Origin of the sequence: Serratia montpellierensis, assembly GCF_020858655.1 — a bacterium.
GTDB lineage: Bacteria > Pseudomonadota > Gammaproteobacteria > Enterobacterales > Enterobacteriaceae > Serratia > Serratia montpellierensis.
In genome coordinates this window covers 695,223-752,893 of record NZ_VOSN01000005.1, presented here as the reverse complement: position 1 = coordinate 752,893, position 57,671 = coordinate 695,223, and the positions used below count along the sequence as shown (strand labels likewise).

The 57,671-nt window shown below is 59.8% G+C and carries 52 protein-coding genes, 2 tRNA genes and 2 other RNA genes (1 of these 56 only partly in view); 44 read left to right on the top strand and 12 right to left on the bottom strand.

Annotation, left to right across the window (positions count from 1 at the left end):
- The 5 genes from nagE to FUU19_RS08975 form a co-directional block, all read left to right on the top strand.
- Positions 1-1,132, top strand: partial view of an N-acetylglucosamine-specific PTS transporter subunit IIBC gene (gene nagE, locus FUU19_RS08995; protein ID WP_141970398.1) — the 3' portion only. The gene continues 905 nt to the left of window position 1, outside the view; the window shows 1,132 of its 2,037 coding nt (coding positions 906-2,037); its start codon lies off the left edge, out of view; it ends in the stop codon at positions 1,130-1,132.
- Between the two features lie 240 nt (positions 1,133-1,372).
- Positions 1,373-3,037 (top strand): glutamine--tRNA ligase, encoded by a 1,665-nt coding sequence (gene glnS / locus FUU19_RS08990; protein WP_197833021.1) that lies wholly within the window; start codon positions 1,373-1,375, stop codon positions 3,035-3,037.
- 579 nt (positions 3,038-3,616) lie between these two features.
- Positions 3,617-5,020 (top strand): chitoporin ChiP, encoded by a 1,404-nt coding sequence (gene chiP, locus FUU19_RS08985; RefSeq protein WP_019454060.1) that lies wholly within the window; start codon positions 3,617-3,619, stop codon positions 5,018-5,020.
- A gap of 47 nt (positions 5,021-5,067) precedes the next feature.
- Positions 5,068-5,394 (top strand): ChiQ/YbfN family lipoprotein, encoded by a 327-nt coding sequence (gene chiQ / locus FUU19_RS08980; protein ID WP_230490113.1) that lies wholly within the window; start codon positions 5,068-5,070, stop codon positions 5,392-5,394.
- Between the two features lie 13 nt (positions 5,395-5,407).
- On the top strand, positions 5,408-8,065 hold the full coding sequence (locus tag FUU19_RS08975; protein WP_230490114.1) for a beta-N-acetylhexosaminidase: 2,658 nt from the start codon (positions 5,408-5,410) through the stop codon (positions 8,063-8,065).
- Between the two features lie 245 nt (positions 8,066-8,310).
- Here FUU19_RS08975 and fur read toward each other — a convergent pair whose 3' ends face one another.
- The 4 genes from fur to ybfF form a co-directional block, all read right to left on the bottom strand.
- On the bottom strand, positions 8,311-8,757 hold the full coding sequence (fur, locus tag FUU19_RS08970) for a ferric iron uptake transcriptional regulator (protein WP_019454058.1): 447 nt from the start codon (positions 8,755-8,757) through the stop codon (positions 8,311-8,313).
- Between the two features lie 329 nt (positions 8,758-9,086).
- Positions 9,087-9,626 carry a flavodoxin FldA gene (gene fldA / locus FUU19_RS08965; RefSeq protein ID WP_025301862.1) on the bottom strand — a complete coding sequence of 180 codons (540 nt, stop codon included), beginning with the start codon at positions 9,624-9,626 and terminating at the stop codon, positions 9,087-9,089.
- A 264-nt stretch (positions 9,627-9,890) separates the two neighbouring features.
- Positions 9,891-10,178 (bottom strand): LexA regulated protein, encoded by a 288-nt coding sequence (gene ybfE / locus FUU19_RS08960; RefSeq protein WP_004939936.1) that lies wholly within the window; start codon positions 10,176-10,178, stop codon positions 9,891-9,893.
- 256 nt (positions 10,179-10,434) lie between these two features.
- Positions 10,435-11,208, bottom strand: coding sequence for an esterase (ybfF, locus tag FUU19_RS08955; protein WP_230490115.1), 774 nt, complete (start codon positions 11,206-11,208; stop codon positions 10,435-10,437).
- A gap of 224 nt (positions 11,209-11,432) precedes the next feature.
- Here ybfF and seqA point away from each other — a divergent pair, with 224 nt between their 5' ends.
- From seqA to FUU19_RS08935, 4 genes are all read left to right on the top strand, one after another.
- Positions 11,433-11,975: a replication initiation negative regulator SeqA gene (gene seqA / locus FUU19_RS08950; RefSeq protein ID WP_202669079.1), complete on the top strand. Its 543-nt coding sequence runs from the start codon at positions 11,433-11,435 to the stop codon at positions 11,973-11,975.
- A gap of 77 nt (positions 11,976-12,052) precedes the next feature.
- The gene (gene pgm, locus FUU19_RS08945) at positions 12,053-13,696 is read left to right on the top strand and encodes a phosphoglucomutase (alpha-D-glucose-1,6-bisphosphate-dependent) (RefSeq protein WP_230490116.1); all 1,644 of its coding nucleotides are present in this window, start codon (positions 12,053-12,055) and stop codon (positions 13,694-13,696) included.
- A 191-nt stretch (positions 13,697-13,887) separates the two neighbouring features.
- Positions 13,888-14,529 (top strand): PadR family transcriptional regulator, encoded by a 642-nt coding sequence (locus tag FUU19_RS08940; protein ID WP_049208644.1) that lies wholly within the window; start codon positions 13,888-13,890, stop codon positions 14,527-14,529.
- Positions 14,529-14,828, top strand: a complete 300-nt coding sequence (locus FUU19_RS08935; RefSeq protein WP_038877504.1) for a DUF3861 domain-containing protein — start codon at positions 14,529-14,531, stop codon at positions 14,826-14,828. Before FUU19_RS08940 ends, FUU19_RS08935 begins: the two co-directional genes overlap by 1 nt.
- A gap of 27 nt (positions 14,829-14,855) precedes the next feature.
- Here the strand turns inward: FUU19_RS08935 and kdpE are convergent, their stop codons facing one another.
- From kdpE to FUU19_RS24730, 6 genes are all read right to left on the bottom strand, one after another.
- Entirely contained in the window at positions 14,856-15,545 is a 690-nt protein-coding gene (gene kdpE / locus FUU19_RS08930) for a two-component system response regulator KdpE (protein ID WP_038877506.1), read from the bottom strand.
- Positions 15,546-15,561: 16 nt separating this feature from the next.
- On the bottom strand, positions 15,562-18,258 hold the full coding sequence (kdpD, locus tag FUU19_RS08925; protein WP_230507111.1) for a two-component system sensor histidine kinase KdpD: 2,697 nt from the start codon (positions 18,256-18,258) through the stop codon (positions 15,562-15,564).
- A gap of 73 nt (positions 18,259-18,331) precedes the next feature.
- On the bottom strand, positions 18,332-18,901 hold the full coding sequence (gene kdpC, locus FUU19_RS08920; protein ID WP_230490117.1) for a potassium-transporting ATPase subunit KdpC: 570 nt from the start codon (positions 18,899-18,901) through the stop codon (positions 18,332-18,334).
- Between the two features lie 18 nt (positions 18,902-18,919).
- A complete protein-coding gene (gene kdpB, locus FUU19_RS08915; RefSeq protein ID WP_141970385.1) occupies positions 18,920-20,989 on the bottom strand; it encodes a potassium-transporting ATPase subunit KdpB in 2,070 nt (689 codons plus the stop codon).
- Positions 20,990-21,015: 26 nt separating this feature from the next.
- On the bottom strand, positions 21,016-22,704 hold the full coding sequence (kdpA, locus tag FUU19_RS08910) for a potassium-transporting ATPase subunit KdpA (protein ID WP_043136574.1): 1,689 nt from the start codon (positions 22,702-22,704) through the stop codon (positions 21,016-21,018).
- Positions 22,704-22,793: a K(+)-transporting ATPase subunit F gene (locus tag FUU19_RS24730; RefSeq protein WP_016928742.1), complete on the bottom strand. Its 90-nt coding sequence runs from the start codon at positions 22,791-22,793 to the stop codon at positions 22,704-22,706. The genes kdpA and FUU19_RS24730 overlap by 1 nt, the downstream gene beginning before the upstream one ends.
- 441 nt (positions 22,794-23,234) lie before the next feature.
- On the opposite strand from FUU19_RS24730, the gene FUU19_RS08900 reads away from it, so the two are divergent.
- From FUU19_RS08900 to nei, 12 genes are all read left to right on the top strand, one after another.
- Complete coding sequence (locus FUU19_RS08900; protein WP_004939916.1) at positions 23,235-23,444, top strand: YbfA family protein; 210 nt, start codon at positions 23,235-23,237, stop codon at positions 23,442-23,444.
- Between the two features lie 142 nt (positions 23,445-23,586).
- Entirely contained in the window at positions 23,587-24,543 is a 957-nt protein-coding gene (locus tag FUU19_RS08895) for a YbgA family protein (RefSeq protein ID WP_141970383.1), read from the top strand.
- Positions 24,544-24,558: 15 nt separating this feature from the next.
- The gene (gene phrB / locus FUU19_RS08890; RefSeq protein ID WP_230490118.1) at positions 24,559-25,989 is read left to right on the top strand and encodes a deoxyribodipyrimidine photo-lyase; all 1,431 of its coding nucleotides are present in this window, start codon (positions 24,559-24,561) and stop codon (positions 25,987-25,989) included.
- Positions 25,990-26,011: 22 nt separating this feature from the next.
- Positions 26,012-26,992, top strand: coding sequence for an MBL fold metallo-hydrolase (locus FUU19_RS08885; RefSeq protein ID WP_230490119.1), 981 nt, complete (start codon positions 26,012-26,014; stop codon positions 26,990-26,992).
- Positions 26,993-27,010: 18 nt separating this feature from the next.
- A complete protein-coding gene (locus FUU19_RS08880; RefSeq protein WP_047568877.1) occupies positions 27,011-27,754 on the top strand; it encodes a type 2 GTP cyclohydrolase I in 744 nt (247 codons plus the stop codon).
- A 159-nt stretch (positions 27,755-27,913) separates the two neighbouring features.
- Positions 27,914-28,570, top strand: a complete 657-nt coding sequence (gene pxpB / locus FUU19_RS08875) for a 5-oxoprolinase subunit PxpB (protein WP_071845083.1) — start codon at positions 27,914-27,916, stop codon at positions 28,568-28,570.
- The gene (pxpC, locus tag FUU19_RS08870) at positions 28,564-29,496 is read left to right on the top strand and encodes a 5-oxoprolinase subunit PxpC (protein ID WP_230490120.1); all 933 of its coding nucleotides are present in this window, start codon (positions 28,564-28,566) and stop codon (positions 29,494-29,496) included. The genes pxpB and pxpC overlap by 7 nt, the downstream gene beginning before the upstream one ends.
- Positions 29,486-30,226: a 5-oxoprolinase subunit PxpA gene (pxpA, locus tag FUU19_RS08865; RefSeq protein WP_197833010.1), complete on the top strand. Its 741-nt coding sequence runs from the start codon at positions 29,486-29,488 to the stop codon at positions 30,224-30,226. The genes pxpC and pxpA overlap by 11 nt, the downstream gene beginning before the upstream one ends.
- Positions 30,227-30,289: 63 nt before the next feature.
- A complete protein-coding gene (locus FUU19_RS08860; protein WP_142109416.1) occupies positions 30,290-31,021 on the top strand; it encodes a DUF969 domain-containing protein in 732 nt (243 codons plus the stop codon).
- Complete coding sequence (locus FUU19_RS08855; RefSeq protein WP_048794597.1) at positions 31,018-32,037, top strand: DUF979 domain-containing protein; 1,020 nt, start codon at positions 31,018-31,020, stop codon at positions 32,035-32,037. The genes FUU19_RS08860 and FUU19_RS08855 overlap by 4 nt, the downstream gene beginning before the upstream one ends.
- Before the next feature lie 8 nt (positions 32,038-32,045).
- The gene (pcp, locus tag FUU19_RS08850; protein ID WP_141970371.1) at positions 32,046-32,690 is read left to right on the top strand and encodes a pyroglutamyl-peptidase I; all 645 of its coding nucleotides are present in this window, start codon (positions 32,046-32,048) and stop codon (positions 32,688-32,690) included.
- Between the two features lie 54 nt (positions 32,691-32,744).
- Positions 32,745-33,536, top strand: coding sequence for an endonuclease VIII (gene nei, locus FUU19_RS08845; protein ID WP_230490121.1), 792 nt, complete (start codon positions 32,745-32,747; stop codon positions 33,534-33,536).
- 57 nt (positions 33,537-33,593) lie between these two features.
- Here the strand turns inward: nei and FUU19_RS08840 are convergent, their stop codons facing one another.
- Positions 33,594-34,886, bottom strand: coding sequence for a citrate synthase (locus tag FUU19_RS08840; RefSeq protein ID WP_016928730.1), 1,293 nt, complete (start codon positions 34,884-34,886; stop codon positions 33,594-33,596).
- Between the two features lie 730 nt (positions 34,887-35,616).
- On the opposite strand from FUU19_RS08840, the gene sdhC reads away from it, so the two are divergent.
- From sdhC to sucD, 8 genes are all read left to right on the top strand, one after another.
- Positions 35,617-36,006 (top strand): succinate dehydrogenase cytochrome b556 subunit, encoded by a 390-nt coding sequence (gene sdhC / locus FUU19_RS08835; protein WP_004939893.1) that lies wholly within the window; start codon positions 35,617-35,619, stop codon positions 36,004-36,006.
- Entirely contained in the window at positions 36,000-36,347 is a 348-nt protein-coding gene (gene sdhD / locus FUU19_RS08830; protein WP_004939891.1) for a succinate dehydrogenase membrane anchor subunit, read from the top strand. Before sdhC ends, sdhD begins: the two co-directional genes overlap by 7 nt.
- Entirely contained in the window at positions 36,348-38,114 is a 1,767-nt protein-coding gene (gene sdhA / locus FUU19_RS08825) for a succinate dehydrogenase flavoprotein subunit (protein ID WP_015376974.1), read from the top strand.
- A gap of 16 nt (positions 38,115-38,130) precedes the next feature.
- Positions 38,131-38,847 carry a succinate dehydrogenase iron-sulfur subunit gene (locus FUU19_RS08820; protein ID WP_195880106.1) on the top strand — a complete coding sequence of 239 codons (717 nt, stop codon included), beginning with the start codon at positions 38,131-38,133 and terminating at the stop codon, positions 38,845-38,847.
- Positions 38,848-39,122: 275 nt separating this feature from the next.
- Complete coding sequence (sucA, locus tag FUU19_RS08815) at positions 39,123-41,930, top strand: 2-oxoglutarate dehydrogenase E1 component (RefSeq protein WP_025301881.1); 2,808 nt, start codon at positions 39,123-39,125, stop codon at positions 41,928-41,930.
- 63 nt (positions 41,931-41,993) lie between these two features.
- The gene (gene odhB / locus FUU19_RS08810) at positions 41,994-43,211 is read left to right on the top strand and encodes a 2-oxoglutarate dehydrogenase complex dihydrolipoyllysine-residue succinyltransferase (protein ID WP_033637469.1); all 1,218 of its coding nucleotides are present in this window, start codon (positions 41,994-41,996) and stop codon (positions 43,209-43,211) included.
- A gap of 122 nt (positions 43,212-43,333) precedes the next feature.
- A complete protein-coding gene (gene sucC, locus FUU19_RS08805; RefSeq protein WP_025301883.1) occupies positions 43,334-44,500 on the top strand; it encodes an ADP-forming succinate--CoA ligase subunit beta in 1,167 nt (388 codons plus the stop codon).
- Positions 44,500-45,372 (top strand): succinate--CoA ligase subunit alpha, encoded by an 873-nt coding sequence (sucD, locus tag FUU19_RS08800; protein ID WP_004939878.1) that lies wholly within the window; start codon positions 44,500-44,502, stop codon positions 45,370-45,372. The genes sucC and sucD overlap by 1 nt, the downstream gene beginning before the upstream one ends.
- A 72-nt stretch (positions 45,373-45,444) precedes the next feature.
- Here sucD and FUU19_RS08795 read toward each other — a convergent pair whose 3' ends face one another.
- On the bottom strand, positions 45,445-47,343 hold the full coding sequence (locus tag FUU19_RS08795) for a bifunctional metallophosphatase/5'-nucleotidase (protein ID WP_230490122.1): 1,899 nt from the start codon (positions 47,341-47,343) through the stop codon (positions 45,445-45,447).
- A gap of 683 nt (positions 47,344-48,026) precedes the next feature.
- Between FUU19_RS08795 and cydA the strand changes: the two genes are divergently transcribed.
- The 15 genes from cydA to FUU19_RS08720 all read left to right on the top strand — a co-directional run bounded on the left by cydA (position 48,027) and on the right by FUU19_RS08720 (position 57,670).
- Positions 48,027-49,595 (top strand): cytochrome ubiquinol oxidase subunit I, encoded by a 1,569-nt coding sequence (gene cydA / locus FUU19_RS08790; protein WP_019454034.1) that lies wholly within the window; start codon positions 48,027-48,029, stop codon positions 49,593-49,595.
- A gap of 14 nt (positions 49,596-49,609) precedes the next feature.
- Positions 49,610-50,749, top strand: a complete 1,140-nt coding sequence (gene cydB, locus FUU19_RS08785) for a cytochrome d ubiquinol oxidase subunit II (protein ID WP_230490123.1) — start codon at positions 49,610-49,612, stop codon at positions 50,747-50,749.
- Between the two features lie 17 nt (positions 50,750-50,766).
- Entirely contained in the window at positions 50,767-50,880 is a 114-nt protein-coding gene (cydX, locus tag FUU19_RS08780) for a cytochrome bd-I oxidase subunit CydX (protein WP_004939868.1), read from the top strand.
- Entirely contained in the window at positions 50,880-51,176 is a 297-nt protein-coding gene (gene ybgE / locus FUU19_RS08775; RefSeq protein ID WP_019454032.1) for a cyd operon protein YbgE, read from the top strand. The genes cydX and ybgE overlap by 1 nt, the downstream gene beginning before the upstream one ends.
- Positions 51,177-51,306: 130 nt before the next feature.
- Positions 51,307-51,711, top strand: coding sequence for a tol-pal system-associated acyl-CoA thioesterase (ybgC, locus tag FUU19_RS08770; protein WP_025160034.1), 405 nt, complete (start codon positions 51,307-51,309; stop codon positions 51,709-51,711).
- The gene (tolQ, locus tag FUU19_RS08765) at positions 51,708-52,391 is read left to right on the top strand and encodes a Tol-Pal system protein TolQ (RefSeq protein ID WP_004939862.1); all 684 of its coding nucleotides are present in this window, start codon (positions 51,708-51,710) and stop codon (positions 52,389-52,391) included. The genes ybgC and tolQ overlap by 4 nt, the downstream gene beginning before the upstream one ends.
- A gap of 12 nt (positions 52,392-52,403) precedes the next feature.
- The gene (gene tolR / locus FUU19_RS08760) at positions 52,404-52,832 is read left to right on the top strand and encodes a colicin uptake protein TolR (RefSeq protein WP_004939859.1); all 429 of its coding nucleotides are present in this window, start codon (positions 52,404-52,406) and stop codon (positions 52,830-52,832) included.
- An 81-nt stretch (positions 52,833-52,913) separates the two neighbouring features.
- The gene (gene tolA, locus FUU19_RS08755; RefSeq protein WP_202669084.1) at positions 52,914-54,140 is read left to right on the top strand and encodes a cell envelope integrity protein TolA; all 1,227 of its coding nucleotides are present in this window, start codon (positions 52,914-52,916) and stop codon (positions 54,138-54,140) included.
- A 136-nt stretch (positions 54,141-54,276) separates the two neighbouring features.
- Entirely contained in the window at positions 54,277-55,569 is a 1,293-nt protein-coding gene (tolB, locus tag FUU19_RS08750; protein WP_004939856.1) for a Tol-Pal system beta propeller repeat protein TolB, read from the top strand.
- A gap of 44 nt (positions 55,570-55,613) precedes the next feature.
- Entirely contained in the window at positions 55,614-56,123 is a 510-nt protein-coding gene (gene pal, locus FUU19_RS08745) for a peptidoglycan-associated lipoprotein Pal (protein WP_025160033.1), read from the top strand.
- A 9-nt stretch (positions 56,124-56,132) separates the two neighbouring features.
- The gene (cpoB, locus tag FUU19_RS08740; RefSeq protein WP_230507110.1) at positions 56,133-56,927 is read left to right on the top strand and encodes a cell division protein CpoB; all 795 of its coding nucleotides are present in this window, start codon (positions 56,133-56,135) and stop codon (positions 56,925-56,927) included.
- A 180-nt stretch (positions 56,928-57,107) separates the two neighbouring features.
- Positions 57,108-57,183 (top strand) — tRNA-Lys (locus tag FUU19_RS08735).
- A 15-nt stretch (positions 57,184-57,198) separates the two neighbouring features.
- Positions 57,199-57,323: non-coding RNA, RtT sRNA (locus tag FUU19_RS08730), on the top strand.
- 153 nt (positions 57,324-57,476) lie between these two features.
- Positions 57,477-57,552: transfer RNA gene (locus FUU19_RS08725), tRNA-Lys, on the top strand.
- Positions 57,553-57,593: 41 nt separating this feature from the next.
- Positions 57,594-57,670, top strand: a non-coding RNA gene (locus tag FUU19_RS08720) — RtT sRNA.
- Position 57,671: the final 1 nt, after the last annotated feature.

Here is a 57,671-nt window from a genome sequence, read left to right as displayed (position 1 = left end):
ACCGCTGGAATTCTCCTTCATGTTTGTGGCGCCGGTGCTGTATGTGCTTCACGCGATCTTGACCGGGATTTCCGTCTTCATCGCCGCCAGCATGCACTGGATTGCCGGTTTCGGCTTCAGCGCCGGTTTGGTGGATATGGTGCTGTCGTCGCGCAACCCGTTGGCGACCCACTGGTACATGCTGATCCCGCAAGGTCTGGTGTTCTTCGTTATCTACTATGTGGTGTTCCGCTTCACCATCAATAAGTTCAACCTGATGACCCCGGGCCGCGAGCTGGCGGTTGCCGGTGACGAAACCGACGGTTATGACGTCAACGTCAACAGCAACGCCGGTAAAGACGAGAACGAAACTACCACGCTGGCCCGTCGCTACGTCGGCGCGATCGGCGGTTCCGACAACCTGACCGGCATCGACGCCTGCATCACCCGCCTGCGTTTGAACGTGAAGGACTCTGCGCTGGTGAACGACGCATTGGCGAAACGCCTCGGCGCATCGGGCGTTATCCGCCTGAACAAGCAGAGCGTGCAAGTGATCGTCGGCACCCGTGCTGAACTTATCGCCAGCGCAATGCGCAACGTGATTGCGGCCGGCCCGGTGGCGGCTGCGGCAGCCTCGGCAGCGGCCCCTGCTGCGGAAGCCAAACCGCAGGCGGTACCGAACGCGCCGAAAGTCGCGTTTGAAACGCTGGTGGCGCCGGTGACCGGCGAAGTCGTGGCGCTCGATCAGGTGCCGGACGAAGCTTTCGCCAGCAAGGCGGTAGGCGACGGCCTGGCGATTCGCCCGACCGACAACATCGTCGTGGCGCCGGCGGACGGCACCGTGGTGAAAATCTTCAATACCAACCACGCGTTCTGCCTGGAAACCGATAAGGGCGCCGAGGTCGTGGTACATATGGGGATCGACACCGTCGCACTGGAAGGCCAGGGCTTCAAACGCCTGGTGGAAGAGGGCGCGGAAGTGAAAGCCGGTCAACCGATTCTGGAACTGGATCTGGATTATCTGAACGCCAACGCGCGTTCGATGATAAGCCCGGTGGTGGTCAGCAACGCTGACGACTACGCCGGCCTGGCGGCGCTGGCCAGCGGCTCGGTGGTCGCCGGTCAGACCAAGCTGTACGAGATCCAAAAGTAAGGCCGTTTTTACCTGAGTAGTACCGGGGGCTGGCCACGCACCATGGTGGAGTTTGCCCCGACTTGGCGGGAAGAGAGCGATCTCTTCCCGCTTTTTTTATTCCGTTTCGCCCCACGGCGGTGCGCTGCGCGCCGATGGTGCAACGCGCCGCATTTTTCGTGAAACAAACGGTTGTTTCCAGACGTGGCTTGTTGGATCATAGGCGGTTATGTGTAGCGCTTTGCATTGAGGAACAGTGAAATGAGTGAGGCTGAAGCCCGCCCAACCAATTTTATCCGTCAGATCGTCGATGAAGATCTGGCGTCGGGGAAACACACGTCGGTACATACCCGCTTCCCGCCGGAGCCTAACGGCTATCTGCATATCGGCCACGCCAAGTCCATCTGCCTGAACTTCGGCATCGCCAAGGACTATCAGGGCCAGTGCAACCTGCGTTTCGATGACACCAACCCGGTGAAAGAAGACATCGAGTTCGTGGAGTCAATCAAGCACGACGTGGAGTGGCTGGGCTTTGAGTGGAGCGGCAACGTTCGTTACTCCTCAGACTATTTCGATCAGCTGCACCAGTATGCGGTTGAGCTGATCACCAAGGGCCTGGCCTACGTCGATGAGCTGTCGCCGGAGCAGATCCGTGAATATCGCGGCACCCTGACCGCGCCGGGCAAAGACAGCCCGTACCGCGATCGCAGCGTGGAAGAGAACCTGGCGCTGTTCGAGAAGATGCGCAACGGCGAGTTCGCCGAAGGTGCCGCCTGCCTGCGCGCCAAGATCGATATGGCTTCGCCGTTTATCGTGATGCGCGATCCGGTGCTGTACCGCATCAAGTTCGCCGAACACCACCAGACCGGCAACAAATGGTGCATCTACCCGATGTACGATTTCACCCACTGCATTTCCGATGCGCTGGAAGGGATCACCCATTCGCTGTGTACCCTGGAATTCCAGGATAACCGCCGTCTGTATGACTGGGTGCTGGATAACATCACCATTCCTTGCCACCCGCGTCAGTACGAGTTTTCGCGCCTCAACCTCGAATATGCCATCATGTCGAAGCGCAAGCTGCACCAGCTGGTGGCCGAGAAGATCGTCGAGGGCTGGGACGATCCGCGTATGCCAACCGTCTCCGGTCTGCGCCGTCGCGGTTATACCGCCGCCTCGATTCGCGAGTTCTGCCTGCGCATCGGCGTGACCAAGCAGGACAACAACGTCGAGATGGTCGCGCTGGAATCCTGCATTCGCGACGATCTGAACGAGAACGCCCCGCGCGCCATGGCGGTGCTGGATCCGGTGAAAATCGTCATCGAGAACATGGGCGATGCGGTGGAAATGGTCACCATGCCTAACCACCCGAACAAGCCGGAAATGGGCAGCCGCGATGTGCCGTTCAGCCGCGAGATCTATATCGATCGCGCCGACTTCCGCGAAGAAGCCAACAAGCAGTACAAGCGTCTGGTGCTGGGCAAAGAAGTGCGTCTGCGCAATGCCTACGTGATCAAGGCCGAGCGCGTCGAGAAGGACGAAGCGGGCGAGATCACCACCATCTTCTGCAGCTACGATGCGGAAACGCTGAGCAAAGATCCTGCCGACGGCCGCAAGGTGAAGGGCGTGATCCACTGGGTGTCTGCGGCGCACGCGCTGCCGGCGGAAATTCGCCTGTACGATCGCCTGTTCAGCGTGCCTAACCCGGGCGCGGCGGAGGACTTCCTCTCCACCATCAACCCGGAATCGCTGGTGATCAAGCACGGCTTCGTTGAGCCGAGCCTGGCGGCCGCACAGCCGGAGAAAGCCTATCAGTTCGAGCGTGAAGGCTACTTCTGCGCCGACAATCGTTATTCGTCGGCCGAGCATCTGGTGTTTAACCGCACCGTCGGCCTGCGTGACACCTGGGCGAAAATCGAAGGCTAATCTTATTCGCCTCGAAAATTAATGAATCAGCGCGGCTTTAAGCCGCGCTTTTTTTATGCCTGCGCTCGGCTCACGATCTATTCCTCTCTCATTTTCTCCGGGATGCGTTTAATTAATGGCGACGCATTAACCCATTAGTTTTCTTATATTGGCTTTATTAGTCTTCATTTTTTCTTATATATTCGTGATGCGAATTAATTTCATTTGGAGAGCGCTCTCAATTTTTATCGTCTGACTGACGAATTTAGTCAGGCTGAAACCATTAATCGTCTCTGGTTGACCTTGTATCTCAATTTATTCTGATTTAATTGAATTTTTTATTCGACACTCTCCATGATCACCGACGTAACAAAATCTCACTGATATGTGCTCCTTGTCATACTTTGACAAATCTCCCGCATTTTTCATTTGATAATTCGCGTCGCGAAAAATAGTCTGTCTGTAGCAATTAGTGCTGTGGGAATAACATCTCGTCGGCAATATTTTTTACCCGTTCGGGTTTTTTATTGGCAGTCGTGCAGGGCAGTGGTGAACACAGGCGGCTGCAACTTTTAAGTTAAGTCAAAGAGGAATTTCAATATGGGTACGCACGGTGCTCAGCGTAAAACGCTGGCGCTCGCAGTCGCGGGCGCGCTGTTGGGAACAGGGTTTGCCATGGCGCCTGAGGCGAAAGCCGCAGGGTTTATCGATGATTCCACGCTGACCGGCGGCATTTATTACTGGCAACGTGAGCGCGACCGTAAAGATCTCAATCCAGACAGCAAGGATTACAACCAATACACCACCAACCTGTCGCACTCCACCGCCAACCTGAGCCTGGATTTCGCGTCGGGCTACGCCTGGGACATGTTCGGTCTGGACGTCGGCGCCTTTACCGCCATCGAGCTGGCAGAATCCAGCGCCAGCGGCCACCCGAACGAGATCGCGTTCTCCTCTAAAAACCGTACCTACGACGAAGACTATTCCGGTGACAAAGGCGGCGTGAGCCTGTACAAAGCCGCCGCCAAATTCAAATACGGCCCGGTCTGGGCGCGCGCCGGCTATATTCAGCCGAGCGGCCAAACCCTGCTGGCACCGCACTGGAGCTTTATGCCGGGCACTTATCAGGGGGCCGAAGCCGGCGCCAAGTTCGACTACGGCGATGCCGGCGCGTTGAGCTTCTCCTACATGTGGACCGACAAATACAAGGCGCCGTGGCATATCGAGATGGACGACTTCCGCCAGAATGATAAGAAAACGCGCGTCTCCTACCTGCACTCGCTGGGCGCCAAGTACGATTTCAAAAACGATCTGGTGCTGGAAGCCGCCTTCGGCCAGGCGCAGGGTTATGTGAATCAATACTTCACCAAGGCGTCTTACAAATTCGATGTGCTGGGCAACCCGCTGACCACCAGTTACCAGTTCTACGGTGCGGAAGACCGCATCAGTAACAAGAACGATCCGAACAGCATCTACGACGGCCTGGCCTGGCTGCAGGCGCTGACCTTCGGTTACACCACCGGTCAATTCAACTGGCGTCTGGAAGGCACCATGGTCAAGGCGGAAGGCAACCAGGGCTTCTTCCTGCAGCGCATGACCCCGACTTACGCCTCGTCCAACGGTCGTCTGGACGTGTGGTGGGACAACCGCTCCGACTTTAACGCCAACGGCGAGAAAGCGGTGTACGCCGGCGTGATGTATGACCTCAGCAACTGGAACCTGCCGGGCATGGCGGTCGGCGGCTCCTACGTTTACGCCTGGGACGCCAAGCCGAGCACCAACCCAATCTACGATCAGAGCCAGCGCCTGAAAGAGAGCGCCTGGAGCCTGGACGCGATGTACACCATCCAGGAAGGGCGTGCCAAGGGCACCCTGATCAAGCTGCACTACACCCAGTATGACAACCACACCAACATCCCGAGCTGGGGCGGCGGTTACGGCAACATCTTCCAGGACGAGAAAGACGTCAAGTTCATGGTCATCGCGCCATTCACCATCTTCTGATGCGTTCCCCGGCCTCGCCGCCGGGGGGCAGTTAAGGGAATTCAACGATGAAAAAAATCATGCTGATGTTGGCGGCCGCCGCGGCCTTGAGCGCCTGTGCGCAACCCGCCGCGCCGCCGGAAGACGCCAAATTGAAGCAGGCATACAGCGCCTGCATCAACACCGTCGAAGGCTCGCCGGAGCGTCTGCAGCCCTGTAAGGCGGTGCTGAACGTGCTGAAACAAGAGAAGCAGCACCAGCAGTTCGCCGCGCAGGAAACGGTGCGGGTGATGGATTATCAGAACTGCATTATGGCGGTGCACAGCGGTAACGGTCAGGCTTACGACGCCAAGTGCGGCAAGCTGTGGCAAGAAATTCGCGATAACAATAATTAAGAAGGACGAGAACATGAACGCATTCAAACTGAGCGCATTAGCCGCGTTGACGGCAACGATGGGATTCCTGGGCGGCATGGGAAACGCCATGGCCGATCAACAGCTAGTGGATCAGCTGAGCCAGCTGAAGCTGAACGTGAAAATGCTGGATAACCGCGCCGGCGAAAACGGCGTGGATTGCGCGGCACTGGGCGCCGACTGGGCCTCATGCAACCGGGTGTTGTTCACCCTCAGCAACGACGGCCAGGCGATCGACGGCAAAGACTGGGTCATCTATTTCCACAGCCCGCGCCAGACCCTGCGGGTAGACAACGACCAGTTCAAGATCGCTCACCTCACCGGCGATCTGTACAAGCTGGAGCCGACCGCCAAATTCAGCGGTTTCCCGGCCGGTAAGGCGGTGGAAATCCCGGTGGTCGCCGAATATTGGCAGCTGTTCAGAAACGACTTCCTGCCGCGCTGGTATGCCACGTCCGGCGACGCCAAGCCGAAAATGTTGGCGAATACCGACACCGAAAACCTGGACCAGTTTGTGGCGCCGTTCACCGGCGACCAGTGGAAGCGTACCAAGGACGACAAAAACATTCTGATGACGCCGGCTTCGCGCTTTGTCAGCAATGCCGATCTGCAGACGCTGCCTGCCGGCGCGCTGCGCGGCCAGATCGTGCCGACGCCGATGCAGGTGAAGGTTCACGCGCAGGACGTCGATCTGCGCAAAGGGGTATCGCCGGATCTGAGCACGCTGGTTAAGCCGGCGGCGGACGTCGTCAACCAGCGCTTCGCGCTGCTGGGCGTGCCGGTTCAGGCCAACGGTTACCCGATCAAAACCGACATCCAGCCGGGCAAATTTAAAGGCGCGATGGCGGTGCCGGGTGCCTATGAGCTGAACATTGGCAAGAAAGAGGCGCGGGTGATCGGCTTCGATCAGGCCGGGGTGTTCTACGGGCTGCAGTCGATCCTGTCGTTAGTGCCGAGCGACGGCAGCGGCAAGATCGCCACGCTGGACGCCAGTGACGCGCCGCGCTTCCAGTATCGCGGCATTTTCCTCGACGTGGCGCGCAACTTCCATAAGAAGGACGCGGTGCTGCGCCTGCTGGATCAGATGGCGGCCTACAAGCTCAACAAATTCCACTTCCACCTGAGCGATGACGAAGGCTGGCGCATCGAGATCCCCGGTTTGCCGGAGCTGACGGAAGTCGGCGGCCAGCGCTGCCACGATCTGAGCGAAACCACCTGCCTGCTGCCGCAGTACGGCCAGGGGCCGGACGTCTACGGCGGCTTCTTCAGCCGTCAGGACTATATCGACATCATCAAATACGCTCAGGCGCGCCAGATTGAGGTGATCCCGGAGATCGACATGCCGGCACACGCCCGCGCCGCGGTGGTCTCGATGGAAGCGCGCTATAAAAAGCTGCATGCCGCCGGGAAAGAGCAGGAGGCCAACGAATTCCGCCTGGTGGATCCGACCGATACCTCCAACACCACCTCCGTGCAGTTCTTTAACCGCCAGAGCTACCTGAACCCGTGCCTGGACTCTTCCCAGCGCTTTGTCGACAAGGTGATCGGCGAGATCGCCCAGATGCATAAAGAGGCCGGCCAGCCGATCAAGACCTGGCACTTCGGCGGCGACGAAGCGAAAAACATTCGCCTGGGCGCCGGCTATACCGACAAGGCGAAACCGGAGCCGGGCAAAGGCATCATCGATCAGAGCAACGAAGACAAGCCGTGGGCCAAGTCGCAGGTTTGCCAGACGATGATCAAAGAGGGCAAGGTGGCCGACATGGAGCACCTGCCGAGCTACTTTGGCCAAGAGGTCAGCAAGTTGGTGAAAGCGCACGGCATCGACAGAATGCAGGCCTGGCAAGACGGCCTGAAAGACGCCGAGAGCGCGAAGGCGTTCGCCACCTCGCGCGTGGGCGTCAACTTCTGGGACACGTTGTACTGGGGCGGTTTCGATAGCGTCAACGACTGGGCCAACAAAGGGTATGAAGTGGTGGTCTCCAACCCGGACTACGTCTATATGGACTTCCCTTACGAGGTTAACCCGGACGAGCGCGGTTACTACTGGGGCACCCGCTTCAGCGACGAGCGCAAGGTGTTCAGCTTCGCGCCGGACAACATGCCGCAGAACGCGGAAACCTCGGTCGACCGCGACGGCAACCACTTCAACGCCAAGAGCGACAAGCCGTGGCCGGGCGCCTACGGGCTGTCCGCTCAGCTGTGGAGCGAAACTCAGCGCACCGACCCGCAGATGGAATACATGATCTTCCCACGCGCGCTGTCGATGGCAGAACGCGCCTGGCACCGCGCCGGTTGGGAGCAGGACTATCGCGCCGGCCGCGAATACAAAGGCGGGGAAACCCACTTTGTCGATACCAAGACGCTGGAGAAAGACTGGCTGCGCTTCGCCAATATCCTGGGCCAGCGGGAACTGGCCAAGCTGGACAAGGGTGGCGTCGCTTACCGTCTGCCGGTGCCGGGCGCACGCGTAGCGGGCGGCAAGCTGGAGGCGAATATCGCGCTGCCGGGGTTGGGCATCGAGTACTCCACCGACGGCGGCAAGCAGTGGCAGCGCTATGACGCCAAGGCCAAACCGGCGATCTCCGGTGAGGTGCAGGTGCGTTCGGTCAGCCCGGACGGCAAGCGCTACAGCCGCGCCGAGAAGGTCTAAGCCCGGTGCAACGGCCTGCAGCCCTGGCGGCGGCCGTATAACGAAGGGGGAAGGCGTTCGCTCGCGCGTGTCGGCGTAGGGCGGACGTTGTAGTGAGAGTAGTACGTGGAGTAGCAGTGCCGCTGCAATTGTGATATTTCATGACATGATTTTCCCCCGGCTTGTCCGGGGATTTTTTTGTCCGTTGTACGGCGGGCATAAAAAAACCGCCTCGGTGTGAGGCGGTTTTTCAAAGCCGGTCAGGCTTACTTCTTGTCGTGCAGCGTTTCGTCTTCGCGGCAGTCACCGGTTTCACAGTGGCCGTACAGGTACAGGCTGTGGTTGGTGAGCTTGATGCCGTGCTGCTTGGCGATATCACGCTGGCGCACTTCGATGGATTCGTCGCTGAATTCGATCACTTTGCCGCAGTCCAGGCAAATCAGGTGATCGTGGTGATGCTGTTGGGTCAGCTCGAACACGGACTTGCCGCCTTCGAAATTGTGACGTGTCACAATGCCCGCATCGTCAAACTGGTTCAGTACGCGATAAACCGTTGCCAGCCCGATCTCTTCGCCCATATCAATCAGTTTTTTGTACAAATCTTCCGCACTGACGTGATGGCATTCCGGATTTTGCAGTACTTCCAGGATTTTGAGTCGCGGAAGCGTGACTTTTAAGCCGGCCTTCTTCAATGCGATGTTGTTGTCGGTCATGCGAATTCAGTCCTGTTACTATGCTAATCAAGTTGAGGCGTACTCGCCTGTGGCATCGGTCGGCACAAAGAGTTAATGCGTCTCATTATAGAACCGGTTGTACTAAATGGAAACCGCCGGTTGTTAACAAAGATATAATTGCACTATTGCATGTTTTGCATGCAACGCCTTGATGGATGGGATAAACCGATATCTCAGTCTACCGTGACGGGGTGGGAAGTTACAAATCTGTAGCTTCTATCGCAGCAATCCCTGCTGCCGATGACGGCCCTGTGGGCACACTATGCACTTTACAGGGCCTTTGTTCAACCTTTCGCCAGTGCCGGGGCTTAGCCGACGATATCGGCCAGGCTCAGCTCTTCGACGATCTGTTTGACCCAAGCGTCCACGCGCTCGTTGGTCAGCTCCGGCTGACGGTCTTCGTCGATCGCCAGACCGATGAAGTGATCGTCGTCCGCCAGGCCTTTGGAGGCCTCGAAGTGGTAGCCTTTGGTCGGCCAGTGGCCCACGATGGCCGCGCCGCGCGGTTCGATGATGTCGCGAATGGTGCCCATCGCGTCACAGAAGTATTCCGCGTAGTCTTCCTGGTCGCCGCAGCCGAACAGCGCCACCAGTTTGCCGTTGAAGTCGACTTCTTCCAGCGTCGGGAAGAAATCATCCCAGTCACACTGCGCTTCACCGTAGTACCAGGTCGGGATACCCAGCAGCAGAATATCGAACCCTTCCAGGTCTTCTTTGCTGCTTTTAGCGATGTCATGCACTTCAGAGACGTCGTCGCCAAACTGTTTCTGGAGAATTTTCTGGATCATTTTGGCAATGTTTTCGGTATTGCCAGTGTCGCTGCCAAAGAAAATGCCTACAGTAGCCATATCGCGTATAACCTTTAAATTCAAGTAATTGCATTACTCGACGCCGGCACTGCCGCCGCTGACGCCGATTAAAATGATGCCATGGCAAGAGCCTTTCGCCTCCGGGGCGGGCGCCGACAGGCGCAGTCTCTTACCGGTAAATGCGTATCATGCCAGAAAGTGGCGCCGGGGTTTTATCGCATTTATGCGATGCCGGAGAATGAAGAAAAGCGTGGTCGATCCGGCGTTGTCCTTAACGCCGCGCCGCACGTGCGGCCGAAGAGATCAATGTTCCGGCTGTTCTTCCGCCAGTTGCGCCAACAGCATCTGCTCGATGAGCTCGCTGCGGCTGATGTTGCGCTGTTCCGCCAGTTTGTTCAGGGCGTCCACCGCATCCGCGTTGATTTTCAGCTCTACGCGCCGCAATCCACGCACTTTATCGCGCCGTAACTGATTGCGCTTATTGATTCTAAGCTGTTCATCGCGGGAAAGCGGGTTGGTTTTCGGGCGCCCCGGACGGCGTTCATCTGCGAACAGATCCAGCGTCGTGCGATCCGTTTGTTCTTTTGCCATAGGTAGCGGTACTGCAAGGGAGTTTGCATCAAAAAGCGCTCGCACGCTTCCGGAGGCATCGATTAACACACTTCGGGCCAATAAACCCTAACCCAAATTCACCCCCGAACCGGCGTTCGCGAACGCGCTGGCGCGGTGGCAAAATTATAGCGCGCCATATTACCCCAGCAGATGGAGCGACGACAATGCCTAACTGCGGGCTAAACGCGCTAAGCCGTTATCTTTAGCGCGTTTTTTCGCCAGGTAAGTGCATTTTTCAGGCTTCGTCGAGGAAACGGTGAATGGCGCGCAGCACCGCTTCCGGTTTTTCGGCGTGCACCCAATGGCCGGTGCCGGCGACGACGTGCGCGCGGGCCTGCGGGAACTGGCGGGCGATATCCGCACGGTAGCTGTCCTGCACGTACGGCGACAGGCCGCCGCGAATGAACAGGGTCGGATGCGGCCAGGCCGGAACTTCCTGCCAGCCGGTGATGTCTTCGTAGCGTTCGATCAGCACCGGCAGGTTGAAGCGCCATTCGCCGTTGTGGAAGGACTTCAGCAGGAACTGGATCACGCCTTCTTCCTGCAGGTAGTCGCGCATCAGCTGGGCAGCCGCCTGGCGCTGGGTGATGCCGGCGGCGCTGACGGCCTTCAGCGCGGCGAAGATCTCGTCGTGGCGGCGGGTCTGGTAATTCACCGGCGCGACGTCGATGACGATCAGCCTGGCGACGCGCTCGGGCGCGATGGCGGTCAGCGCCATCGCCGCTTTGCCGCCCATCGAATGGCCGATGACGATCGATTTTTCCAGCTGCAGTTCGTCGAGCAGCGCCAGCAGATCCTGCGCCATGGCGGGGTAGTTCATGTCGTCGGCGCGCGGAGAGAGGCCGTGGTTGCGCAGATCGACCTTGATCACCGTGTGCTGTTTATGCAGATCGCGCGCCAGCACGCCCAGGTTGTCCAGATTGCCGAACAGCCCGTGGATCAGCAGCACCGGCAGCGCGTCTGACTCGGCGGCCAGCAGTTGATAATGTAATTTCATGGCGAAGTTCATACTGAGAGAGATTCAGATTAGGGTATCATGATTGAATCGCACGATGAATCATGCGGAATTTTCGCGGCGCGGGCTTGGCAGTGCCGGCTATAGGTATTAGTCTGCATTTGCCGTCCGGAGGCACATTGTTGTGTTCGCCCCAGCGCTTTTAACCTTATAATCCCATGGCTTGAATGCAGGATCTGGCTTCAGGTTCTAAGTAGAAAAAACAGTATTGGATAAAGATGAAAACTATTGAAGTCGACGAAGAGCTTTACCGTTATATTGCCAGCCACACGCAACACATCGGTGAAAGCGCGTCCGATATTTTACGCCGCATGTTGAAATTCACCGCCGGGCAACCGGTACGCGCGTTGCCTGCCGCCAGTGCGTCGCAGTCTGCCGAACTGGAAAAAGCGGCGCCGGCGCAGCGTCCGCGCGATCGCGTGCGCGCCGTGCGTGAACTGCTGCTGTCGGATGAATATGCCGAGCAGAACAAAGCGGTCAACCGTTTCATGCTGGTGCTGTCCACGCTGTATACCCTCGATGCCGCCGGTTTCGCCGCCGCCACCGAGGCGTTGACCGGCCGTACCCGCACCTATTTCGCCGGCGATCAGCAGACCCTGCTGGCCAACGGCACGCATACCAAGCCGAAGCATGTACCGGGCACCCCTTACTGGGTGATCACCAATACCAATACCGGCCGCAAACGCAGCATGATCGAACACATCATGCAGGCCATGCAGTTCCCGGCGGAACTGATCGAGAAAGTTTGCGGTACCGTCTAATTTAGCGAACAGCCCGTCATGATGGCCGTGCGCGACGTATTTGCCCGGTCACCGACAGGGATGAGGGAGATATGTCGATGGCGAATAATCCACGTGCCGGGCAGCCCGCCCGCCAAAGCGATCTGATCAACGTAGCCCAGCTGACGTCGCAGTACTATGTGCTGCAACCGGAAGCCGGCAATGCCGCACATGCGGTGAAGTTTGGCACCTCCGGCCACCGCGGCAGCGCGCAACGCCACAGCTTCAACGAAGCACACATCCTCGCCATCGCTCAGGCGATCGCCGAAGTTCGCCATCAGCAGGGCACCACCGGCCCGTGCTACGTGGGCAAAGACACCCATGCGCTGTCCGAGCCGGCCTTCATTTCCGTGCTGGAAGTGCTGACCGCCAACGGCGTCGACGTGATCGTGCAGGAAAACAACGGCTTCACGCCAACGCCGGCGGTATCGCACGCCATTCTGTGCCACAACCGCCGCGGCGGTGCGCTGGCCGACGGCATCGTCATTACGCCGTCCCACAACCCGCCGGAAGACGGTGGCATCAAATACAATCCGCCGAACGGCGGCCCGGCCGACACCAACCTGACGTCGATGATCGAAAAGCGCGCCAACGAACTGCTGGCGCAACAGCTGAAAGGCGTTCAGCGTCAGTCGCTGGACAAGGCCTGGAACAGCGGCCACCTGCACGCCAAAGATCTGGTGCAGCCGTATGTCGAAGGGCTGGTTGAGGTGGTCGACATGCCGGCTATCCAGCGTGCCGGCCTGAAACTGGGCGTGGATCCGCTCGGCGGCTCCGGCATCGCCTATTGGCAGCGCGTAGCGGAACACTACAAGCTGGATCTGACGCTGGTGAACGATTCCATCGATCAGACCTTCCGCTTTATGCATCTGGACCACGACGGCATCATCCGCATGGACTGCTCGTCCGAGTCGGCGATGGCCGGCCTGCTGGCGCTGCGCGACAAATTCGATCTGGCGTTCGCCAACGATCCGGATTACGACCGTCATGGCATCGTCACGCCGAAAGGCCTGATGAACCCGAACCATTACCTGGCGGTAGCCATCAACTACCTGTTCCAGCATCGTCCGCAGTGGGGCGCCGATGTGGCGGTCGGTAAAACGCTGGTGTCCAGCGCGATGATCGACCGCGTGGTGGCCGACCTGGGCCGCAAGCTGGTGGAAGTGCCGGTTGGCTTCAAGTGGTTTGTGGACGGCCTGTTCGACGGCAGCCTGGGCTTCGGCGGCGAAGAGAGCGCCGGGGCCTCGTTCCTGCGCTTCAACGGCAAACCGTGGTCGACGGACAAAGACGGTATCATCATGTGCCTGCTGGCAGCTGAAATCACTGCGGTAACCGGTGAAAATCCGCAGCATCACTATGACGATCTGGCCAAGCGCTTCGGTGCGCCAAGCTATAACCGCATCCAGGCACCGGCGACTGCGGCGCAAAAAGCGGCGCTGTCCAAGCTGTCGCCGGAGATGGTCAAAGCCAATACCCTGGCGGGCGACCCGATCACCGCCCGTCTGACCGCCGCACCGGGCAACGGCGCATCGATTGGCGGCCTGAAAGTGATGACCGACAACGGCTGGTTCGCGGCCCGTCCTTCCGGTACCGAAGAGGCTTACAAGATCTACTGTGAGAGCTTCCTCGGGGCGGAACACCGCGAGAAGATCGAGCACGAAGCGGTCGAGATCGTCAGCGAAGTGCTGGCTTCCGCCAAGTAATCGCTTTTCTTGATTGATAAAAGGCGCTGTTTTTACAGCGCTTTTTTTATGCCTGTAATTTAGATATATCTTTTTATCGGCGCGCGCTTGCGCATTTAGATATATCGATCTAGATTAGCGTTATCGATGCTGTTTAGATATATCTAAACAACCTCGTATTGATGTTCACTGTTAAAGCGAGGTATCACCCTATGTTTCACCGATTAGGTTTACACCGGCATCACCACCACCATCATGAATGCGAAGAGGGTCGCCGTCATCGCGGCGGGCGCCATCACTTCGGCGGCGAAGGCGAGGAGCACGGCCGGGGTGGGCGCGGCGGCCGCGGCGGGCGCCATCGCCTGTTCGAGCACGGCGATTTGCGCCTGGTGCTGCTGGCGTTGGTGGCGCGCAAGCCCAGCCACGGCTATGAGCTGATCAAGGCGATTGAGGAAGCTTCATCCGGCCTGTATGTGCCGAGCCCGGGGGTGATTTACCCCACGCTGACGCTGCTGGAAGAGCAGGATTTTCTTGAACCGCTCACCACCGGCAACGGCCGCAAAAGCTACCGCATCACTGCGGCGGGCGAGGGCGAACTGCAAAAGCATCAACAGGTGGTTGACGTCATTCTGGCGCGCCTGGCGGGTGCCGGCCGCGAGCATCATCGGCACGGCAACCTGGCGGAAGGCATCTACGACGCCATGAACCGTCTACGCAGCCTGCTGCGCGGCAACGTGATGCGCGCCGATCTCACGCCGCAGCAGGTGGAGCGCATCAACGCCGCGTTGCTGACCGCCGTGGCGGCGATCGAAAGCGAAATGCATATTCAACCCACGCAGCAGGAGAAGAACTGATGCCCGGCCACCGTTTTACTATTACCGTTGAAGCCCTGAGCGATCGCCAGGGCAATCCCGTCGAGAAAGCGCCGCTGAGTTTTGAAGTGACCAACCACGACGATATTCTCGACATCGTCGAGCGCATCCGGGCGCGTGACGATCTGAACTTCGGCCCCGAGCAGAGCGCGGCCTTCGCCGTAGGATTGAAGCTGTTCTCCGAAGTGATGATCGAAAACCGCAAACACCCGGTGTTCGCTCCGCTGCGCGATGCGTTTAAAGAATTTATGGTCGGATTGAAGAAGGGGCCGGCGGCGTAAAGGCGCGGCAAACCGCGCCCGCCGAGGTTAAGGCATGAAGCGATAGCCGACGCCGGTTTCGGTCAGCAGGTGTTTGGGCCGGGCCGGATCGGCTTCGAGCTTCTGCCGCAGGTGGCCCATGTAGATGCGCAAATAGTGGCTGTGCTCCACGTAGTTCGGCCCCCAGACGTGGCTCAACAGCTGGCGTTGGGTGATCACTTTGCCGGCGTTGGCCAGCAGCTCCGCCAACAGGCGAAACTCGATCGGCGTCAGATGCAGATCTTCGTCGTTGCGCAGCACCCGGCGATTCACCAGATCGACGGTGATTTCCGAAAAACTTATCAGCGGGCTTTCCTGTTGACTGGCGGAGTGGCGGCGCAGTGCGACCCGCACCCGCGCCAGCAGCTCGCCGATGCCGAACGGTTTGCTGAGGTAGTCGTCGGCGCCGGCGTCCAGCGCGGCGATTTTGTCCTCTTCGGCGTTGCGCGCCGACAGCACGATCACCGGAATGGCGCTCCATTGCCGCAAATCGCGGATGTAGCTCAGCCCGTCGCCGTCCGGCAAGCCCAAATCAAGAATGATCAGATCCGGTTTACGCGTGCCGGCTTCAATCAACCCGCGCTGCAGCGTTTCACTTTCAAACACCCGCAGGCCTTCGCTCTCCAGCGCGGTGCGCACGAAGCGGCGGATCTCTTTTTCATCTTCAACAATCAGAATGTTGGTTGGCGTTATGCTCACGTTTCCCCTGCGTTGATTACAGATCGAAGGCGTCGCCGTCGATCTCGGGCGGTTTTTCCAGCGGCAGCACGAAGCGGAAGCTGGCACCGCCGTTGGCGCCGTTTTCCGCCCAGATGCGGCCATCATGCACTTCAATAATGGCACGGCAAATCGCTAACCCCAAGCCGACGCCGGGGATTGCCGACTCTTTATTGCCGCGTGAAAACTTGTCGAAAATCAGCTGCAGCTGATCGGCGGGGATGCCGGGGCCGTTATCCCAGACCTCGACTTCCAGCCACTCGGGTAGCGTGCGCGCGCGAATGCCGATGGTGGCCTCGGCGCCGGCGTATTTATTGGCGTTTTCCAACAGGTTGGTGAACACCCGCTCCAGCAGGCTACCGTCGCAGTTGACCAGGATCTGTTCCGGCGGCAGCTCGACCACGATCGGATGCTGGCTGAGCAGCGGCTCCAGCATGTGCAGCGAGGCGCCGACGATCTCTTCCAGCGACTGCCACTCTTTGCGCAGGCTGAAACCGCCGGATTGGATGCGCGCCATATCCAGCAGGTTGTTCACCAGCCGGGTGGTGCTCAGCACCTGCTGGCGGATCTGGCTGGCCTGGGTGGCGTGATTGGAACCTTCGGCCGCCAGGTCCAGCGTGAGGATTTCCGCCTGGCCGAACAGCACGGTCAGCGGCGTGCGCAGATCGTGCGACAGCGCCGCCAGCAGCGAGTTGCGCAGCTGTTCGCGCTCGGCGTCCAGTTTGGCCTCTTCGGCGCTGCGCGCCAGGTGCAGCCGCTCCAGCGCGCTGGCGATCAGCACCGCGAAGGTCTGCAACAGCCGCTGCTGTTCCGGCACCATCAGCTGGCGCAGGTTGTTGGGCTCGATCGCCAGCAGGCCGAAGGTCTGCTTGGGGGTATTGAGCGGCAGCAGCTGGTAAGGCACGCCGGGCAGGGTGTCGGTGCCGGCGCCGGCCGGCAGGCCTTTGTCGAAGCTCCAGCGCGCGATAGCCTCGTCTACCGACAGCAGCCCGCCTTCCTCGCCGACCATCTGCTGCAGCCGGCCGTCTTCCTGCGGCAGCAGCAGCACGGTTTTCGCCTGGAAACTGCTGGAGAGGAAGTGGCGGCTGGTGTTGGCGATGTCGGCCACGGTCAGCGCACGGCTCAGCCCGCGCGACATTTCGTACGGGTGACGCGCCCGCTGCTCGCGGTAGCGCGCCACCCGGGCCTGATAGCGCACCCCGGCGGTCAGGTTGCCGATGATGATGCCCACGGCGAGCATCACGCCGAAGGTCAGCAGATACTGCATATCGCTGACGGCGAACGACCATTCGGGCTGAACGAAGAACAGATCGAAACTGGCGACGTTGATCACCGCCGCCAGCACCGACGGCCAGCGGCCGAAGAACAGTGCGACGATCGCCACGCCGAGCAGATAGACCATCACCAGGTTGGCCTGATCGAAGCCCGGCAGCAGCCACTGCGAGAGCAGGGTAATCAGCGCGCACAGCGCGACTGCGACCGCGTAACCGCGCAGCTGCATGCGCCATTTCTCATTGAAGCTGCGGCCGTCGTGTTCCTTGCCCGGCGGCGGTTGTGTGGTGTCGCTCTCCAGCGCCACGATCACCAGATCGAGATCCGGGCCCAGTCGGCCAAGGCGATCGGCGAAGCTGCCGCGCAGCTTCCAGCGCTGCTCGCTGCGGCGGCCGATGATGATTTTGCCGAGGTTATGCTCGCGGGCGTAGCGCAGCACCGCACGTTCTTCGGACGGATCGGCCAGGGTGGCGGTTTCTGCCCCCAGTTCCTGCGCCAGCCGCAGCGCGCGCAGAATGGCGCGGCGCTGGTTTTCCGGCAGCCGGTGCAGCTTGGGGGTTTCCACATAGACCGCATGCCAGTGGCAGCCAAGCCGCGCCGCCAGCCGGGCGGCGATGCGCACCAGCTTTTCACTGCCGCTGTTGTGGCCAACGCACAGCAGAATGCTGTCGCGGGTGTGCCACACTTTCTCGCGCCCCTGGGTGTCGCGAAACTCGCGCATCTGGTCATCGACCCGATCGGCGGTGCGGCGCAGCGCCAGCTCGCGCAGGGCGATCAGGTTGCCTTTGCGGAAGAAGTGCTCAATCGCGCGCTCGGCCTGGCCGGGAATATACACTTTGCCTTCGTGCAGCCGCCGGCGCAGATCGTCCGGCGGCAGATCGACCAGCACCACTTCGCTGGCCTCGTCAAACACGTGGTCGGGCACCGTTTCGCGCACCCGTACGCCGGTCACGCCGCCCACCACGTCGTTAAGGCTTTCCAGATGCTGTACGTTGACGGTTGTCAGCACGTCGATGCCGGCGTCCAGCAGCTCTTCCACATCCTGCCAGCGCTTGGGGTGGCGCGAACCGTGAGCGTTGCTGTGCGCCAGTTCATCCATCAACACCAGCGCCGGGTGGCGCGCCAGCGCGGCGTCGAGATCGAATTCATGCACCAGCCGGCCGCGATGCTGGATGCGTTTTTGCGGCAGCAGCGTCAGGCCGTCGAGCAGGGCGGCGGTCTCGCTGCGGCCGTGGGTTTCCACCACGCCGACCAGCACGTCCAGCCCCTGAGCGCGTAAACGCTGGGCTTCCTGCAGCATAGCGTAGGTTTTGCCGACGCCGGCGCAGGCGCCGAAGAATACCTTCAATCGGCCGCGGGGTTTTTCATTGGCCATCGCCAGCAGGCTATCGGGATCGGGGCGCTGCTGTTCTTCTTCGACCATGACAATTCCTTGTGTTACCAAGCAAAAAGGGGTTCGGCATGCCGAACCCTATCACTATGCTGAATACGGCGCGTTACTTCAACGCATCCAGCGCCAGGTTCAGCTTCAGCACGTTGACCACCGATTCCCCCATGAAGTTGGGCGTGGCCCGATCGGTGTTGTCTTCGATCAGTTTAGCTATCTGTTCCGGTGGCAGATGACGCGCCGCCGCGACCCGTGCCAGTTGATACTGTGCGGCGGCGATCGAGATCTGCGGATCCAACCCGCTGGCGGAGGCGGTCAGCAGATCGATCGGGATCGGGCCGCTCATCGCAGGGTTGGCCTGGCGCAGCTGCGCTGCGCGCTCGGCGATAGCCTTATCCAGCGCCGGGTTGGTGGCCGCCAGGTTACTGCCGGCGGAGGCCAGTGGATTATAGGCCGAATCGCCGGTGGCCGATGGGCGACCCCAGAAATAGTCGGCGCGCGTAAAGTTCTGGCCAATCAGCGCGGAGCCGACCGCTTTGTCGTCCCGGTACAGCAGCGAACCGTTGGCCGCCCCTGGAAACAGCAGCTGCGCCAGCCCGGTGGTCAGCAGCGGATAGGCGATGCCGGTGATCAGCGTCAGCAGGATCAGCATCACCAGCGCAGGTCGTAAATACGTCATGTTCATTTCCCTCAATGGTTAACCGGCGACGTGCAGCGCGACCAGGATCAGGTCGATCAGTTTGATGCCGACGAACGGCACCAGCAGGCCGCCGACCCCGTACAGCCACAGGTTGCGGCGCAGCAAGGCCGCGGCGCTCATCGGTTTGTAACTCACCCCTTTCAACGCCAGCGGGATCAGGAACACGATCACCAGGGCGTTGAAGATCACCGCCGACATGATGGCGGAGGCCGGGGAGTGCAGGTGCATCACGTTCAGCGCGTTCAGCTGCGGATAGGTGGCCGCGAACGCCGCCGGAATAATGGCGAAGTATTTGGCCACGTCGTTGGCGATGCTGAAGGTGGTCAGCGAGCCGCGCGTCATCAGCATCTGTTTGCCGATGTGTACCACTTCGATCAGCTTGGTCGGGTTGGAATCCAAATCGACCATGTTGCCCGCCTCTTTGGCGGCTTGGGTGCCGGAGTTCATTGCCACCGCCACATCGGCCTGCGCCAGCGCCGGGGCGTCGTTGGTGCCGTCGCCGGTCATCGCCACCAGGCGGCCTTCCGCCTGGTACTGACGGATCAGCGCCAGCTTGGCTTCCGGCGTGGCTTCCGACAGGAAGTCGTCCACCCCGGCTTCGGCGGCGATCGCCGCCGCGGTCAGCGGGTTATCGCCGGTGATCATCACCGTTTTGATGCCCATCTTGCGCAGCTCATTGAAGCGTTCTTTGATGCCGCCCTTGACGATATCCTTCAACGCCACCACCCCCAGCACCCGGGCGCCTTCCGCCACCACCAGCGGCGTGCCGCCGGTGCGCGCCACGCTTTCCACCAGATCGTCCACCGCCCGCGGGAAGTGCCCCTGATTGGATTCGACGTGACGGCGAATGGCATCCACTGCGCCTTTGCGGATCATGCGCTCCTGCACGTTGACGCCGCTCATGCGGGTCTGGGCGGAGAAGGGCACGAAGGTGGCGTTCAGCGCCTGCAGATCGCGTTCGCGCAGGTTGAAGCGCTGTTTGGCCAACACCACGATGCTGCGGCCTTCCGGCGTTTCGTCCGCCAGCGAGGCCAGCTGCGCGGCGTCCGCCAGTTCTTGCTCTTTCACGCCCGGCGCCGGCAGGAACTCCGAAGCCTGGCGGTTGCCCAGCGTGATGGTGCCGGTTTTATCCAGCAGCAGCACGTCCACGTCGCCGGCGGCTTCCACCGCGCGGCCGCTGGTGGCGATCACGTTGGCGCCGAGCATGCGGCTCATCCCGGCCACGCCGATGGCGGACAGCAGGCCACCGATGGTGGTGGGGATCAGGCAAACCAGCAATGCGACCAGCACGGTGATGGTGACCACGCTGCCGCTGCCGGCTGCTTCCACGCTGTATTGCGAGAACGGGAACAGGGTGGCGGTGGCCAGGACGAACACGATGGTCAGCGCCACCAGCAGGATGGTCAGCGCGATCTCGTTCGGCGTTTTGCGGCGCTTGGCGCCTTCCACCATGGCGATCATGCGATCGAGGAAGGTTTCCCCCGGGTTGACGCTGCACTGTACCACCAGCCAGTCGGACAGCACGCGGGTGCCGCCGGTGACCGAGGAGAAGTCGCCGCCGGATTCGCGGATCACCGGGGCGGATTCGCCGGTGATGGCGCTTTCATCTACCGAGGCGCCGCCTTCCAGCACTTCGCCGTCGCACGGGACGGTATCGCCGGCTTCCACCAGTACGATATCGCCTTTGCGCAGGCTTTCGGCGGCCACTTTCTCCGTGGCGCCGTCGCGGCGCGGGCCGGCCAGCTTTTTCGCCCAGCTGGTTTTCTTGGTGCCCCTCAGGCTTTCCGCCTGGGCTTTGCTGCGGCCTTCGGCCAGCGCCTCAGCGAAGTTGGCGAACAGCACGGTGAACCATAACCACAGGGCGACGCTGCCGGTAAAGGCGGCGGCGCCGTCGGTTTGGCCGGTGAGGATCGCCAGCCAGATGGCGGTGGTCAGAATGCTGCCGATATACACCACGAACATCACCGGGTTGCGCCATTGAACGCGAGGATCCAGTTTTTTCACCGCATCGATCAGCGCGGTGCGCACCAGGGCGGGTTCAAACAGCGCGCGTTGTTTGCGAGTCATCTCTTATTCTCTCTCTGTGACGTCGGTTAGTTTGCCAACCAAAGCTGCAAATGCTCGGCCACCGGGCCCAGCGCCAGCGCCGGCACGAAGGTCAGTGCGCCCACCAGCAATACGGTGCCGATCAGCAGGCCGATAAACAGCGGCCCATAGGTCGGCAGGGTGCCGTTGCCCGCCGGCTGGCGTTGTTTGGCGCTCAGCGAACCGGCGATCGCCAGCACCGGCAGGATCACCCCGAAGCGGCCGACAAACATGGCGAAGGCCAGCAGCAGGTTGTAGAACGGCGTATTGACGCTCAACCCGGCGAAGGCGCTGCCGTTGTTGTTGGCGGCGGAGGACAGGGCGTACAGCACTTCGCTGAAGCCGTGGGCGCCCGGGTTGAGGATGCCGGCGCGGCCCGCGTCGGTGCCGATGGCCAGCGCGCTGCCCAGCAACACCAGCGTCGGCGTGACCAGGATCGCCAGCGCGGTCATCTTCATGTCGTAAACGTCGATTTTCTTGCCCAGATATTCCGGGGTGCGGCCGATCATCAGGCCGGCGATAAATACGGTCAGCAGCACGAACAGCAGCATGCCGTACAGGCCGGAGCCGACGCCGCCGAACACCACCTCACCGATCTGCATCAGCCACATCGGCACCATGCCGCCCAGCGCGGTGAAGGAGTCGTGCATGGCGTTGACCGCCCCGCAGGACGCGGCGGTGGTCACCACCGAGAACAGGCTGGTGGCGAGAATGCCGAAGCGTGACTCTTTGCCTTCCATATTGATGTTGCTGTCGGCGCCCAGCGCGCTCAGGTGCGGGTTGCCCGCCAGCTCGGCGACCATCACCACCACCACCGCCACCACGAAGATCAGCGCCATCGCCCAGATCAGCGCGTGGCCCTGGCGGTTTTCACCGGCCAACTGCCCGAAGGAGAAGCACAGCGCGCAGGGGATCAGGAAGATGGCCAGCATCTGCACGAAGTTGGTCAGCACGGTTGGGTTCTCGAACGGGTGCGCCGAGTTGGCGCCGAAGAAGCCGCCGCCGTTGGTGCCGAGCATTTTGATCGCTTCCTGCGAGGCCACTGGCCCCATCGGCAGCGTTTGCTGCGCGCCTTCAAGCGTGGTGACGTGCAGGTAAGGCAGGAAGTTTTGCAGCGTGCCCTGGCTGACGAAGAACAGGGCGATCAGCAGCGCGATCGGCAGCAGCACATACAGCGTGATGCGGAACAGATCGGCCCAGGCGTTGCCGACGGTCTTGCCGGCGCGGCGGGTAAAGGCGCGGATCAGCGCAAAGGCCACGGCGATGCCGGTGGAGGCGGAGACGAAGTTCTGCACCGCCAGCCCGGCCATCTGGCTGAAATAGCTGAGGGCGCTTTCGCCGCTGTAGGCCTGCCAGTTGGTGTTGGTGACGAAGCTGACGGCGGTGTTGAGCGCCAGATCCCAGGAGAGGCCCGGGAAGCCTTGCGGGTTGAGCGGCAGCGAGCCCTGCGTCATCAGCAGGGCGAACAGCAACGCCAGGCCGAGCAGGTTGAACGCCAGGATTGCCAGCGCGTACTGCCACCAGTTCATCTCGGTGGCGCGGATGCCGCAGGCGCGCCAGACGCCGGCTTCCACCCCGCGCAGCGCAGGCAGCGGCTCACCTTCGATCAGGCGCGCCATAAAGCCGCCCAGCGGCCGGGCCAGCAGCAGAAGCACCAGCAGGAAGCTGGCGATCAGTAAAAAGGCTGAAGCCGCCATCAGAAATCCTCCGCGTTAAACAGGGCGTAGACCAAATAGGCCAACAGCAGCAGAACCAACAGCGCACCACCAATAACGCTGAAACTCACGGGACACCTCCAGAGGTGTTGTTTTTGATAGAGGCAGTGTAGGGAGCGGGGTAGAAAGAAGATGAAAAAATCGCGCGGGCGGGTGTAAAAAAAGTATAAAAATGGCTGAAATTTCAGCGGAAATTCAGCATTTCAACCATCAGGGCGGTGGCGAGGTTGCCCCCGATGGGGCAGGGAGGACGCACGTAAGCGGGAAATAACGAACCGGATAATAACCACAATGTAACCCATGGTAAGTTAAAAATTAACCTGGTTGTAACAAAATTACGAATCGTTGCGGCGATTAGCGATTTTTTGTGCGATTTAGTGGTCGGATGAGTAGTAAACTTTCATCAAGTGCGCTAAAATTTTGCTCAGTTACCAAATTACCGATTGTTCATTTGATACGCCGACGCCGTTTTCCCTGACAAATCAACGGCAGGCGTTTTTAAGGAGGTTCGCATGTCTACTACCTATCACGCTTATTCACTGCATCGGATTCTCCTGCGCCGCAGCGCAGTGGTTATCGCGGGCATTTTGGCCCTGCCGGTGATGCTGTTCCGCAGCGATCGCGGGCGTTTTTACAGCTACCTGCACCGCGTCTGGTCAAAAACCAGCGATAAGCCGGTCTGGCTGCAGCAGGCGGAACTGGCGTCCTGCGATTTCTACTGAGTCGCTGCCGATTCACGAAAAAACCCTCGCCCTGCGGCGGGGGTTTTTTTATGCCTTTGGCCGCCCCTATCAAGCGCAAGGTCGTATTCGGCAAGCCATTCTTCTACACTTTCCTCATCGGCCAACAACACGGGAGAGCGGTATGAGCGACAAGATCCCTATCGGCATCAGCGCCTGTTTACTGGGCGAGACGGTGCGTTTCGACGGCGGCCACAAGCGGCTGGCCTTTGCGGTGGAACAGTTGGCGCCCTATGTGCGCTTTGAGCCCGTTTGCCCGGAAATGGCGATCGGGCTGCCTACGCCGCGCCCGGCGCTGCGCCTGGTGAAACAGGCGCAGCCGTGGCCAGCGATGCGCTACAGCAACGACGCCGGCGTGGATCTGACCGAGGAGATGCGCGGCTTCTCCGCGCAGCGCGTGGCGGCCTTGCAGCATCTTTGCGGGTACATCGTCTGCGCCAAGTCACCGAGCTGCGGCCTGGAGCGGGTGCGGGTCTACAGCGAAAACGGCAAGGACTCGCGTAAAAACGGCGTCGGGCTGTTTACCGCCGAACTGCTGCGCCAGATGCCGTGGCTGCCGGTGGAAGAAGACGGACGATTGCAGGACGCGGCACTGCGGGAAAACTTCATTGAACGGGTATACGCGCTGTACGAGCTGAACATGCTGTGGCGTCAGGGGCTGACCCGCGGCGGGCTGATCGCGTTTCACAGCCGCTACAAGCTGTCGCTGCTGGCGCATTCGCAGCCGGCGTATCGCGAGCTGGGGCGCTTCGTCGCCGATATTCACCGCTGGGACTCGCTGGAGGCCTTCGCCGTGGAATACCGCAGCCGCCTGATGGCGCTGTTGGCGCACAAGGCGACGCGGCGCAACCACACCAACGTGTTGATGCACGTGCAGGGCTATTTCCGCCGTCAGCTCAGCGCGACGCAGCGCCAGGAGCTGGCGCACCTGATCGACCGCTACCGGCAGGGCATGCAGCCGCTGCTGGCACCGATCGCGCTGCTCAAGCATTACATGGCGGAATACCCCGATCGCTATCTGGCGGAACAACGCTATTTCGAACCTTACCCGGAGGCGCTGCGTTTGCGTTACGGCCATTGATTGACAAGGAGTTTTATGACCACGCATCTGGTCTGGTTGCGTAACGATCTGCGTATCACCGACAACAAAGCCCTGCACGCCGCCTGCAGCGATCCCGAAGCCCGGGTGCTGGCGGTGTTTATCGCCACGCCGCAGCAGTGGCGGCAACATGAGATGGCGCCGCGACAGGCGGCGCTGATCCACGCCAGCCTGGAGGCGGTGCAGCAGGCGCTGGCGCAAAAGGGCATTGCGCTGCATTGCCATGCCTGTGCGGACTTTGCCGCGTCGATCGACTGGCTGGCGGACTATTGCGAGCGGGAGCAGGTGGATGCGCTGTTTTACAATCGCCAGTACGAACTGAACGAACGGCGGCGCGATGTGCGGCTGGAACAGCGGTTGAGCGAGCGGGTGAGGTGCCACGGTTTCGATGACAGCCTGCTGTTGCCACCGGGCAGCGTGCTCACCGGCGGCGGCGAGATGTACAAGGTCTATACGCCGTTTCGCAACGCCTTTCTTCAGCGCCTGACCGAGTCCGACGTGAGCTGCCTGCCGGCGCCGCAGACCCGCGCCGGTGGCGCGTTACCCATGCCTGAGATGCCGGCGGCGTTTGATTATCCCACGGCAGACATCGGGGATGGCTATCCCGCCGGTGAGGAGGTCGCGCTGCAGCGGCTGCGCGCCTTTTGCCGCGAGCAGGTGCAGGATTACCTCCGGCAGCGCGATCTGCCCGCCCTCGCCGGCACCAGCAGCCTGTCGCCCTATCTGGCGATCGGTGCGCTGTCGCCGCGCCAGTGCTTCAACCGCCTGCGCGCCGAATGCCCGCAGCTGCTGGAAGATCGCGAGAGCGGCGCTTTCGCCTGGCTGAACGAGCTGATTTGGCGCGAGTTCTACCGCCATCTGCTGGTGGCCTATCCCGAGCTGTGTCGCCATCGGCCGTTTATCGCCTGGACGGACAAGGTGAGCTGGTGCGATGACGCGGCGAAGCTGCAGGCCTGGCAGCGGGGCGAAACCGGCTATCCGATCGTCGATGCCGCCATGCGCCAACTGAATGCCACCGGCTGGATGCACAACCGGCTGCGCATGATCAGCGCCAGTTTTCTGGTGAAAGATCTGCTGATCGACTGGCGCGCCGGGGAGCGCTATTTCATGTCGCAATTGCTGGACGGGGATCTGGCGGCCAACAACGGCGGCTGGCAGTGGGCGGCCTCCACCGGCACCGACGCCGCGCCGTATTTCCGCATCTTCAACCCGACCACCCAGGGTGAACGTTTTGATCCACAAGGCACTTTTATCCGTAAATGGTTGCCGGAACTGGCGGATGTGCCCGACAATGACATCCATCATCCCCATCGCTGGGCGGAAAAGCAGCGATGCCCGCTGAACTATCCGCTGCCGATCGTCGATCACAAGCAAGCGCGTGTAGAGACGCTGGCGGCGTTCGAGGCGGCAAAACGGGGAGAGTCTTGAGGCAACTGCAAGGAGCGACGTAATGATGAAAAAGGTGCTGGCCCTGTGTCTGAGCGGCTATTCCGCGCTGGCGATCGCCGGCTTTGACGTGGTGGCGCTGGGCGTCGACGGCGGCGTCAGCGACGGCAACCTGACTTCCTACCTGATCCGCAGCGACAATCAGCCGCAGTATGTGGCGCTGGACGCCGGTTCACTGCTGCCGGGCATCGCCAAAGGGCTGGAGAGGGGCAGCTTCCCGCAGGTGACGCCCGAGCTGGCCGCGCCATACACGCCGCAGGGCTATGTGTTCCGGCAGTTGATCGGCAGTTACTTTATCAGCCACGGCCATCTGGACCACGTGGCGGGGCTGATCGTCGGCTCGCCCGAGGACAATAAAAAAACCGTTTACGCCCAGGCGGACACCGTGCTGACCCTGCGTAATCACTACTTCAACTGGAAGGCCTGGCCGAACTTTACCGACGCCGGTAACGGCTCGCGGTTGGGCACCTACCGGCTGCAAACGGTGCGGCCGCAGCAGCGGTTTACCCTCGGCCTGACCGGGTTGACCGGCGTGATGTACCCGCTCAGCCACGATCGCTACCCGTCGTCGATGCTGCTGATTTCCAACGGCAGCGAGTTCTTTGCCTACTTCGGCGATACCGGGCCGGATAAGGTGGAGCAGTCACGCGATCTCGATACCGTCTGGCGCACGCTGGGGCCGCTTGTCGAGCAGAAAAAGCTCAAAGGTATGATTATCGAAACCTCGTACCCCAACGGGGTGGAGGATAAACATTTGTACGGCCATTTGACGCCGGCCTGGCTGCTGAAGGAGCTGAAGAACCTGACGCAGTACAGCGGCGGCGATGGCTCGCTGAACGGTTTGCCGGTGGTGATCAGCCACATCAAGCCCAGCCTGAAGCAGGGCGAAGACACGCGCGCCACCATTGCGCAACAGCTGGCGCAGGGCAACGATCTGGGCGTGAAATTCATCCTGATGGCGCAGGGCGACCGGCAGACATTTTGACTATGAAGAGAGAAGAGAATGCGTAACCTCGATCTGGAACAACTGATCAACACGGAACTGAACGCCGCGGCGTTTCAGGACTACGCCCCCAACGGATTGCAGGTAGAAGGCCGCCCACACGTGCAGCGCATCGTGACCGGCGTCACCGCCTGTCAGGCGCTGCTGGACGCCGCGGTGGCGCATCAGGCCGACGCGATTATCGTGCACCACGGCTATTTCTGGAAAAACGAGGCGCCGGCGGTGCGCGGCATGAAGCGCAATCGCCTGAAAACGCTGCTGACCCACGATATCAACCTGTACGGCTACCACCTGCCGCTGGACGCGCATCCGGTGCTGGGCAACAACGCGCAGCTGGCGCAGGCGCTGGGCATTCGGGTGATTGGCGACGTTGAGCCGCTGGTGCCGCACGGCGAATTTGAACAGCCGCTGACCGGCGAAGCGCTGCAGCAGCGTATCGAAAATCGGCTGGGGCGCGCGGTGCTGCACTGCGGTGATAACGCGCCTGAGCACATTCGCCGGGTGGCCTGGTGCACCGGCGGCGGTCAGGGCTTTATCGACAGCGCGGCGCGTTTCGGCGTCGATGCGTTCATCAGCGGTGAAGTGTCTGAGCAGACCATTCACAGCGCGCGCGAAATGGGCGTACATTTCTTCGCCGCCGGTCACCACGCCACCGAGCGCGGCGGCGTGAAAGCGTTGGGGGACTGGCTGGCCCAGCACCACGGCTTTGATGTGACCTTTATCGATATCCCGAATCCCGCCTGATTTTTTTCTTCCCCGGATCCAGCCCGGCCTGTGCGCCGGCTGAATCCTTTTATCGCGCTATTTCCTTATTTTCCTTATGGTTGCGTTCTATTGACAGCCGGGGCCGCGTCACGCATAACTGGTGTGTTTTTCATCGCGATAATAATAAGGAGAATAAGGGTGCAACAAGCACGTTATTACCTGTTGGGTGAGAGAGCGGTAGTGCTTGAACTGTCGCCGCCGGTGACCTTACCGAGCCAGCAGCGCATCTGGGCGCTGGCGGAAAAGCTGAATCACCACCCCGACGTGCGGGAAGTGGTGCCGGGGATGAATAACCTGACGCTGTTGCTGCATACGCCGCAGGCCGACGCCGAAGCGATGCTCGCATTGCTGCAGCAAGGTTGGGAAAGCAAAGAGAGCCTGACGCCGGAATCGCGCCAGGTGGATATTCCGGTGGTCTACGGCGGGGAGCAAGGCCCCGATCTGGATGACGTGGCGCGCCATACCGGCATGACGCCGCGGCAGGTGGTGGAATGCCACGCGGCGGCGGCCTACGTGGTCTATTTCCTCGGTTTTCAGCCGGGCTTCTCCTATTTGGGCGGCATGCCGGAACAACTGGCGACGCCGCGCCGCGCTGAGCCGCGTCTGGCGGTGGCGGCCGGCTCCGTCGGCATCGGCGGCGGCCAGACCGGCATCTATCCGCTGGTGACGCCCGGCGGCTGGCAACTGATTGGCCGCACGCCGCTGGCGCTGTTCAATCCGCATGAAATGCCGCCGACGCTGCTACGCCCGGGCGATAACGTGCGCTTCGTGCCGCAGAAGGAGGGCGTATGCTGATTATTCTGCGTGCCGGCATCTATACCACGGTGCAGGATTTGGGCCGCGAGGGATTCCGCCGCCTGGGCATCAGCACCGGCGGGGCGCTGGATCAACCGGCGCTGAAGATCGCCAACCTGCTGGTGGGCAATGCGCCTGAGGCCGCCGGGCTGGAGATCACCCTCGGTCAGTTCAGCGCCGAGTTTACCCGCTCTGCCTGGATCGCCCTGACCGGCGCCGGCTGCGACGCGCAGCTGGACGGCAAGCCGCTGTGGACCGGCTGGCGCTACCCGGTGAAAAAGGGGCAGCGGCTGGCGTTGGGCACGCCGAAACGCGGCATGCGCAGCTACCTGGCGATCTCGGGCGGTATCGCCGTGCCGGAAATGCTGGGCTCGTGCAGCACCGACATGAAAGCCGCCTTTGGCGGCCACGAAGGCCGTAATCTGAAAGACGGCGATCGGCTGCCGCTGGGCAAATCTGCCGCTCAACCGCAACATCGCTGCGGCGTGAAACAGCTGCTGTTCACCAACCGCATCCGCGCGCTGCCGGGGCCGGAGTACGCCGAATTCAGCGAAGAGGCGCAGGATACGTTTTGGCGCACCGCCTGGCAGCTCAGCCCGCAGAGCAACCGCATGGGCTACCGCTTGCACGGCGGTACGCCACTGGAGCGCACCACCGACCGCGAGATGCTGTCGCACGGCCTGCTGCCCGGCGTGGTGCAGGTGCCGCACAACGGCCAGCCGATCGTGCTGATGGCCGATGCGCAAACCACCGGCGGTTACCCGCGTATCGCCTGCGTGATCGAAGCCGATCTCTACCACTTGGCGCAGATCCGTCTCGGCGAACCGATCCACTTCGTTCTCTGCTCACTGACGGAGGCGCAGCGCGCCAAAGCCGAGCAGGATCTCTTCCTTCGACAGATTGCCTGGGGGTTACATGATCGTTGATTTGAACGCCGATCTCGGTGAAGGCTGCGCCAACGATCAGGCGCTGTTGCAATTGGTGAGTTCGGCCAACATCGCCTGCGGCTTCCACGCCGGCGATGCGCAGACCATGCGTCAATCGGTGCGCTGGGCATTGCAGTACGGCGTGGCGATCGGCGCCCACCCGAGTTTTCCCGATCGGGAGAACTTCGGCCGCACCCGCATGCAGCTGCCGCCGGAAACGGTGTACGCGCAGGTGGTGTATCAGCTCGGGGCGCTGGCGGCCATCGCCCGCGCCGAGGGTGGGGTGATGGTGCACGTCAAGCCGCACGGCATGCTGTATAACCAGGCGGCGGTTGAACCGGCGCTGGCGGAAGCGATCGCCCGGGCGGTGCAGGCGGTCGATCCGGCGTTGCGGCTGGTGGGGCTGGCCGGCAGCGAACTGATCCGCGCCGGGGAAAAACTCGGCCTGACCACTCGGCAAGAGGTGTTCGCCGATCGCGGCTATCAGGCCGACGGCACGCTGGTGCCGCGCGGTTTGCCGGGGGCGCTTATCGAGGACGACGAACACGCGCTGGCGCAAACCCTGGAGATGGTGCGCCACCACCGGGTGCGCAGCGTGGATGGCGTCTGGGCCGCCGTTCAGGCGGAAACCGTCTGCCTGCACGGGGACGGCGAGCATGCGCTGGCGTATGCGCGCAAGCTGCGGGACAGTTTTGTTCAGCAGGGCATCCGCGTCAGCGCGGAGCAGTAAAAGCAATAAAGCAAGACACAACATCACAAGCAAAAAACTATTAGAAAATATCGAGGGAAGACTATGGAACAGGCCGTGAATCTCTGGCCACTGATCGGCATCGCCGCCATCGTGGTCGGGTTTGTATTGCGTTTCAACCCGGTGCTGGTGGTGATCGCCGCCGGCATCATCACCGGTTTGGCGGCGCTGATGCCGCTGGACGTCATTCTGGAAAAGCTCGGCGAGGGCTTTCTCAACACCCGTAACCTGCCTCTGATCCTGCTGCTGCCGCTGGCGGTGATCGGCCTGCTGGAGCGCCACGGGCTGAAAGAGCGTGCGCAGGCGTGGATCGCCAAGATCAAAAGCGCCACCGCCGGCCGTTTGCTGATCGTGTACCTGTTCGTGCGCGAGATTACCGCGGCGATGGGGCTGACCAGCCTGGGCGGGCATCCGCAGATGGTGCGGCCGCTGCTGGCGCCGATGGCGGAAGGGGCAACGGAAAACCGCTACGGTGAGCTGCCGGAGCGTACCCGCCACCGCCTGCGCGCCATGTCGGCCGCGACCGACAACGTCGGGCTGTTCTTCGGCGAAGATATCTTCGTGGCCTTCGGTGCGATCATCTTCATGCACAACTTTATGCTGGAATCGGGCGGTATCCAGACCGAGCCGCTGCATATCGCGCTGTGGGGCATTCCGACCGCGATTTTCGCTTTCCTGATCCACGCGTTCCGGCTGTATCGGATGGATAAACAGCTGAGCGCCGAGCTGGCGCAGCTTAATCAGGCGGCGCTGCAGGTGAAGGGGGAGGCACGATGAACTTCCAGCAACAATATCTCTACTGGCTGGCCGGCGCGGTGCTGCTGATTGTGGCGGTGATGTCCTTCCGCGATCGCGCGAACCCACGCCGCATCACCACCGGGCTGTTTTGGGGGTTGTACGGCCTGGTATTCCTGGTCGGCGACTGGACTTACCGGCTGCTGGGCGACGTACTGGGCGAGGGCAGTAACGAGAAACGCATGCTGCACATCATCGTTGGCGGGGTAGTGGTGGTGATGGCCCTGATTGCCGGCTTCGGCGGCGTGCGCCTCGGCAGCTATCATCAGCGAACGCCGCAGGAGCGCGAGGCCAGCGCCAAGCGTTTGGGCAACAAGCTGTTTATCCCCGCACTGGCGATCCCGGTGGTGACGGTGATCGGCGTGCTGCTGTTCAACAACATTCCGGCGTTGCAAAGCGCGGTGTTCGGCAGCGGTAACCACGCGACGCTGATCACGCTGTTCTCGATGACCGTCGGCTGCCTGATTGGCCTGGCGATCGCGGTGAAAATGACCCATGAGAAGGCGTTGCAGCCGGTGCAGGAAGCGCGGCGCCTGCTGGATTCGATCGGCTGGGCGTTCATTCTGCCGCAGATCCTCGCCACGCTGGGTCTGCTGTTTACCGTCGCCGGCGTTGGCACCGCGATCTCGCATTTGACCCAGGAGTATCTGGCGGTCGATAACCGCTTTATCGCCGTGGCGGTCTACGCTATCGGTATGGCGGTGCTGACCATGGTGATGGGCAACGCCTTCGCCGCTTTCCCGATCGTTACCGCCGGCATCGGCATTCCAATCCTGGTGTTGCAGCACGGCGGCAACCCGGCGGTGATGGCGGCGATCGGCATGTTCTCCGGCTATTGCGGCACCCTGATGACGCCGATGGCGGCGAACTTCAACATCGTGCCGGCGGCGCTGCTGGAGCTGCCGGACAAGAATGCGGTGATCAAGGCGCAGGTGCCGACTGGCGTGCTGCTGCTGTTGGTTAACGTGTTCCTGCTGTATTTCCTGATGTTCCTGTAGGAGTAAGGATGCAAAACGTATTGATTACCGGCTTTGAGCCGTTTGGCGGCGAGCGCCTTAACCCCTCCTGGGAAGTGGTGAAGCAGCTCAATGATATGGAGCTGGTCGGCACACGCATCGTGGCGCGCCAGCTGCCGTGCGTGTTCGGCGCGGCGCTGGAGGCGCTCAATGCGGCGATCGACGAGGTGCAGCCGGTGATGGTGTTGGCTATCGGCCAGGCCGGCGGCCGCACCGATATCACGATTGAGCGGGTGGCGATCAACGTCGACGATGCGCGTATCCCCGACAATCAGGGGCAGCAGCCGGTGGACGAGCCGATCGTCGCCGGCGGCCCGGCGGCTTATTTCAGCACCTTACCGATCAAGGCGATGGTCAGTTCGATGCGCGAGGCCGGCATTCCGGCCGCCGTTTCGCAGACTGCCGGCACCTACGTGTGCAACCATGTCATGTATGGGCTGCTGCACCGTTTGAGCGGCCAGCGCGAGGTCAAGGGCGGGTTTATTCATATCCCGTACCTGCCGGAACAGGCGGCGGCGCACCCTGGTGCGCCGAGCATGGCGGCTTCGACGGTGTTGTTTGCTCTGGAGCTGGCCGTTTCCATCGCTTTGCAGGTGGAACACGACCTGAAAGTGGTGGGCGGCGCGACGCATTAATCAAGATAATCCCCGGCGCACCGGGCTGCGCCGGGCCTACGCAAGGAGTGGTCTATGCCGGAAGGACCGGAGATTCGCCGGGCGGCGGACAAACTGGCGGCGGCGGTGATCGATCAGCCACTGACCGCCGTCGATTTCGCTTTTCCCCAGCTGAAACACTACCGTCAGCGTCTGCTCGGCGAGCGCATCGTCGCTATCGAGGCGCGCGGCAAGGCGCTGCTGACCCATTTCTCCAATGGGCTGACGATGTACAGCCACAACCAGTTGTACGGCGTGTGGAAAGTGGCGGCGGCCGGGGAGACGCCGGAGACCAAGCGCGATCTGCGGGTGCGGCTGGAAACCGCCCGCAGCGCGATATTGCTCTACAGCGCTTCCGACATTACCGTCGGGCCGCGCGAGGAAATAGAACAACACCCGTTTTTGCAACGCATCGGCCCTGACGTGTTGGACATGTCGCTGACGGTAGATGATGTGGCGGAGCGGTTGCTGACGCCGCGTTTTCGCCGCAGGCAGCTGGGCGGCATGCTGCTCGACCAGGCGTTTCTCGCCGGATTGGGCAATTATCTGCGCGCCGAAATCCTGTGGCAGGCCGAACTGGCGCCGCAGCACAAACCGCAGGATCTGATGCCAGAGGCGCTGCGCCACCTGGCGGAGGCATTGCTGGCAGTGCCGCGCCTTTCCTACCAGACGCGTGGGCAGGCGGATGACAACCGTCATCACGGCGCGCTGTTTCGCTTCAAGGTATTTCATCGCAGCGGCGAGCCCTGCGAACGTTGTGGTGGGATGATCGTGCGCACCGAGCTGTCGTCGCGGCCGTTTTATTGGTGCCCGGGCTGCCAGAAATAGCTAAAAAAAACGCCGCCCGAAGGGGCGGCGCTGTGCGGTTTCAGCCGGGAAAGCGGCTTACTTGTTTTTCAGCTGGGATTTGAAATCACGCTCGGCATAGCCGGTGTACAGCTGGCGCGGACGGGCAATTTTGATGCCTTCGTCGTGCATTTCGTTCCAGTGGGCGATCCAGCCGATGGTGCGTGCGATGGCGAAGATCACGGTGAACATGGAAGAAGGAATGCCCATCGCCTTCAGGATGATGCCGGAGTAGAAGTCGACGTTTGGGTACAGTTTCTTCTCGATGAAGTACGGGTCGTTCAGCGCGATGTGTTCCAGCTCCATCGCGACCTGCAGCAGGTTGTCGTCTTTCTTGTTCAGCTCTTTCAGCACTTCGTGACAGGTTTCGCGCATCACGGTAGCGCGCGGATCGTAGTTCTTGTACACGCGGTGGCCGAAGCCCATCAGGCGGAAGGAGTCGTTCTTGTCCTTGGCGCGCTTGATGAATTCCGGAATGTGCTCGACGGTCTTGATCTCTTCCAGCATTTTCAGCGCCGCTTCGTTGGCGCCGCCGTGCGCCGGTCCCCACAGGGAGGCGATGCCGGCCGCGATGCAGGCGAACGGGTTGGCGCCGGAAGAGCCGGCGGTGCGCACGGTTGAGGTAGAGGCGTTCTGCTCATGGTCGGCGTGCAGGATCAGGATGCGATCCATGGCGCGTTCCAGCACCGGGTTCACCACGTATTCTTCGCACGGGGTGGCGAACATCATGTGCAGGAAGTTGCCGGCATAGGACAGATCGTTGCGCGGGTAAACGAACGGCTGGCCCAGGGAGTATTTGTAGCACATCGCGGCCACGGTCGGCATTTTGGACAGCAGACGGAACGCGGTGATTTCACGGTGACGCTCGTTGTTGACGTCCAGCGCATCGTGGTAGAACGCCGCCAGCGCGCCGGTCACGCCGCACAGCACCGCCATCGGGTGCGAGTCGCGACGGAAACCACGGAACAGATGGGTGATCTGGTCGTGGATCATGGTGTGGCGGGTTACGGTCGTCTTGAAGGTCTCGAACTCTTCCGGCGTTGGGGTCTCGCCGTACAGCAGGATGTAGCACACTTCCAGGTAGGAAGACTCTTTCGCCAGCTGCTCGATAGGGAAGCCGCGGTGCAGCAGCACGCCTTTGTCGCCGTCGATGAAGGTAATCTTGGATTCGCAAGAAGCGGTGGAGGTAAAGCCGGGATCAAATGTGAAATAACCTTTGGAACCCAGAGCGCGGACATCGAGGACATCAGGGCCCAGTGTCGGTGTCAATACGCCCAGTTCGATCGGAGCTTCGCTGTCGTTAATGGTTAGCGTCGCTTTCTTATCAGTCATTTACTGTCTCCTTAGCGCCTTATTTTAAAAACCACTAACAACTGAAATACCTTAAATCTCTGCAGGTTGCCCGCAAAAAAATGGTGCGGACGCTAACTCTGTGAGCGACTGCGCAACTGTGCGCGGGTAGGGTACAGAGTGCTGACCAGGCGAACGAGACGGGTGACCAGTTGTTAACGATTCATAGTAATTCGTTATAGTCTGTTAATCTTACCTATGAGCTGTTCGAAGAGATGTGAACCTATCCCAATAAACTGTTTTTATTTGCTTTCTTTGCTTTTTGACGCCGGCAAAATCGAGCGGGAAACAACGGCTATTGGGATAGGTTCGCCAAATACACTGTTGCATAACTCGAACCCGGGGGGAAGTGTATCTGCTGACCCGTAGCGCATCATAGGACCGTTTGTGCCCCTATATGTAATGGAAATGTTGATCTCTTGTCAAATCAGATAATTAATTTTGCACTAATTGTGAAATCCGTGATCTGAATCACTGTTCGGGGGAAATGTTATCAAAGCGGTTGTATGAGAATTGTAATCAGAATGTGATCCTCCTATACTGCCGCCAGGTCTCCGGATTACCCTGAAGTAGGAGCACCCAGCGTTATAAATGCGCGCCGTTTGAGCACAGAGGATGTTGATGTTTGAGCGCGTGACGTGTAAGGGTTTTAGGCTCTTAACGCTGTCTGATCCCCGCCCAGGCCCGGAGGAAGGAAAATAATAAGAGCTGTGTGGGCAAATACGTGAAAAAACAACGACCTGTCAACTTGGATCTGCAAACGATCCGGTTCCCCGTAACTGCGATAGCGTCTATCTTACACCGAGTCTCTGGCGTAATTACCTTCGTTGCCGTGGGTATCCTCCTCTGGCTGCTGGGCCTGTCACTCTCTTCCCAAGAGGGGTTCCTGCAGGCGGCCGCCATCATGAATAGCTTCATCGTCAAATTCATATTCTGGGGCATCCTCACGGCGCTGGCCTATCACATTTGCGGTGGCATCCGTCACTTGTTAATGGATTTTGGCTACATCGAAGAGAGTTTGGCCGCCGGTACCCGTTCCGCCCAGGTGGCGATCGGTCTGACCGTCGTGCTGTCAGTTCTGGCTGGAGTCCTCGTATGGTAAACAACGTTTCTGCATTAGGGCGCAACGGCGTGCACGATTGGCTGCTGCTGCGTGCTTCCGCGATCATCATCACCCTGTACGTCCTGTATATCCTGGGCTTTTTCGTCACGGCTCCGGAACTCACTTATGACATCTGGCGCGGTTTCTTCGCCACTTCCATTACGAAAGTGTTCACTCTGCTGACCTTGCTGTCGATTCTGGTGCACGCCTGGATCGGGCTGTGGCAGGTGCTGACGGACTACGTCAAGCCGCTGGCGGTTCGCCTGGTGTTGCAGCTGGCTGTCGTGGTCGCGTTGCTGGTCTATTTACTGTACGGAACAATCGTAGTGTGGGGTGCTTAAATGAAACTGCCAGTCAGAGAGTTTGATGCCGTCGTAATCGGCGCCGGCGGTGCGGGCATGCGTGCCGCGCTGCAAATTTCCCAAGCGGGCTCGACCTGTGCCCTGCTGTCCAAAGTTTTCCCGACCCGTTCCCATACCGTGTCCGCACAGGGCGGCATCACCGTCGCGCTGGGCAACAGCCACGAGGACAACTGGGAATGGCATATGTACGACACGGTGAAAGGGTCCGACTATATCGGTGACCAGGACGCCATCGAATATATGTGTAAAACCGGCCCGGAAGCGATTCTGGAACTGGAACACATGGGCCTGCCGTTCTCTCGTCTGGACGACGGCCGCATCTATCAGCGCCCGTTCGGCGGCCAGTCGCTGAACTTCGGCGGCGAGCAGGCGGCGCGTACCGCAGCCGCAGCCGACCGTACCGGCCACGCGCTGCTGCACACCCTGTACCAACAGAACCTGAAAAACCACACCACCATCTTCTCCGAGTGGTATGCGCTTGATCTGGTGAAAAACCAGGACGGCGCGGTGGTCGGCACCACGGCTATCTGCATCGAAACCGGTGAAGTGGTTTACTTCAAAGCCAAGGCCACCGTGCTGGCGACCGGCGGCGCAGGCCGTATTTACCAGTCCACCACCAACGCCCACATCAACACCGGCGACGGTGTCGGCATGGCGCTGCGCGCCGGCGTACCGGTGCAGGACATGGAAATGTGGCAGTTCCACCCGACCGGCATCGCCGGCGCGGGCGTGCTGGTGACCGAAGGCTGCCGCGGCGAAGGCGGTTACCTGCTGAACAAACACGGCGAGCGCTTCATGGAGCGTTATGCGCCGAACGCCAAAGATCTGGCGGGCCGCGACGTGGTTGCCCGTTCGATCATGATCGAAATCCGCGAAGGCCGCGGCTGCGACGGTCCTTGGGGCCCGCATGCCAAGCTGAAGCTGGATCACCTGGGTAAAGAGGTGCTGGAATCCCGTCTGCCGGGCATCCTGGAACTGTCGCGCACCTTCGCGCACGTCGATCCGGTGAAAGAGCCGATCCCGGTTATCCCAACCTGTCACTATATGATGGGCGGCATTCCGACCAAAGTGACCGGCCAGGCGCTGACCGTGAACGAGAAAGGCGAAGACGTGGTGATCCCGGGGCTGTTCGCCGTGGGCGAAATCGCCTGCGTATCGGTGCACGGCGCCAACCGCTTGGGCGGCAACTCGCTGCTCGACCTGGTGGTGTTCGGCCGTTCCGCCGGCATGCACCTGCAGGAATCGCTGGAAGAGCAGGGCGTGAGCCGTGACGCCAGCGACTCCGACGTGGAAGCCTCGCTGGACCGTCTGAACCGTTGGAACAACACCCGTTCCGGCGAAGACCCGGTCGAAATTCGCAAAGCGCTGCAGTCTTGCATGCAGCACAACTTCTCGGTATTCCGCGAAGGCGATGCGATGGCCAAGGGCCTGGAAGAACTGAAAGTGATCCGTGAACGTCTGAAGAACGCACGCCTGGACGATACCTCCAGCGAGTTCAACACCCAGCGCATCGAATGCCTGGAGTTGGATAACCTGATGGAGACCGCGTATTCCACCGCCGTGTCGGCCAACTTCCGTACCGAGAGCCGTGGCGCACACAGCCGCTTCGACTACCCGGAACGCGATGACGCCAACTGGCTGTGCCATTCGCTGTATCTGCCGCAATCGGAAAGCATGACGCGTCGTGAAGTGAACATGCAACCGAAGCTGCGCCCGGCATTCCCGCCGAAAGTGCGTTCTTACTAATTGCGGAGATCGACAGATGAAACTCGAATTTTCCATTTATCGCTACAACCCGGATGTCGACGACGCCCCGCACATGCAGGATTACACCCTGGAAGCGGAAGAAGGTCGCGACATGATGCTGCTGGATGCGTTGATCCAGCTGAAAGAAAAAGACCCGACCCTGTCGTTCCGTCGCTCATGCCGTGAAGGCGTGTGCGGTTCCGATGGCCTGAACATGAACGGTAAAAACGGCCTGGCGTGCATCACCCCGATTTCGTCGCTGCGTAAAGGCAACGCCAAGATCGTGATCCGTCCGCTGCCGGGCCTGCCGGTGGTGCGCGATCTGGTGGTGGATATGGGCCAGTTCTATACCCAGTATGAAAAGATCAAGCCATACCTGCTGAACGACGGCAAGAACCCGCCGGCGCGCGAGCACCTGCAGTCGCCGGAGCAGCGCGCCAAGCTGGACGGTCTGTACGAGTGCATTCTGTGCGCCTGCTGCTCGACCTCTTGCCCATCGTTCTGGTGGAACCCGGACAAGTTCATCGGGCCTGCCGGTCTGTTGGCGGCGTATCGCTTCCTGATCGACAGCCGTGACACGGAAACGCAAGAACGTTTAGATGATCTGGACGACGCTTTTAGTGTTTTCCGCTGCCATAGCATTATGAATTGTGTCAGTGTATGTCCTAAAGGCTTGAACCCGACGCGTGCGATCGGGCATATCAAGTCCATGCTGCTGCAACGCGGCGCATAAACGGAATGAGATGCTGCGCCGGGCTCTTTTCCGGCGCACATCCCATAGGGGAGGGAACCTCTAAAAACTGACCCGCGGCTGCGGCGCTATGCAGCCTGGTTCTTCCGCCGGTTTTTAGAGGTTCCTTGTAAGGGACCGCAAGGTCCATAACAGAACGTATCGGGCCGTCATGGCCGCAAGTACGTCGAGTGAACCGTTTTACGGCAAACCGTATTCATCACGGTAATTATGTTAACCACGGCGAAAACTAAAGCTTCAAAGCTTAAGGGATCATGATGCAGAACGGCGCAATGAAGGCCTGGCTGGATTCCTCCTATCTGGCGGGCGCGAACCAGTCTTACATAGAGCAGCTCTATGAAGACTTCTTAACCGATCCGGGTTCCGTTGAAGATAGCTGGCGTTCCATTTTTCAACAGCTACCAACCGCGGGTGTCAAACCCGATCAGCTTCACTCTCAAACGCGCGATTACTTCCGCCGCCTGGCGAAAGACTCCGCGCGCTACAATACCACCATCACCGATCCGGAAACCGACGCCAAACAGGTCAAGGTACTGCAGCTGATCAACGCCTTCCGCTTCCGCGGGCATCAGCATGCCAACCTCGATCCGCTCGGCCTGTGGCAGCGCGAGCAAGTTCCTGACCTTGATCCCGCTTATCACAACCTGACCGAAGCCGATTTCCAGGAAACCTTCAACGTGGGCTCTTTCGCCATCGGCAAAGAAACCATGAAGCTGGGCGATCTGTACGCCGCGCTGAAGCAGACCTATTGCGGGTCGATCGGCGCTGAGTACATGCACATCACCAACACCGAAGAGAAACGCTGGATCCAACAGCGCATCGAGTCGGTGGTGGGGCGCGCCAGCTTTACCGCCGACGAAAAACGCCGTTTCCTGAACGAGCTGACCGCGGCGGAAGGCCTGGAACGTTACCTGGGCGCCAAATTCCCGGGTGCCAAACGCTTCTCGCTGGAAGGCGGCGACGCGCTGGTGCCGATGCTGAAAGAGATGGTGCGCCACGCCGGTAAGAACGGCACGCGCGAAGTGGTGTTGGGCATGGCCCACCGCGGCCGTCTGAACGTGCTGATCAACGTGCTGGGCAAAAAGCCGGCCGATCTGTTCGACGAATTCGCCGGCAAGCATAAAGAACACCTCGGCACCGGTGACGTGAAATATCACCAGGGCTTCTCTTCCGACGTGGAAACCGAAGGCGGCATGGTTCACCTGGCGCTGGCGTTCAACCCGTCGCACCTGGAGATCGTCAGCCCGGTGGTCATGGGCTCGGTACGCGCCCGTCGCGATCGTCTGGACGAAGCGCGCAGCAACATGGTGCTGCCGATCACCATCCACGGCGACGCCGCCATCACCGGCCAGGGCGTGGTTCAGGAAACCCTGAACATGTCTCAGGCTCGCGGCTACGAAGTGGGCGGCACCGTGCGTATCGTCATCAACAACCAGGTTGGTTTCACCACCTCCAACCCGCTGGATGCGCGCTCTACCGAATATTGCACCGACATCGCCAAAATGGTTCAGTCGCCGATCTTCCACGTTAACGCGGACGATCCGGAGGCCGTGGCCTTTGTCACCCGCCTGGCGTTGGATTTCCGTAACACCTTTAAGCGTGACGTGATGATCGATCTGGTCTGCTACCGTCGCCATGGGCACAACGAGGCCGACGAGCCGAGTGCCACCCAGCCGGTGATGTATCAGAAGATCAAGAAACACCCTACGCCGCGCAAAATCTACGCTGACGTTCTGACCGAGCAGAAAGTGGCCAGCCTGGAAGATGCCACGGAAATGGTCAACCTGTACCGCGACGCGCTCGACCGCGGCGATTGCGTGGTTGAAGAGTGGCGTCCGATGAACCTGCACTCCTTCACCTGGTCACCGTACCTGAACCACGAGTGGGACGAAGAGTACCCGAGCAAGGTTGAGATGAAGCGCCTGCAGGAGCTGGCACGTCGCATCAGCACCGTGCCGGAAGCGATCGAAATGCAGTCGCGCGTGGCGAAAATCTACGCTGACCGCGCCGAGATGGCGGCGGGCAACAAGCCGTTCGACTGGGGCGCTGCCGAAACGCTGGCTTACGCGACCATGGCGGATGAAGGCATCCCGATCCGCATCTCCGGTGAAGACGCCGGCCGCGGCACCTTCTTCCACCGTCATGCGGTGGTGCACAACCAGAAAAACGGTTCCGTCTACGTTCCGCTGGCGAACATCCACAGCGGCCAGGGCGAATTCAAAGTCTGGGACTCCGTGCTGTCTGAAGAAGCGGTGCTGGCGTTCGAATACGGCTACGCCACGGCGGAACCGCGCACGCTGACCATCTGGGAAGCGCAGTTCGGTGACTTCGCCAACGGCGCACAGGTCGTTATCGACCAGTTCATCAGCTCCGGCGAGCAAAAATGGGGCCGTATGTGCGGCCTGGTGATGCTGCTGCCGCACGGCTATGAAGGCCAGGGCCCTGAGCACTCTTCCGCGCGTCTGGAACGCTATCTGCAGCTGTGCGCAGAGCAGAACATGCAGGTGTGCGTCCCGTCTACGCCGGCGCAGGTTTACCATATGCTGCGTCGTCAGGCGCTGCGCGGTATGCGCCGTCCGCTGGTGGTGATGTCGCCGAAGTCGCTGCTGCGTCACCCGCTGGCGATTTCTTCGCTGGACGAGCTGGCCAACGGCACCTTCCTGCCGGCGATCGGCGAGATCGACGACTTGGATCCGAAAGCGGTCAAGCGCGTCGTGCTGTGCTCCGGCAAGGTCTACTACGACCTGCTGGAACAGCGTCGCAAGAACGAGCAGAAAGACGTGGCCATCGTGCGTATCGAGCAGCTGTATCCGTTCCCGCATCAGGCCGTGCAGGCCGTGCTGGAACAATACTCGCACGTGCATGATTTCGTCTGGTGTCAGGAAGAGCCGCTGAACCAGGGCGCCTGGTACTGCAGCCAACACAACTTCCGTGAAGTGGTGCCGTTCGGGGCTTCTTTACGTTACGCAGGACGTCCGGCCTCCGCCTCTCCGGCGGTGGGCTATATGTCCGTACACCAGAAGCAGCAGCAGGCTCTGGTGAACGACGCGCTGAATATTGACTAATGTTCGCTCGCTTGCCGGCCGAGGGCCGGCAAGCAGATGATAAAAAACTTAAGGGAAAGCTAAATGAGTAGCGTAGATATTCTGGTTCCTGACCTTCCTGAATCGGTTGCCGATGCGACCGTAGCCACCTGGCACAAAAAACCGGGCGACAGCGTGCAGCGTGATGAAGTCCTGGTTGAAATCGAAACCGACAAAGTCGTGTTGGAAGTGCCGGCCAGTGAAGCGGGCATTCTCGATGCTATCGTGGAAGAAGAGGGCGCGACCGTACTGTCTCGCCAGCTGCTTGGCCGCATCCGTCCGGGCGATAGCTCCGGCAAGCCGACCGCTGAGAAGAGCCAGGAGAAAGAAGCCACGCCTGCACAGCGCGCTACCGCGAGCCTGGAAGAAGAAAGCAATGACGCGCTCAGCCCGGCGATTCGCCGCCTGATCGCCGAACACGACCTCGATGCCGGCGCCATCAAAGGCACCGGCGTGGGTGGCCGCATCACGCGTGAAGACGTGGAAGCGCACCTGGCCAAAGGCGGCGCCGCTGCCAAACCGGCCGCTGCTGCTGAAGCCGCACCGCAGCCTGCTCTGGCCGGCCGCAGCGAAAAACGCGTGCCGATGACCCGCCTGCGCAAACGCGTCGCCGAGCGTCTGCTGGAAGCGAAGAACAGCACCGCGATGCTGACCACCTTCAACGAAATCAACATGCAGCCGATCATGGACCTGCGCAAGCAGTACGGCGAAGCCTTCGAGAAGCGCCACGGCGTGCGTCTGGGCTTCATGTCCTTCTACATCAAGGCCGTGGTTGAAGCGCTGAAGCGCTTCCCGGAAGTGAACGCGTCGATCGACGGTTCCGACGTGGTTTACCACAACTACTTCGACATCAGCATCGCGGTTTCTACTCCGCGCGGCCTGGTGACGCCGGTACTGCGCGATGTGGACGCCATGAGCATGGCTGACATCGAGAAGAAAATCAAAGAGCTGGCCGTTAAGGGCCGCGACGGCAAACTGACCGTTGAAGAGCTGACCGGCGGTAACTTCACCATTACCAACGGCGGCGTATTCGGCTCCCTGATGTCCACTCCGATCATCAACCCGCCGCAGAGCGCCATCCTGGGCATGCACGCCATCAAAGATCGCCCAATGGCGGTCAATGGTCAGGTGGTGATCCAGCCGATGATGTATCTGGCGCTGTCTTATGACCACCGCCTGATCGACGGTAAAGAATCCGTCGGTTATCTGGTGACGGTCAAAGAGATGCTGGAAGATCCGGCTCGTCTGCTGCTGGACGTCTAGTAACCCTTGCCGGGCGCGGCATGCCGCGCCCGCACTCTGTGCTATGTGGCCGGAAAACCATGCGGTTTACCGCGTAATAATGGTCCGGCTAAAAACCTTCAGAACTGAATGGATAGAACATCATGAATTTACACGAATATCAGGCAAAACAGCTGTTTGCTCGGTATGGCATGCCGGCACCAACCGGTTACGCCTGTACCACTCCGCGTGAAGCAGAAGAAGCCGCATCCAAAATCGGCTCCGGCCCGTGGGTGGTGAAATGTCAGGTTCATGCTGGCGGCCGTGGTAAAGCGGGCGGCGTTAAAGTCGTCAACAGCAAAGAAGATATCCGTGCTTTCGCGGAAGCCTGGTTGGGCAAGCGTCTGGTGACTTACCAGACTGACGCGCTGGGCCAGCCGGTTCACCAGATCCTGGTAGAAGCGGCGACCGACATCGATAAAGAGCTGTACCTGGGCGCGGTAGTGGATCGTTCTACCCGTCGCGTGGTGTTCATGGCGTCTACCGAAGGCGGCGTGGAAATCGAGAAGGTGGCGGAAGAAACCCCAGAACTGATCCACAAAATGACCATCGATCCGCTGGCGGGTCCACAGCCTTATCAGGGCCGTGAGCTGGCCTTCAAACTGGGCCTGACCGGTAAGCAAGTCAGCCAGTTCGCCAAGATCTTCATGGGCCTGGCGACGCTGTTCCTGGAGCGCGATCTGGCGATGGTTGAGATCAACCCGCTGGTGATCACCAAGCAGGGCGATCTGGTGTGCCTGGACGGCAAACTGGGCGCCGACGGCAATGCCCTGTTCCGCCAGCCGGAACTGCGTGAAATGCGTGACCCTTCTCAGGAAGACGAGCGCGAATCCCGTGCGGCTCAGTGGGAGCTGAACTACGTTGCCCTCGACGGCAACATCGGCTGCATGGTTAACGGCGCCGGTCTGGCGATGGGCACCATGGACATCGTTAAACTGCACGGCGGCGAACCGGCCAACTTCCTGGACGTTGGCGGCGGCGCGACCAAAGAGCGCGTGACCGAAGCGTTCAAAATCATCCTGTCCGATGACAAGGTGAAAGCGGTTCTGGTTAATATCTTCGGTGGTATCGTACGTTGCGATCTGATCGCCGACGGCATCATCGGCGCAGTGGCCGAAGTGGGCGTTAACGTCCCGGTCGTGGTGCGTCTGGAAGGGAACAACGCCGAACTGGGCGCCAAGAAACTGGCGGACAGCGGCCTGAATATCATTGCTGCGACCAGCCTGACTGATGCGGCTCAGCAAGTTGTTGCAGCAGTGGAGGGTAAATAATGTCCATTTTAATCGATAAGAACACCAAAGTAATTTGCCAGGGCTTCACCGGTAGCCAGGGGACTTTCCACTCCGAACAAGCTATCGCTTACGGCACCAAAATGGTTGGCGGCGTAACCCCGGGCAAAGGCGGTACTCAGCATCTGGGTCTGCCGGTGTTCAACACCGTGCGCGAAGCGGTTGAAGCGACCGGCGCGACTGCCTCGGTCATCTACGTTCCAGCGCCTTTCTGCAAAGACTCCATCCTGGAAGCGATCGATGCCGGCATCAAACTGATCATCACCATCACCGAAGGCATCCCGACCCTGGACATGCTGACCGTGAAAGTGAAGCTGGACGAAGCCGGCGTGCGCATGATCGGGCCGAACTGCCCTGGCGTGATCACCCCGGGCGAGTGCAAAATCGGCATCATGCCTGGCCACATCCACCTGCCGGGCAAAGTGGGCATCGTTTCCCGCTCCGGTACCCTGACCTATGAAGCGGTGAAACAAACCACCGATGCCGGTCTGGGCCAGTCCACCTGCGTGGGCATCGGCGGCGACCCGATCCCGGGCTCCAACTTCATCGATATCCTGAAGATGTTCCAGCAGGATCCGCAGACCGAAGCGATCGTGATGATCGGTGAGATCGGCGGCAGCGCTGAAGAAGAAGCGGCAGCTTACATCAAAGAACACGTCACCAAACCGGTTGTCGGCTACATCGCCGGCGTAACCGCGCCGAAAGGCAAGCGTATGGGCCACGCCGGCGCCATCATCGCAGGCGGCAAAGGCACGGCGGACGAGAAGTTTGCTGCGCTGGAAGCGGCGGGCGTGAAAACCGTTCGCAGCCTGGCGGACATCGGCGACGCGGTAAAAGCGGTGCTGAAGCGCTAAGATCTTAGTACGAAATAACAATATCTCGACATGTTTGGCCACCCATTGGGTGGCCTTTTTTATGGGGGAAGATCAGAAATCGTTGAGTGCCTTGATCAGCGCGATCCGATCCTGCAGGCGGCGCTGTTGCACCGGATCCGCGGCGGTTTGCCGCTGTTTTTCCAGCGAGGTGAGGGCGGTGCGGTATTCGTCGGCGTTGCGGAACAGCGCGTCTTTGACGTTGATCGAGGCGACGTTGGTGTAGCGGCCATCGTCGGTGGTCGGCACCTGGATAACGCCTTCATTGAGCAGCCGTTTGACGATCGCCCGCTGCGGCTCGTACCCCTCCATGCCGACCAGCTTCCAGCGCTGCGGCGTCACGCCCTGATACTGGCCGTGTTTCACTTCCGCCAGGTAGCGCAGAGCCAGGTGGCGAATGGTGCCTTCTTCTTCACCGTATTGCGCTTTGCTGTCAAACAGTACCGGGAAGGATTGCCCCTCCAACGCGCCGCCCTTTTGCGTCAGGTGGCCCATGCGGTAACTGTTCATGCCCAGGCGGATCGGCATGTCGTCGGTGACCGGCGTGCCGTCCGCCAGGCGCAGATCGACGATGCGCGAACCGGCGGGCTGGCGCAGATCGATGGTGTAAGTGACGCCGTCGAAGAAATCGTTGGTGGAATATTTGGACGATCGCCGCGCCGGGTTAAAGCTGTAGGTGACGTCGCCCGGCTGCAGCTGATTGAAATAGTCGGCGGACCACTCCATGTAGCGTTTAAGCGCTTTGCCGTTGAGCTGATAAACGGTGATCTCGCCGCCGGCGTATTGGTAGTTAAAGGCGATGTCCTTGGCTTTGATGTCGCCGACGTTCAATTTGGCGCGATCGTTGTCGATCTGCAGGGCGATCACCTGAGCCAGCGGCGCATAGTGGCGGGCGGCCTGCTGGAACAGCGCGCTGATGCCGGTATCCTGCACGTGCACCTGGGGAATGCCGCGAAACTCGTCGGCGGGCACCAGATCGCTGCCGCTCAGCTTCGCCACGACCCGGTTGGCGTTGGCGCGCAAAATGTCATGGTACGGCTGGTAGAGCGCTTGCATGGCGCTGTCCGGCGCCAGCCCTTTGATCGGGTAGGTGTAGCTGTTTTTGTCGATCAGCGTGAATTTGCCGTCGCGGCGTTCAAACTGCAGGTCGATGCGCGACAGCGCGCGGCCGTATTTATCCGGCTCGGTGATGATGACGCCGTTAACCACCGCTTTGTCGATCTTAACATGCATGTGGCCGGCGACGATCGCCGCCAGCTCCGGGTTGGCGTTGGCGATGTCGGCCACGCCGGTGCCGGGGCGCTGGTTCTCGTTGTCGATGCCCATATGCGCCACCAGCACGATGGCGTCGACCTGGCCGTCGATTTGCCTGATGACCTGTTTCACCGCCTGCACCGGATCGGTGAAGTTCAACCCTTTGATGCGATCGGTGCCCTTGGCGAATTCCGCGGTCATCGGCGTGTCCATGCCGATAATGCCAATTTTCACCCCCTGGCGTTCGACGATGGTGTAGGCCGGCAGGTAGGGCTTGCCGTTGTCCCAGACGATATTGCCCGCCAGCGCCGCGCCTTTGAACTGCTTGAGCGGCGTAGCCAGCACCGGTAGGCCGAAGTCGAACTCGTGGTTACCCATCACCCAGACATCGTAATTGAGCGCGTTGAGGCCCAGCATCATCGGGCTGACGGCCTCATGCTTGAAGGTTTCGACGAAGTTGCCCTGAATGGTGTCGCCGGCGTCCACCAGGATCAGGTTGGGCTGCTCGGCCCGCACCTTTTTGACCTGAGTGGCTATCTGGCTCAGGCTGCCCGCCAGATTTTCCGTGTCGCTGGCGTAGTCCCAGGGCACGAAGGTGCCGTGCAGATCGGAAGTACCCAGCAGGGTGATATTTACCGTTTCGGCGGCCATGACGTTTCCCGAGAGTCCCAAGACAGAGGCAAAGATGATTTTTTTCATAAGTTATTGTCACTCAATGCAATTTTAACATAAGTGGTCATTTTGCTACAAAATCGCAACCTTTACGATCCCATCGCGAGAAATAGACTAATATTGGAGAGAGATTTGTTGTTTTGTGACTGCTATCACTGTCACGGCTTATTGGAAATAAAAGGTTAATTATGTCGCATAATAAGCGCGTAATAATACAATGGCGGCCATTTTAAATTACATTTATTTAACACAAAAATATCATTAAAAAACAATTAAACCATTGCGCAACATGACCCTAAGAAAATTACGCGAAATGTGCTGATGAATATGGAAATAAGATGCGGATAGGCTTAAATTGTCTCAGATCAAATTAGCCCGAAGTACCTCTTTCGGCTAAGATTTGACCTGTAACCAAAAGTCTAACCCACGTCACGTAAAAACCTATTTATTGTGTGGGATTGGGCGAGTATCATCCATGTTGTGATTATGGATGGTTGATCTTGTTGCATTTGTTACCCGTTGTCGGTTTTCAGTGGCGTGCTTGTCGGCGGCCCGAGGGGCTATTGGCCGAGTGTGCGGTTGAAAGCGGAGAAGCTGGATCAAATTTGTTGTGTTTAAGGGCATTCACTGCGGGGCGTTACTGGCGGCTTTGAAAGAAGCGTGCCGATAACCGCGTGTCGGAGTCTTCCTGCGAGGAGCAAGGAGTCAAGATGTTTGATATTGTCGAACTGTCGCGCTTACAGTTTGCTTTAACGGCGATGTACCATTTCTTATTTGTCCCATTAACGCTCGGTATGGCGTTCTTGCTGGCAATTATGGAAACGGTATATGTCCTGTCTGGCAAACAAATCTATAAAGACATGACCAAATTCTGGGGAAAGTTATTTGCGATTAACTTTGCTCTGGGTGTGGCCACCGGTTTGACCATGGAGTTCCAGTTCGGGACTAACTGGTCGTATTTCTCTCACTACGTCGGCGATATCTTCGGGGCCCCTCTGGCTATCGAAGGTCTGATGGCGTTCTTCCTTGAATCGACGCTGGTCGGCCTGTTCTTCTTCGGCTGGGATCGTCTGAGCAAGGTACAGCACATGGCGGTAACCTGGTTCGTGGCCCTCGGCTCCAACCTGTCCGCGCTGTGGATCCTGGTCGCCAACGGCTGGATGCAGAACCCGATCGCTTCGGATTTCAACTTCGAAACCATGCGCATGGAGATGGTCAGCTTCTCCGAACTGGTGCTTAACCCGGTTGCGCAGGTGAAATTCGTTCACACCGTGGCTTCCGGCTACACCTGCGGCGCGATGTTCGTGCTGGGCATCAGCTCCTACTACCTGCTGAAAGGCCGCGACATCGCCTTTGCCAAGCGCTCCTTCGCCATCGCTGCCAGCTTCGGTATGGCTGCCATTCTGTCCGTTATCGTTCTGGGTGATGAATCCGGCTACGAAATGGGCGACGTGCAGAAAACCAAACTGGCCGCTATCGAAGCGGAATGGGACACCCAGCCGGCACCGGCGTCCTTCACCCTGTTCGGCATTCCCGATCAGGACAAGATGGAAAACTCCTTCTCTATTCAGATCCCGTATGCGCTTGGCCTGATCGCCACCCGCTCCACGGACACTCAGGTCACCGGCCTGAAAGATCTGATGGCGCAGCATGAAGTGCGCATCCGCAACGGGATGAAAGCCTACCAGCTGCTGGAAGAGCTGCGCGGCGGCAACACCGATCCTGCGGTACGCGCCGAATTCAACAAAACCAAGCAAGACCTGGGCTACGGCATGCTGCTGAAGCGCTATACCCCGAACGTCACCGACGCGACGGAAGCGCAGATCCAGCTGGCGACCAAGGACTCCATTCCGCGCGTGGCGCCGCTGTACTTCGCCTTCCGCATCATGGTGGCCTGTGGCGTGATCATGCTGTTGATCATCGGCCTGTCGTTCTGGAACGTGATCCGCGGCCGCATCGGCCAGAAAAAATGGCTGCACCGCGCCGCACTGTACGGTTTGCCGCTGCCTTGGATCGCGATCGAGTCCGGTTGGTTCGTGGCGGAGTACGGCCGTCAACCGTGGGCGATTGGTGAGGTGCTGCCGACGGCGGTCGCCAACTCTTCGCTGACTGCGGGCGACATTCTGTTCTCGATGGGGCTGATCTGCGGCTTGTACACCCTGTTCCTGGTGGCTGAATTGTACCTGATGTTCAAGTTTGCGCGTCTGGGTCCAAGCAGCCTGAAAACCGGCCGCTATCACTTTGAACAACCGACTGCCGCCGTGCAGGAAGCGCGCTAAACAGGAGTCCACGTATGTTTGACTATGAAGTACTGCGATTTATTTGGTGGGTCCTGGTTGGCGTACTGCTGATCGGCTTCGCCGTCACCGACGGTTTCGACATGGGCGTCGGCATTCTGGTGCGCATCATCGGGAAAACCGATACCGAGCGCCGGGTGATGATCAACTCCATCGCCCCGCACTGGGACGGTAACCAGGTGTGGCTGATCACCGCCGGCGGCGCGCTGTTCGCCGCCTGGCCGATGGTCTACGCAGCGGCCTTCTCCGGCTTCTACGTCGCCATGATCCTGGTGCTGGCCGCCTTGTTCTTCCGCCCGGTCGGTTTCGACTACCGCTCCAAGCTGGAGAGCAGCCGCTGGCGCAACATGTGGGACTGGGGCATCTTCATCGGCTCCTTCGTGCCTGCGGTGGTATTCGGCGTGGCGTTCGGCAACCTGCTGCAGGGCGTGCCGTTCCACATGGACGAGTACATGCGCCTGTTCTACACCGGTAATTTCTTCCAACTGCTGAATCCGTTCGGTCTGTTGGCGGGCGTGGTCAGCCTGACCATGCTGGTCACCCAGGGCGCGACCTACCTGCAAATGCGCACCACCGGCGAGATCCACCTGCGTTCACGCGCTGCGGCACAGATCGCGACGCTGCTCATGGCGGTGTGCTTCCTGTTGGCGGGTGTATGGCTGGTGAAAGGCATCGACGGCTTCGTCGTGACGTCGGCGCTGGACACCATGGCGGAATCCAACCCGATGCGTAAAGAAGTGGCGCATCAGGCCGGTGCCTGGCTGATCAACTTCAACAAGTATCCGCTGCTGTGGGCGTTGCCTGCGCTGGGCGTGGTGCTGCCGTTGTTCACCATCCTGTTCTCGCGTCTGGAGAAGGGCGCGCTGGCGTTCGTCACCTCGTCGTTGACCATCGCCTGCGTCATCCTCACCGCCGGGGTCACCATGTTCCCGTTCGTGATGCCGTCCAGCACCGTGCCTAACGTCAGCCTGACCATGTGGGACGCGACCTCGAGCCTGTTGACGCTGAAAGTGATGACCGTCGTGGCGGCGATCTTCGTGCCTATCGTTTTGGCGTACACCAGCTGGTCGTACTACAAAATGTTCGGTCGCCTCGACAAGAACTACATCGAAAACAACAAGCATTCGCTGTACTAAGGATAAGGAGCTAAACCATGTGGTATTTTGCCTGGATTCTCGGAACGCTTCTTGCCTGCGCCTTCGGCATCATCACGGCGCTGGCGCTTGAGCAGAGCGAAGCGACCAAAGCTCAGCAAGACGGTAAGTGATGAGCTCGTCCGTGATTGACAAGCTGTACGCTGTCACCGACAAGGGCCCGATCCGGGCCCTTTCCCTGGTGCTGGCGTTGATTTTGGCGGGGTGCGTGTTCTGGGATCCGACGCGTTTCGCCGCCAAAACCAGCTCGCTGGAGATTTGGGAAGGGCTGTTGCTGATTTGGGCGGTGTGCGCCGGGGTGATCCACGGTTTCGGATTCCGCCCGCAGCGCAGCGTCTGGCGCGCTTTTTTCGCGCCGCTTCCCGCCATTGTGATCTTGTGCGCAGGATTACTTTACGTTTCTTTATAATCTCCCCGATGTCCCCTTGTTATGGGCCCTCACGGCCCATAATTATTTTCATTCCCATCTTGTAACCCATTCCCAACCCGATCCGTCTTGCGTATAGTAGCAGCGTTAAATTGCATTGCTGGGAAGTAGAGTGAGTAATACGTTGTTTCGATGGCCGGTTCGCGTTTACTACGAGGATACCGATGCCAGTGGTGTGGTCTATCACGCCCGCTACGTCGCCTTTTTTGAAAGAGCGCGCACAGAGATGCTGCGTCAGCACAACTTTCATCAACAGCAGCTGCTCAGTGAACAAGTCGCTTTTGTCGTCCGGCGCATGACGGTGGATTATCTGGCTCCGGCTCGTCTCGACGAGCAACTGGAGGTCCAGAGCGAAATCACCTGTCTGCGCGGGGCTTCTCTCACGTTTGCTCAACGCATTGTCAATTCTGACGGGGCTCTACTGAGCCAGGCAGATGTCCTGATTGCCTGTATTGATCCACACCAAATGAAGCCAAGAGCGCTTCCTAAGTCTATTGTCGCGGAGTTTAAGCAGTGACTGACATGAACATCCTAGATTTATTCTTGAAGGCGAGCCTGCTGGTTAAGCTTATCATGTTGATTTTGATATGCTTCTCGGTAGCCTCTTGGGCGATCATCATTCAGCGCACCCGCATCCTCAATGCGGCGACGCGTGACGCCGAAGCCTTTGAAGACAAATTCTGGTCCGGTATCGAGCTTTCCCGTCTGTACCAGGAAAGTCAGGCGCGTCGCGATAGCCTGACCGGTTCCGAGCAGATCTTCCATTCCGGCTTCAAAGAGTTCGCTCGCCTGCACCGCGCCAACAACCATGCGCCGGAGTCGGTGATCGAAGGGGCGTCGCGCGCGATGCGCATTTCGATGAACCGCGAGCTGGAAACGCTGGAAACCCATATTCCGTTCCTCGGCACCGTCGGTTCGATCAGCCCGTACATCGGCCTGTTCGGTACCGTGTGGGGGATCATGCACGCATTTATCGCGCTGGGCGCGGTGAAGCAAGCCACGCTGCAGATGGTGGCGCCGGGTATCGCCGAAGCGCTGATCGCCACCGCGATCGGTCTGTTCGCCGCTATCCCGGCGGTAATGGCCTACAACCGTCTCAACCAGCGCGTCAACAAGCTTGAGCAGAATTACGACAACTTTATGGAAGAGTTCACCGCTATTCTGCATCGTCAGGCCTTCTCCAGCGACAGCAAATAAGTAGGAGGTAGCATGGCGAGAGTACGTGGACGTAGTCGGCGCGAGCTGAAGTCCGAAATTAACATCGTTCCGCTGCTCGACGTGTTGCTGGTGCTGCTGCTGATCTTTATGGCAACCGCGCCAATCATCACGCAGAGCGTGGAGGTTGACCTGCCGGACGCCACCGATTCCAAAACGGTGTCCAGCGATGACAATCCGCCGGTGATCCTTGAGGTTTCCGGCGTAGGTCAATACACCCTGGTGGTGGATCACAACCGTATGGAGCTGCTGCCGCCTGAGCAAGTCGCGGCCGAAGCCAAGTCGCGTTTGGCGGCTAACCCGAAAACGGTCTTTTTGATCGGCGGTGCGAAGGAAGTCCCTTACGATGAGATTATCAAGGCATTGAATATTCTCCATCAGGCGGGCGTGGCTTCCGTGGGGCTGATGACCCAGCCGATCTGACCGTGAGGCGAACGGCAACCCGGTTCCTGCGCTGCGGCCCAGGAACCCCGTATAAGCAACACCAGTTTTTGGGAATCTATTTTGGTAAAGGCAACTGAGCAAAACGATAAGCTGAACCGCGCCGTTATTGTTTCGGTCGTTCTGCACTTCATATTGATTGCCCTGCTGATTTGGGGATCGCTGCAGGAAAAGGTCGACATGGGCGCCGGCGGTGGCGGTGATGGCACCGTGGTGGGCGCAGTGATGGTCGATCCTGGCGCGGTGGTGGAGCAATACAACCGCCAGCAGCAGCAGAGCAACGATGCGCAGCGTGCCGAGAAGCAGCGCCAGAAAAAGGCGGAGCAACAGGCCGAAGAGCTTCAGCAGAAGCAGGCGGAGCAGCAACAGCGCCTGAAGGAGCTGGAGAAAGAGCGTTTGGCGGCGCAGGAGAAAGCTGCGCAGGACGCCAAGGCGCAGGCTGAGCAACAGCAGAAGGCAGCGGAGCAGCAGAAACAGGCCGCCGAGCAGCAAAAAGCGGCGGAAGCCGCCGCAGCCAAGGCCAAAGAGCAACAGAAGGTCGCCGAAGCCGCCGCCGCCAAGGCGAAGGCCGAAGCGGAAAAGGTCGCCAAGGCACAGGCGGACGCGCAGAAGAAAGCCGAAGCGGAAGCCAAGAAAGAAGCGGCCGCCGCTGCCGCCGCCAAGAAACAGGCGGAAGAGGCGAAGAAAGCCGCAGCTGCCGCCGCAGAGCAAAAAGCCGCAGAGGCCGCGGAGAAGAAAGCGGCCGCTGAAGCCGAGAAAAAAGCCGCAGCGGAAGCCGAGAAGAAGGCTGCCGCTGAGGCAGAGAAGAAAGCGGCCGCCGCTGAGAAAGCTGCGGCAGCCAAGAAAGCCGCTGCGGACGCCAAGAAGAAGGCTGCCGCTGAGGCTGCGAAACAATCGGATGAAGTGAGCGATCTGCTTGGCGGCCTGGCGGACGGCAAGAACGCGCCGAAGGGCGGCGGTGCCAAATCGAAAGGTGATGGTAAACCGGCCGGGCAGGGCAATGCCAAGGCGGCAGGCGCCAGCGGGGCGGATATCAATGGTTATATTGGGCAGGTTAAAAACGCGATTGAAAGCAAGTTCTATGACGCCAGTTCGTTCGCCGGAAAAACCTGTGACCTGCGTATCAAGCTGGCGCCGGACGGCCTGCTGATAAGTGTACAACCGGCGGGAGGCGATCCGGCATTGTGCCAGGCCGCGGTATCTGCCGCCAAGTTGGCGCATATACCGAAGCCGCCGAGCGATGCCGTTTATCAGCATGTTAAGAATGCTACCCTTGAATTCAAACCTTAATAATGGTTGTTTGAGCTGAGTAAGATCACAGGGATGTACTAAGGTAACCAACAGGGATTATGTAGTTTTACGTAAGTTGGTTTGTTAAAATTCTGCTAATTTATCGCAGGCATCCCGCCTGGATAAGGGAGATGAGATGAAGCAGGCATTTCGAGTAGCGCTAGGTTTTTTAATTCTGTGGGCGTCCGTGCTGCACGCGGAAGTTCGCATTGAAATCACCCAAGGGGTCGACTCCGCTCGCCCGATTGGCGTGGTGCCGTTTAAGTGGGCGGGCCCAGGCACGCCGCCGGAAGATATCGGCAAGATTGTCGGCGCGGATCTGCGCAACAGCGGCAAATTCAACCCGATCGACGTGGCGCGCATGCCGCAGCAACCGACCTCCGCGTCTGAAGTGACGCCGGCGGCCTGGACTGCATTGGGCATCGACGCCGTGGTTGTCGGCCAGGTTCAACCTGGCGCCGACGGCAGCTACCTGATCTCCTACCAACTGGTGGACACCTCGGGTTCGCCGGGCACCGTATTGGCGCAAAACCAGTATAAAGTGACCAAACAGTGGTTGCGTTATTCTGCCCATACCGCCAGCGACGAAGTGTTCGAGAAGCTGACCGGCATCAAGGGCGCGTTCCGTACCCGTATCGCCTACGTCGTGCAGACCAACGGCGGGAAATTCCCGTATGAGCTGCGCGTAGCGGATTACGACGGTTACAACCAGTTCACGGTGCACCGTTCGCCTGAGCCGCTGATGTCACCGGCCTGGTCGCCGGACGGCAGCAAACTGGCTTACGTGACCTTCGAGAGCGGCCGTTCCGCGCTGGTGGTGCAAACCCTGGCTAACGGCGCAATCCGCCAGATCGCCTCGTTCCCGCGCCACAACGGTGCGCCGGCGTTCTCGCCGGACGGCAGCAAGCTGGCCTTCGCGCTGTCCAAGAGCGGGAGCCTGAACCTGTACGTGATGAACCTCGGCTCCGGCCAGATCACGCAGCTGACCGATGGTCGCAACAACAACACCGAACCGACCTGGTTCCCGGATGGCCAGTCGCTGGCGTTTACTTCCGACCAGGGCGGGCGTCCGCAAATTTATAAAATCAGCGCCAGCGGCGGTGCCGCACAGCGTCTGACGTGGGAAGGCTCTCAGAACCAGGATTCTGAAGTCAGCTCCGACGGTAAATTCCTGGTGATGGTGAGCACCAACAGTGGTGCACAACACATCGCCAAACAAGATCTTGGATCGGGCGCCGTTCAGGTTTTGACCGGCACCTTCCTGGATGAAACGCCTAGTATTGCGCCAAACGGCACCATGGTGATCTATAGCTCCACGCAAGGTATGGGCTCCGTGCTGCAGTTGGTGTCAACTGATGGGCGTTTCAAAGCGCGTCTTCCGGCAACTGATGGACAGGTCAAATTCCCTGCCTGGTCGCCGTATCTGTGATGCATGTGTAAATATGTATGGCAAACTATAAAAGGATCAAAGAAATGCAACTGAACAAAGTGCTGAAAGGGCTTCTGCTGGCACTGCCAGTTCTGGCTGTAGCAGCTTGTAGTTCTAACAAAAGCGCGAACAACGACCAATCTGGTATGGGCGCTGGCACTGGTATGGAAAACGGCAGCAGCAACCTGTCTTCCGAAGAACAAGCTCGTCTGCAGATGCAAGAACTGCAGAAGAACAACATCGTTTACTTCGGCCTGGACAAGTATGACGTTAGCTCCGAATTCGCTCAGATGCTGGACGCGCACGCTGCATTCCTGCGTAACAACCCGTCTTACAAAGTGACCGTTGAAGGCCACGCTGACGAACGCGGCACGCCGGAATACAACATCGCTCTGGGTGAGCGCCGTGCTAACGCCGTTAAAATGTACCTGCAGGGTAAAGGCGTTTCCGCTGACCAGATCTCTATCGTTTCTTACGGTAAAGAAAAACCAGCAGTACTGGGCCACGACGAAGCGGCTTATGCTAAAAACCGTCGTGCCGTTCTGGTTTACTAAGAGAATCGCATGAACAGTAACTTCAGACGTCACCTGTTGAGTCTGTCGTTACTGGTTGGCGTAGCGGCCCCCTGGGCCGCTACTGCCCAAGCGCCAATCAGTAATGTCGGCTCCGGCTCGGTCGAAGACCGCGTCACCTCGCTTGAGCGCATCAGCAATGCTCAAGGCCAGCTTTTAAACCAACTCCAGCAACAACTCTCTGATAACCAACGCGACATTGATTCTCTCCGTGGGCAAATCCAGGAAAGTCAGTATCAGTTGAATCAGGTGGTTGAACGCCAGAAGCAAATCTATCAGCAGATGGATAGCCTCAGCCAGGGTGGCGCTCAGAATGCGCCTGCGGCCGCGGGCGCTGCCGGTGGGGCAGCCGCAGGCGCATCTTCCGATGCGGGCAGCAGCGCGCCTGCAGCCGCGTCTGCAACGCCGAGCGGCGGTGATGAGAACAGCGACTACAACGCCGCTGTTTCTCTGGCGCTGGAAAAAAAACAGTATGACCAGGCGATTTCTGCCTTTCAGTCCTTCGTAAAACAGTACCCGAAGTCTACCTATCAGCCCAACGCCAACTATTGGCTGGGTCAGTTGTTCTACAACAAGGGTAAAAAAGACGACGCGGCCTACTATTTTGCGGTGGTGGTGAAGAATTACGCGAAATCACCGAAGGCGCCGGACGCCATGTACAAGGTGGGTATCATCATGCAGGAGAAAGGGCAGGCCGATAAAGCCAAAGCCGTGTTCCAGCAGGTGATTAAACAATACCCAACCAGTGCGGCGGCCAAACAGGCGAAAAGTCGCGTAGGCGGTTAATAGTCAGAAAAATGAGCCCAGAAGTTAGTCGATTTGACCGATTTCTGGGCTCATTCGCGTGAAGAACAAGCAGTTGAACGTATCAGTAAAAAATTTAGGTTGCGCTGCCAAGATAAATTAGTAATATATGCCGCCGTTGCCAAGACATCTTGCAAGATGTTAAAGCGGCAGGGAAATTGCGGGTCGTTAGCTCAGTTGGTAGAGCAGTTGACTTTTAATCAATTGGTCGCAGGTTCGAATCCTGCACGACCCACCATTCTTCGCGAATGGCTGCGATAGAGAATCGTAAAGGATGAGAACCGTAAAGGTTCGAGTCTCGCGCAGCGAGACAACATCACTCCGGTGATGGCCCGCAAGGGCGAGGCTAAAGGCCGAGTTATCCTGCACGACCCACCATTCTTTAAGAATGGCAGCTTCAGAATCGGTTTGATGTGGCAAGTAAAGGTCCGAGTCGAGTACCCGTCGAGTTGTCCTGAACATCCCCATCCTTGTTTTCCGCGAGTCGGTTCCAATAACCTATTCGCCATCAGCAGTAAACCACATCAGTGCGGGTCGTTAGCTCAGTTGGTAGAGCAGTTGACTTTTAATCAATTGGTCGCAGGTTCGAATCCTGCACGACCCACCACTCTTTAATAGAGCAAGGTGTTAAATCGTCAGGATGAGAACCGTAAAGGTTCGAGTCTCGCAAAGCGAGACAACATCACATCAGGTGATGGCCCGAAGGGCGAGGCCAAAGGCCGAGTT

Coding starts and splice junctions, on each gene's coding strand:
- glnS (WP_197833021.1), top strand. CDS start 1,373: ATGAGTGAGGCTGAAGCCCGCCCAACCAATTTTATCCGTCAGATCGTC.
- chiP (WP_019454060.1), top strand. CDS start 3,617: ATGGGTACGCACGGTGCTCAGCGTAAAACGCTGGCGCTCGCAGTCGCG.
- chiQ (WP_230490113.1), top strand. CDS start 5,068: ATGAAAAAAATCATGCTGATGTTGGCGGCCGCCGCGGCCTTGAGCGCC.
- FUU19_RS08975 (WP_230490114.1), top strand. CDS start 5,408: ATGAACGCATTCAAACTGAGCGCATTAGCCGCGTTGACGGCAACGATG.
- fur (WP_019454058.1), bottom strand. CDS start 8,757: ATGACCGACAACAACATCGCATTGAAGAAGGCCGGCTTAAAAGTCACG.
- fldA (WP_025301862.1), bottom strand. CDS start 9,626: ATGGCTACTGTAGGCATTTTCTTTGGCAGCGACACTGGCAATACCGAA.
- ybfE (WP_004939936.1), bottom strand. CDS start 10,178: ATGGCAAAAGAACAAACGGATCGCACGACGCTGGATCTGTTCGCAGAT.
- ybfF (WP_230490115.1), bottom strand. CDS start 11,208: ATGAACTTCGCCATGAAATTACATTATCAACTGCTGGCCGCCGAGTCA.
- seqA (WP_202669079.1), top strand. CDS start 11,433: ATGAAAACTATTGAAGTCGACGAAGAGCTTTACCGTTATATTGCCAGC.
- pgm (WP_230490116.1), top strand. CDS start 12,053: ATGGCGAATAATCCACGTGCCGGGCAGCCCGCCCGCCAAAGCGATCTG.
- FUU19_RS08940 (WP_049208644.1), top strand. CDS start 13,888: ATGTTTCACCGATTAGGTTTACACCGGCATCACCACCACCATCATGAA.
- FUU19_RS08935 (WP_038877504.1), top strand. CDS start 14,529: ATGCCCGGCCACCGTTTTACTATTACCGTTGAAGCCCTGAGCGATCGC.
- kdpD (WP_230507111.1), bottom strand. CDS start 18,258: ATGGTCGAAGAAGAACAGCAGCGCCCCGATCCCGATAGCCTGCTGGCG.
- kdpC (WP_230490117.1), bottom strand. CDS start 18,901: ATGACGTATTTACGACCTGCGCTGGTGATGCTGATCCTGCTGACGCTG.
- kdpB (WP_141970385.1), bottom strand. CDS start 20,989: ATGACTCGCAAACAACGCGCGCTGTTTGAACCCGCCCTGGTGCGCACC.
- kdpA (WP_043136574.1), bottom strand. CDS start 22,704: ATGGCGGCTTCAGCCTTTTTACTGATCGCCAGCTTCCTGCTGGTGCTT.
- FUU19_RS08900 (WP_004939916.1), top strand. CDS start 23,235: ATGTCTACTACCTATCACGCTTATTCACTGCATCGGATTCTCCTGCGC.
- FUU19_RS08895 (WP_141970383.1), top strand. CDS start 23,587: ATGAGCGACAAGATCCCTATCGGCATCAGCGCCTGTTTACTGGGCGAG.
- phrB (WP_230490118.1), top strand. CDS start 24,559: ATGACCACGCATCTGGTCTGGTTGCGTAACGATCTGCGTATCACCGAC.
- FUU19_RS08885 (WP_230490119.1), top strand. CDS start 26,012: ATGATGAAAAAGGTGCTGGCCCTGTGTCTGAGCGGCTATTCCGCGCTG.
- FUU19_RS08880 (WP_047568877.1), top strand. CDS start 27,011: ATGCGTAACCTCGATCTGGAACAACTGATCAACACGGAACTGAACGCC.
- pxpC (WP_230490120.1), top strand. CDS start 28,564: ATGCTGATTATTCTGCGTGCCGGCATCTATACCACGGTGCAGGATTTG.
- pxpA (WP_197833010.1), top strand. CDS start 29,486: ATGATCGTTGATTTGAACGCCGATCTCGGTGAAGGCTGCGCCAACGAT.
- FUU19_RS08860 (WP_142109416.1), top strand. CDS start 30,290: ATGGAACAGGCCGTGAATCTCTGGCCACTGATCGGCATCGCCGCCATC.
- FUU19_RS08855 (WP_048794597.1), top strand. CDS start 31,018: ATGAACTTCCAGCAACAATATCTCTACTGGCTGGCCGGCGCGGTGCTG.
- pcp (WP_141970371.1), top strand. CDS start 32,046: ATGCAAAACGTATTGATTACCGGCTTTGAGCCGTTTGGCGGCGAGCGC.
- nei (WP_230490121.1), top strand. CDS start 32,745: ATGCCGGAAGGACCGGAGATTCGCCGGGCGGCGGACAAACTGGCGGCG.
- FUU19_RS08840 (WP_016928730.1), bottom strand. CDS start 34,886: ATGACTGATAAGAAAGCGACGCTAACCATTAACGACAGCGAAGCTCCG.
- sdhD (WP_004939891.1), top strand. CDS start 36,000: ATGGTAAACAACGTTTCTGCATTAGGGCGCAACGGCGTGCACGATTGG.
- sdhA (WP_015376974.1), top strand. CDS start 36,348: ATGAAACTGCCAGTCAGAGAGTTTGATGCCGTCGTAATCGGCGCCGGC.
- FUU19_RS08820 (WP_195880106.1), top strand. CDS start 38,131: ATGAAACTCGAATTTTCCATTTATCGCTACAACCCGGATGTCGACGAC.
- sucA (WP_025301881.1), top strand. CDS start 39,123: ATGCAGAACGGCGCAATGAAGGCCTGGCTGGATTCCTCCTATCTGGCG.
- odhB (WP_033637469.1), top strand. CDS start 41,994: ATGAGTAGCGTAGATATTCTGGTTCCTGACCTTCCTGAATCGGTTGCC.
- sucC (WP_025301883.1), top strand. CDS start 43,334: ATGAATTTACACGAATATCAGGCAAAACAGCTGTTTGCTCGGTATGGC.
- sucD (WP_004939878.1), top strand. CDS start 44,500: ATGTCCATTTTAATCGATAAGAACACCAAAGTAATTTGCCAGGGCTTC.
- FUU19_RS08795 (WP_230490122.1), bottom strand. CDS start 47,343: ATGAAAAAAATCATCTTTGCCTCTGTCTTGGGACTCTCGGGAAACGTC.
- cydA (WP_019454034.1), top strand. CDS start 48,027: ATGTTTGATATTGTCGAACTGTCGCGCTTACAGTTTGCTTTAACGGCG.
- cydB (WP_230490123.1), top strand. CDS start 49,610: ATGTTTGACTATGAAGTACTGCGATTTATTTGGTGGGTCCTGGTTGGC.
- cydX (WP_004939868.1), top strand. CDS start 50,767: ATGTGGTATTTTGCCTGGATTCTCGGAACGCTTCTTGCCTGCGCCTTC.
- ybgE (WP_019454032.1), top strand. CDS start 50,880: ATGAGCTCGTCCGTGATTGACAAGCTGTACGCTGTCACCGACAAGGGC.
- tolR (WP_004939859.1), top strand. CDS start 52,404: ATGGCGAGAGTACGTGGACGTAGTCGGCGCGAGCTGAAGTCCGAAATT.
- tolB (WP_004939856.1), top strand. CDS start 54,277: ATGAAGCAGGCATTTCGAGTAGCGCTAGGTTTTTTAATTCTGTGGGCG.
- pal (WP_025160033.1), top strand. CDS start 55,614: ATGCAACTGAACAAAGTGCTGAAAGGGCTTCTGCTGGCACTGCCAGTT.
- cpoB (WP_230507110.1), top strand. CDS start 56,133: ATGAACAGTAACTTCAGACGTCACCTGTTGAGTCTGTCGTTACTGGTT.